We start from the raw sequence: 57,671 nt of genomic DNA, 5'->3' as shown, positions 1-57,671 counted from the left end.
GATGCAAATTCCGAACCGAAATCCCTGTATCAAAATTTAGAAAATAACACCATTCTGGGAGTAGATTTAGCCTTTTACGAACGATTGCACGAAAGTAATGATGGAGAAGGCTACTTCGATCCAGGTTGGGTTGCGATCGGGCAAGAAACTGATGGTAGTTTAGCTGTCAATAAAGGCGGGTTAACTTTACATATCGATCGAGAACGTCACCTCCAACCAAGCCAAGGAAATGCTGGCATTGGTGATTGCGTCACTATTCGGATGCCCAAAAATTTCGTTCAAAACGGATTTTACATGGCAGTAGGGAATGCGGGGCCGCAAAGTTACGATACAGACAAACCTGTGGAAACAGTGCGCGTTTACTTTAACTTAACTCCTGAAGGCGCAGTTGCAGTTATGGGCAAGCTAACGCACCTGCTAAACGCAATCTCAATTCCCTTCACCTTTAAAGTGTTATACAACCCAGGGGATTACGGGCGCTATGACTCAGGAGTTCTCTACTTTGAAAAAAGTAGTTATGAAGCAGTCCGGCTAGTTTTACAAACAGTGTATGCAGAGTCAAAAGCACATTTCCAAACAGAAATTCCCTTATTTACCAAGCCGCTAGCACCCGGTTTAGGGTTAGCAGAAGAACCAAACTGCAAATTTGCAGCCCAAGAAAGCTTCGGGATGAACCGCTGCCAAATTGTGGCCAATGGCTTATTGGAAGCTTGGCACAAAGGAGATGAGTTACCAGAAGCGCGAATGAATGCTATTTTTCAGAACTTCTCGCTAGTGGGGATTGACTGGCAGCGTGCCTATCTAAATGCGAATTCCGAAGATATTTATACAGCTTTAGAACTATGAAAATAACCGATCTCGCTTTACCATCGATCGCCCCTTCAAATGCGATCGCTCCTGCATTCGATAAGTTTCCACAGTCTGATTTGCCATTTTACCGCAAGCTGGGACGAACCGATTTAACCGTTAGTTGTTTGGGATTAGGAGGCGGAGGCGGTATTTCTAGTGAGGATACTCTCTACGCTTTCGATCGAGGAATTAACTACTTTTTCTATTCCAGTGACTTGCACCACTATATCTACAGTTCGATGGCTGATGCCTTGCGAAAATTATGCGATCGCCGTTCATCAGTGCGAGAGAAAGTGGTGCTGGCGACGGTGACTTACATCAAAAGTCCAGAAGCAGCGATGGCAGCATTGTTGGATCAGTTTGTGGAACTGGGAATTGACTATATTGATGTTTTGTTTTGGGGTTGGTTCGGCACTAATGACGGACAAGCTTTACAAGATTGTTTGCAGCTTTCTCCTGATTTGAGAGGCAAAAATTCGGTTTATCAGCGCACGATCGAAAGAATGTTTGGGACTTCCGAACGCCTCAAAAAAATGGGTGCTGTGCGTTATATTGGTGCGTCGTTCCACGATATCACTTTGGCTCGGCCGTGGTTGGATAGTCCGCTGTTAGATGTGGTGATGGTGAGGCATAATGTCGCCCACTGTTCCGCTCAAAGTCAGATTTTCAATCAGTTGGATACGCAAGATGCAGAACGACCGGGGATAGTTACTTTTAAGTCTACAGGTTCTCATTCCGGTGCGCTTTGGGATATTCCGGCTGGTTTGCCTGCGGGATGTTGGCAACCTTCTGTGCCGGATTTGTATCGCTATTCTTTGAGCCAAAACTGCATGGATGTCTGTTTGGCAGGTTGGCAAAGCCGGGAAGAGATAGATGCTGCGATCGCAGGTATCCAAAAAGGTCAATTAACCCCTGCTGAATTGGATTATCTCAATGTTTATGGCGATTTGCACCGCAACCGTTTGAAGGTACAAGAAGTGCCGCCGGAACGATTGCTGTACTGTGCTTAATGGCGCTTAGTGGCGATCGGCTACCTTATAACACCAATTCACTAATCCCAGACGCCTGTTTTATTTGGGTTGGAGCAACAAAATATCGAAGCTCTCTAAACAAAATAAATCTGGTTTCTCATTCCTAATTACCATTTTGTCAATTTTGTCAATCAAATACACAGGATAAAACCATGCAAGAAACTTTAGAAAAATTGGTGTTGCCAGAAATTTTACCTGCAAGTGATGAAGCTGTTGTTGCCTACCTGCGCCATTCTTACAAATTTGCTGAAATGGCAGCACTGGCTGAACGAGATACCCTAATTTTGGCAGTTTGCCAACAGCTTGGCATCAGTATTTCTGATGAGGAATTGCAAGTGGCGGGGGATGCTTTTCGCTTGGAACACAAATTGCTGGGTGCATCTGAAACCTTGGCTTGGTTGGGAAAACAGCGAATTAGCCCAGAAGATTGGTCACAAGGAATTCGAGTATCGTTACTGACTCATAAGTTGAAAGAGCATCTTTTTGGGGAAGCGGTAGATAATTATTATATGACCAACCGGGATGATTATCGGCGGGTGGCTTTGTCTCAGATTTTAGTTCGCGACTTGACAGAAGCTTTGAAAATTGCCCAATCGTTAAGCGTAGAAAATGCCTCTTTCTGTGCGTTAGCTTTGGAACACTCGAAGGGGAAGCGATCGCAACAAAATGCTGGCTTTGTGGGGATTCAATTTTTGGCAGAATTGCTACCGGAGATTGCCAAAGCTGTTGCTGAGGCGAAGGAAGGTGAAGTTGTTGGGCCAATTCAGACAAAGTTAGGTTATCACATTTTGAGAATTGAGAAGCGGTTTTCTGCTGAATTGGGTGAAGTCAGGGAACAGGTTTTAGAATCGCTGTTTCAGGCTTGGTTACAGACGGGAAGCACTTCTGGGGACAGTGCGACAAGGTAGATAATAGGATAGTTAAATTGGTTTACCGACTTGTGGATTTTTCCAGAAGTCGGTTTTTTCAGTAGTTCAAATTTACAGGTTTTTTTGGGTCATAAGTTTTGTGATTTTGTCTTAATTTCGGGCTGCGTGATTGTATGCGTAAGTGGGTACAAACTATTTTTAGTTATTAGGCATAGGTTAGTAGCTAGTTTCTCTTTACAAAACTGTTAATTTTATGTCTTTTATAACTTTTAAATTATCTTGCAATCTTTGTGGGAAGAGTGTTTTAATAAATATACGGCAGTTGTCAAATAAACAAATTGCCTGACAAACAACTATCAAGTTTGAGGAACACTAACAATGGCTACGATTAAAATTGCAGATTTGACTCCGATCGGTTCTGAATTTTTTACCGATTCTGAAAGCTATCTGAATGAGTTGACAGATGACGAGTTGAACATGACAAAAGGAGGGAGTTCTATTTGGTGTAGCATCGCTATTACCGTGATTACTTATTACACGTTTAAACCCGTTTATGTGTACTAAGATTCAGTGATAAAAAGCTGACGGGGTGACAACCCCGTCAGAAAACAGCTAGTATGAGGGTGAGATTGCAATTGCATTTTTTACTGTAAGTTTAGTATAATTTCTAATTCCGGAGCTTAGACATAGTTTTAGTCACATGAAATGGATTTGAAGGTAAGTTTAGGATTGATGCTTTTCCCTAGCTTTCCAATCTGTTACGGTTCAGTTAAGAAGTTTTTACTGATTATTGTAAGGCGAGCCGGAAAGCTCGCTAAAGATACATCTCTAGCGAGCTTTCCGGCTCGCACTCCCCTTAACTGAAACGTATTGAAGGCTAGCCTATCTAACTACCAAAATCCAAATTTACCACAGCTTCCACTTCCTCAACCTGCTGTTTCACCCAACCGCTAAACAAATCAGAAATAATTTGATACCGCAACTTCTCATCCAACTGCGGTTTAATCACTTCCTCAACCCAAATTAAATGTACTCCCTTAGCACCCACAATTGGCTTTAAAACCTGTGGCGGTTTAGCAGCAAAAACAGCAGCAGAAATCTCCGCCTTCATCTCCCCGCGCCGCACAACTCCCCGATACCCTCCACGACGGCGTAACTCAGTATCCTGAATATATTGATGAGCAACTTCAGGAAAAATCATCTCCCCCTCTTGCAAAGCATAAAACAGTTCCATCGCCAAATCTTCATCATCCAAAACCACTTCATAAATGACAGCACCTGCATAATCTAATTGATGTTCCACAAACCAAGACTCTACCTTATCTCCAAACAAATGTTGCGCCAATTTCCCCGAAATAACGTTGGTGTAAACCATTTCCTCAAAATCATCTAAAGATAGGCAATTTGTCTTCAACCATTCCCAGGTTTCATCAGCAGTCTTCAGTTTGCTGATTAACCGGATATTGTCAGCAGCTTGCTGTAATTCTTCAGCTTCCACTTTGATACCCGCCTCTGCTGCTGCATCTCTTACTACCTTCCGAGTAACAATTTGCTCGATCAGAGAAGGAATTTGGCACGACAACTTGATTTGATGCAGAATATCTCGATCGAAAATAGTAATAGTTTGTGACATGACATTCTCCTGAAATGTAAAATTAACTCAATTATTTGTAGATACACCGCTAATTTACAGCTTTAAATCGCCTTTTTGTAACTTCTTGAATGGGTCAAGAATAAAGTCAATCAGGCGACGCTGACGGATAATTATCTCAGCCGTTGCGGGTTGACCGGACTTGAAAGGAATACACTTACTTTTTGGCTGAATACAAGACTGCACCAGATCAATTTCCACATCATAAGTAATTAGATTTCCTTGGGCTGTTTGCGTAATCTTAGAATTAGGCGATACCCGACTTAGTTTGCCTTTCACAACTTCGTAATCCTGGAAAGGATATTCATCAAATTTGAGGTTGGCATCTTTTTGTTGATTACCCGATCGTAATGACTCGCTTTCAGAAGTCGGAATCTGTCCCTTAAATACGAGGGTAGTTCCCTTGGGTGCAATCTCTGTAATTAGCTGTTTAGGTTGTACTACTGCACCTTCTCGCGTAATAGGTAGCGCAAAAATAGTGCCATCAAATGGCGCACGAATCAAATATTTTTCTAGCTGCTTTTTAAAAGAGCTAACCTGATTCTTTGTTTGCTCTATTTCAGAGCGTACAGCAACAATTTGCGTGTTTAAATCCGTAAGCTGCTGTTCTATTTTTGAGACAGCTATTTTCCCCGATTGAATCAAGCTTTGATAACCGCGTTTTTGTTCTTCCAAACGCAGCTTAGCTTGCTCAATATCAGATTGAGCTTGACGGATAATTCTCTGATAGTTACCCTGCTGCTCTTTTAAACGAAGCTCAGCTTGTTTAATATCAGACTCAGCTTGATAGAGAATCTTTTCATAGCTACCTTTTTGTTCCGTTAAGCGAGACTCTGCTTGAGAAATATCAGATCGCGCTTGTCGGCGTTGTTGATAGTTTTCTTCAACCGACTGTACTATTTCTGCAAATCGATCTTTTGAAATAGCACCCGCATCAAAAGCCATTTTATAGCGTTGCAATTTTTCCTGAGCTTTTCCCAAACGAACCGCTGCTAAATTATAGGCAGCTTGGCTGGATTCAATGCTTTGCCTTACTTGAGCAACTTGCGCGAGTTTTTCTTCTTTTTGTAAGTTGTAAGTAGCCTTCAAAGCATCAAAACTCTGTTGTGCTTGGGCTAACTGTGCGATTTTCTCTTCTTTTTGAAAGTTGTAAGCAGTTTCGAGGGTACTAAAATTCTGCTTTGCTTGAGCAACTTGTGTTTGTTTTTCCAATTCTTGAACTTTACTTTGTTGCTGTTGAGCCGCAATAGCAATTTCAAACTGGTTTTTCTGAATTGCTAACTGGCTGAGTCGATTTTGTTGTCCTTCTAATTTAATTTCATTCTGCTGAATCTCATCACGAATTGATTTAGAGTCCAGTTCAACTAAAATCTGATTAGCTTTTACCTCATCCCCTTCTTTGACACGCACTTTAATCACCGCAACGCTACCTTGAATATCTGCTTCTCGCTTAACCGTATCTCCCTTAAGTTCAAGCCTGCCTCTGGCAGTACCCGTTTCATCCACCTTGTAAAGCATTGACCAAGGTAAAACGATACCAACAAAAATTACCAAAAAATACAGCAATCCTCGCGTCCAAGTCTTTGGCAAGGTATCGAGTAATTCCTTGGTAGCATAGGACCAATCATCTGTCTGGATAACTTTACCATTTGTAGGGTTAGGAAGATCTCTTTCATCAGATAAGCTTTCTGGTTCGTGGGAATTAAGCTCAAATTCAGCGACAGAGTTTGATTTATTAGGCATATTTCTCCAAGTGTTGATGTTTGTTTTCAGGCATCCTAAAAAATGACGTAACTTGTAGTTATAGCCCAATACGGTTTACTTAACGCTTTTTTAGGAATTTCATCTGACGATTTTCTAAGCAATACAGGTATTTTTTGCAAGTCAGATTCTTCTTAAGTCAACCGTATTGAGTTATAGCCTTTCTGGTGGTAGGTGAGGTACTCCAGAAACGCTTTTCAATCCTTAAATTCAAAGAATCAGATGCACCTCATGTTGTTGAGAACCGCTATATAACCTTTCTGGTGGTAGGTGAGGTACAGAAAAATGCTCCCTAATCCCAATTTTCTCCCGATGCTGCTGTACCTCATGTTGTTCAGAACCGCTATAGTTGTGTCTATCTATCAAACTGCAACATCCAATTGTTGCTGATTGAGATAGAAATACTGACCGCGTTTAGCCATCAAATTTTCGTGGTTGCCTTTTTCCACCAAAACGCCTTTGTCTAATACCAAAATTAAGTCAGCATTACGCACTGTTGAAAGGCGATGAGCGATAATTATGGTGGTGCGATTTTTGCGAATATTGGCGAGATTATTCTGAATGATTCGCTCGGACTCAGCATCTAGGTGACTGGTAGCTTCATCGAAGATTAACAGTTGGGGATTACCTAACAAAGCGCGAGCGATCGCAATTCTTTGTCTCTGTCCTCCTGATAACATTCCACCACCTTCTCCAATTTGGGTTTCGTACCCCATCGGCAGCTTTTTAATAAACAAATCTGCCCCTGCTTGTCGCGCTGCTTCGATAATTTCTTCTAGCGTAGCTGACGGTTGTCCTATGGCAATATTGTCCCGAATTGTACCCCCAAATAAAAAGGTATCTTGGTCAACTACACCTATTTGAGAACGGAGCGATCGCAACAATATGCTGTTTAGATCTTGACCGTCGATCGATACTTTCCCGTCCGTAGTAGGATAGAGTCCCAACATCAGTTTAGAAATCGTTGTTTTTCCAGAACCACTACGACCAACTAAGGCTACAGTTTGCCCTGGCTTTACCTCGAAGCTGAGATTTTCCAAAACATTAATATCGCTTTCTGGATGATAGCGAAAAGTAACTTTATCGAACCGAATATAACCTTTGATTGCTGGTAAAGATTGCCGAGATTGTTGCTGTAAATCTTCCTCTGGTTCCGCTTCGATTACATCATGGATGCGTTCGATCGCAATTACCACTTCCTGCAATTCATTCCACAGCACAGTCAGCCGCTGAAAGGGATGAATGACGTTACCTAGCAGCATATTAAAAGCTACTAATTGCCCCGGTGTAAGTTCACCTTTAATTACCAACCACGCGCCAAACCACAACAAACCTGTTGTTACCAAAGCCTCGATCGTACCGCTAAATATCTGGAGTCTATTCCCAATTACTTGTCCGGCAAAGTTACTTTTAACTGATTTATTCAGTAATTCTTCCCAATGCCAGCGAACAGTTTGTTCTACAGCTAAAGATTTGACAGTGCGGACACCCGTAAGTGCTTCAATTAAATAACTGCTTTCCCCAGCCAAAGCATTAAAGATATCTCGGGAAGTTTTTTGCAAGAAAGGAGTAGCAATTAACGCTAATAAGATAAACGGCGGAACAATTACCAGCGCCAGCAAAGCCATCTTCCAACTGTACCATAACATCAGGCCTACGTAAATGAAAACCGTCAGTAAATCCAGCAGTATAGATAAAGCTTCACCAGTGAGAAAGCGTTGAATTTTGTGGTTTTCTTGAACGCGGGAAATAATGTCACCAACATAGCGCGACTCGAAGAAGCTGAGAGGCAAACGGAAGGTGTGTCTGATAAAGCCAACAATCAGCGCTAAATCGACTCTACTTGCTGTTTGATCTAGCAAATATTGCCGCAGTCCGGTCATGGCAACTCGGAACAAACTAAAAATTAGTAACCCTACCCCGAATGCAGTTAAAGTCAACTGACTTTGGCGTTTCACTACATTGTCCAAAATCATTTGAGTGAATAACGGCGTAATCAATCCAAAAATTTGGATGAATAGGGAAGCTATGAAGACTTCAAACAGTACAATACCGTGCGGTTTTGCCAACTCAAAAAACTGCCAAAATGGGGTACTATACTCTTTGGCAGCTCTAATTAAAGCTGTGGGTTGCAATAACAAAGCATTGCCAGTCCAACCTGCTTTAAATTGAGCGTGCTTAAGGGTGCGTTGACCGATAGCTGGATCGGCTACAATGACGTGCTTGCGAGTGATTTCGTACACTACAACGTAATGCTTACCTTCCCAATGCGCGATCGCAGGTAGATTTTGTTTCGCTAATTGGTCTAAACTGGCTTTCACGGGTCGGGTGGAAAATCCGATACTTTCTGCTGCTGCTGATAGACCTCGTAAAGAAGCACCATTGCGATCGACATTAGCCATATCCCGCAGGTGGTTAATGCTAAAGCGCTTACCCCAATAGCGAGCAACCATTACTAAGGAAGCAGCACCACAGTCAGACGCACTTTGTTGCGCAAAGAAGGGATAACGCCGGATAATTCGCTGCCACAAGTGACCCGCTTGTAACGTGGGACTGGGAAAGAAAGCTTTACTAATTTTTTTATGGTTTTTTGGTTCGATTGGTAATTGGCGATCGGGAAAAGTGTTTGCTTTTTCGCTATTTTTTTCATCCGCTGTGGGAGTGTCAGTTCCTCTCAACTGTGAATCTCGCAAAACAGCCTGATGATGTAGGTGTTCTCGAATTTTAGGATATTTGCGAATTAGGTTTGAAAGGTACTTGCTGGGAATAAAACAGAGTTTAGGTACATCTCGGGCAGCCTTAGCTGAGTAAGGTTCAAAAAAATTTTCTGGAAATAATGTTAACTCCCCAAATAATTCACCTGCTTTCAATGAAAGAACTCTGTCATTTTGACTGTGGATTAATCTTACTTTCCCTGCAATAATAATGTAGATGCCACCTTCAGCGTTTTGTGAACTCCAAAATTGTTTTGCTGGCTGAGGCTCTAAAACTTGAATATTTTGACCCATTTCTGCCATTTGTTTTTCTAGAAAAGATTGTCCTAATATTTTTTCCAGCACTTCATTAGAAATACATAAATCAGATTGATTCTGAACCATAGTTGTAATCTCAACGGATAGAATTGAAAGACCAAAATTCGGAGGAAACTGAGACAGAGGTTTCTGTGAGATCGCGGATCGCTAGGCGGTTGCCACTGGGTGGGGTATCCTCCACAGGAGTTGATTTTGGTCGGGTGGATAGTCCCATGTCTTTGAGCAAGCGATTGATGTGGCGATCGCTCAACTCGATGCCAAATTCTTTAGCGAGATGCTTGCTTAACCATTGTCCTGTCCACCGCCGGAACGAGTAACCATAATCGCGGGGGCTATTGCTAGCCAGTTCTTTCAACCGTTCTAGGTACTGGTCGCTGACGGTTTTAGGGCGACCGATCGGGCTATCATTCCAGTTGTGAGCTTGACCGGCCTGCGCCATTAAAATCCAATGGCGCGCTGTTCCTTGAGAGCATCCCAAGGTTTGACAGATTTGGGTTTGAGTTTTGCCCTCCGCAGCCAGCAACATAATTTGGATGCGCTGGCGGTACAGTTCGGGTAAATCGCTTTCTAGACTTTTTTGTAAGAGTTTGTGCTGAAAAGGCGTCAATAGCTGGTGCTGCTTAAGGCGCGAGGGTTGGGAGGAATCGCGATCGGGCAGCTCGCCTGGGCCATTGTCGGACTGAAAGGGATGGCGTGACATATTGAGAAACTGATGAGACTCTAAAACCTTATTTGGAGACACAAGGATCTCAATATGCAGCGGCGGCACCTTTTTTATATGTTTCGCTCCCACCATCAGGCTGTTAGAAGAGGGCAGTCTTTGTCCGAACACTGGAATTGACACAAGGAACCTTGTCAACCAAAGAACCTTCTCAACCAAGGAACCTTCTCAACCGTAGAAGGCCAGCCCAGTAGAATGATTCTCAACAAAAAATGGTTGTTTGGGCACTCGATCGACGATGTACTGGTCTAAACCAGCCTGCGTCAGGCGTGATTAACTTTCGTTGCTTTCTTTGAGCATTTCGATTCCTAGCTTTCTTTAAGCATTTCAATTCCTAACCGTAAGTTCACAAATATTTTTTATTTGCTGAAAATTTGAAAATCTCGAACACACGATAACCGCAGCGCTTGCATCCTTACCAAACATATCAACAAACCGGAGTGCGATCGCCCCGAATTCCTCTTGACCCCGCTCATCCAACGCATTAAGAAATACCCCAAACCAATGCAGCAATGCAGTAAGTATGCAAGACTTTGGAGCGTCGGGTCGAGTATACACCAAGCATGAAAATCGAAGGCCACGGACAGGCTAAAATCCTCACCCAAGAGGAAATCGAACTTTTGTTCAACGAAGGTTTGCAGACCGATCGCGATCGCACCCTCTTCGGAGTTTGCCTCTACACTGCCTGTCGCATTGCCGAAGCTTGTTCGTTGGAAGTCATCGATATTTACACTGCCAAAGGTACAGTCCGACCTACAATCAACTTCCGCAAGGGCAACACCAAGGGAAAACTCCAAACCCGCACGATTCCGGTGATCGAGGATTTGCGATCGCTCCTGACATCTTGGAAACCCTACGCGGGTCAAACTTACTTATTCCCCGGCCGCCATCGCTGCCATCATTGGAGACACCTGCACCCCGACTCAGCGGACAGAATATTGAGAGAAGCGTTCTCGCGCGCCGGCATCGAGGGAGCATCCACCCACAGCTTCCGCCGCACCGCCCTCACCCAGATGAGCAACGCGGGCATTCCTTTAAGAATCATCCAAGAAATTAGCGGTCACAGCAACCTCGAACAGTTGCAGCGGTACTTAGAAGTGAAGCCGGATCAAGTGCGGGGGGCGATCGCCTCTTTATCAATGCTTTCCTACACCGGAAAAGGTGCATTACCCCACGTACCCGATGAAAAAACTGCCGCACCGTTGCCCGTCGAGCAACACCCGCAAGCCCTCACGGACTCGGATGCCAAAGAAATTCCCAACTGGTGACGTTGGTTTCTCCCCCAAAACAGATGCTCTCCTGACGATTTGCTACACTTATCAGTCGCTTTAACCCCAAAGTCAGAAGCTCTCACCTCTGTATTTGTTATCGCTCTAGATCGAGTTTATTGAATATAGTTTTGGAGAAGTTCCTGAAAATATTTTATGCGCTCTTCTACATCCTTTCGCTCGCCATGCCTTCCATCAAAGATATATCTATTTGTTCTTTTTGAATGCAACAATCGCTCGTTTGAATATCTTGTTGCCTTGGTGGTTGCCGCATTTTGTATGATGCGGTTTTTGGCTTTTAAATTTATTGAAAAAGCCTGCATTATCGTAAACGATTTTTCGCGATGGACTCGATTCTCGGTTTTTGAAAGTGGCTAAAAATGCACTCTCGCCAAAAACCGCGTAAACTAACTCGATAGTTTCGTTAAATAGAGATTCGAGCTCGTTCAAAACCCGATCTGGCCAGTTATTGGCTGGTCTCAGATAATCATCTAAAAAACCGTCTAGGGGGGACTTTAACTTATCTAAATGCCTGCCAGCAAAAAATAGTTGAGAGCGATCGGAGCGATCGCCTGTACTGAATGTTTCGCCAGGAATTAAGTAGCTATTCGCGCTCATGTTTTTCCTCCTATTTCGGTGATTCGCCATCTTAATTACCCGCATACCGCCCGAGTTGCTGGGAAGCCTGATGGATCTGTTAGCTGCGTGTGGAGTACCTGCGCGAGGGCGAGCGTTTTCTGTGCTATTATAGCACGTGCAGGCACACCCGCTCGGAAATAGCCGGGGGGTCAGTATGCCTTAAAAGCACGTGGTGCGGCATACTGCGAGCCGATCGGGGGAGCGCCAGCAGTGAAGGCTCTCTGGTTCAGCAAACAAGCTCGCCACCAGCAACTACTATCCCGAACCAGAGAGCCGATGGCAACCAAGAACTTCAGAATTGTGGGGTACCTACCAGCAGAGCAACACCAAAAGTTGCGCGACTACATGACAGAGGAGTCTTTGACCGAAAGTGCCGCGCTCGTCAAAATCATCAAGCAATTCTTTGAAACAGCCCCAGCGCTTTCTGCGGAAGCAGTAGCTTCCGAAACGAGGGAAAATTTCGCCCGACTGCAAGCAGAAATTGCTGGTTTGCAAGGGCGAGTTGCAGCCTTAGAAGCGGGAATTCAACGCCAATTCAAAAGTTCCCCGCCTCATTTTGCAGCAGGGCAGCCTGCAATGAAGCTGCGACCCCTAAAAGCTGCCGATTTAGCAAAACGGCTGGGAGTGAGTGCCGAAACTATTGAAAATGCTGCTTTAGGCGGCAGCGCTGCTTTTAGGGAATGGAGCAAGCGGCGAGATCCGGCTTCTCGGGCGTGGCTTCATCAGGGCAACCTGTTCTACCCGCAGGAAGATTGAGTTGCAGCGAACCCGCTGCTAGCGGTGGCCGAATGTAGTTTGACGATCGCACGCGAGCGGAGCATTCCCAATCGGAAGTAACGCCTTTAGAATGAGTTGTGTTAGCGGGTGCACCTACAAACCTGCTTTTAGGAGAATAGTTGACAATGTGGCTTAAATACGGCGTTGCTCAAGCGCGGTGAACTGGCGAGCATTGATGGAGTTGTGCGGGGAAAAACTCAGCCCGCCTTGTCTTTGATGTTGCTTTATCTGCGGGGCTTTCTTGCTTGGAAGAACGGCGGGCTGACTTGTTGATTTATCGATCGCAGTTGAGGCGCATCAAGAGTGAACTCGCTCTACAATTTCATCAAACTTGATTGTAAAATTTAGATGCGTCCCAGCTTACTTACTTGTTGGATGAAAAATGGCGACGATAAGTCCGATCGCGCATCGGGCAATTTCGACCCTTCGATTCTAAATTGCCCAAACGCTTACACCTCAGAAATTGAAGTTTCACACCTCATAACTCAACCGAATTAAAATCTCTAGGCCCGATCGCATTCGCAGCAACTCCATTTAGGGTCGCTATCAATTGATTGTTGCTCGCCAATCTAATTAATGTAGCATTATTTCCAGCCGATATCGACAGTTTTCCAAAATTCAAACCCTTGGCTAATTGAATTGAATCTTGACCCTTAGTAAAATCAACAATCGTATCAGCCCCCAATCCCACACCCAACACGAAAGTATCCCGCCCCGCCCCACCAGTCAGAGTATCGTTACCAAGCCCGCCTCTAAGCAAATCGTTCCCTCTACCGCCAGATAAATTATCGTTTCCTGCACCCCCATTCAAAACATCATCGCCTTGCAAGCCACTCAACACGTCATCCCCACCAAGACCATTAATAATATCGCTGCCGTTGCTGCCAGTTAGAGTGTCGTTATTAGGCGTACCCCCGACTGTATTATAAACGCTATCAAAGTCAAAAACAAAGATATCTGAAACGTTATTTGTATCCCCCGGAACCAGATTGCTAGCCAGCGAATAAAACGCTACTCGCTTGCCGTTATTAGACAGGGCAGGAAGCAAAGAAATACCGTTAGCGATATCACCAGCAGCATCCGCAGAAATGCGATTAGTAGTATTAGTTTGCAAATCGCGCATAAAAATATCGCTGCGGTTGTTCGTGTCTCCCGGTACTAAGTTAGAAGCTTCAGAAGAAAACGCCACAAATCAGCCATCTGCCGAAATAGAGGGATGCTTTGAATCGCCGTTAGCGATATCGCCAGTCGCAGACACAGAAACGAGGACAGTAGTATTAGCTTGCAAATCTCGCACAAAAATATCTCTACTATTGTTTCCATCTCCCCCTACTAAATTAGAAGCAGCAGATTCAAAAGCGACAAACCTCCCGTTAGCAGAGATTGCTGGAGTAAAAGAACCGGCATTCCCCCCACTTCCCGTCCCAGAAACAGATACGCGATTCGTAGTATTAGCTTGCAAATCCCGCACGAAAATGTCGCTGACACTATTCGCATCCCCCGGCACTAAGCTGGATACCCCCGATTCAAAAGCTACAAATCGCCCGTTAGCAGAAATAGCAGGAACCTCGAAAGAATCAGTACCTCCGCCACTTGCGGAAACAGAGGCACGAGTAATAGTATTGGTTTGCAAATCCCGCACAAAAACATCTGGAAGATTATTCCCATCCCCCGATACCAGATTGGAACTGTCCGAAACAAAAGCCACAAATCTCCCGGCTTCTGAGATAGAAGGGGCAGAAACAGAATTTCCGTTTCCCTGTTCTCCCGTTCCAGAAACAGAAATGCGATTCGTAGTATTGGCTTGCAAATCCCGCACGAAAACGTCAGCTCGGTTATTCGTATCTCCTGCTACAAGATTGGATGCTAAAGATTGAAAGGCTACAATTTGTCCGTTGTTAGAAATTGAAGGCAGCGAGGAAATACCGTTTCCCTGTTCGCCAGTTCCAGAAAGCGAAACGCGATTTGTGGTATTGCTTAATAAGTCGCGTATAAAGATATCGGCTGTGTTGTTCGTATCGCCCGCTACGAGATTGGAAGCGAAAGAATCAAAAGCCACAAATCGTCCACTGGCAGAGATAGAAAAAGATAAAGAAGCAGCAAAAGCAAGTTCGCCAGCCGAATTTGTAGAAACCAAAGTTGTCGTCATAAATTCCTCAACAGTTATTATTTAGTCAAATTAGCGATCCGAACGTTCTTAAACTTTTAGTCTTTCCATATTTATTGGTTTTAAGCTCTCCATATTTATTGGTTTTAAGCTCTCCACATCTATTGGTTTTAATCTCTCCACATCTATTGGTTTTAAGCTCTCCACATCTATTAGTGGAAAGCTTTGGTGGCGCAGCCTTTGACCGAGCATATGCCCCATCCTTATTTACTGAGTTGGGAGTTACGCAGCCCGATCGACTTTTACACTATTTGTGCCGCCGAAGTGCGCGCCGTGCGCCCTACAGATAGTATCTGTACGCCTAGGACTGCGATCGCTGTTTACCGCCCACGATCCAATTGGGGTGAAGGGTAAGAGCCATTAATCATTAGTGAAGCGGTTGCTAAAACACTGTTCGCGCTTTGTACAATCAAATTTCACTTTTTGTGCAATTCGATCGCAAGTTATACCATAATTTTTTACCGCTCTACAATTTTTAGCTATAAAAGCAATAATTTTACATCTCACAGTTTATGTTCACAATTCTTAACTTATTGTTTTGAATAAATAAAACTCAGAGCAGTATACAATCTGCGACAGAGAAAAAAAAGAGAGTACATTTACAGGATGTAACGCATCGGTAGCTAGCGTCAGTTTCGCCACAAACGGAGCTGGATCGAGCTGCGCTTGTCTGTGGTGAAGTTTTACTTCCCAGTTAAATTTTCGTTTTCGATTTTGGTTAACTGCTAAAAGGGTGCGAGGAAATATGAAGAATTTTCAAGACGTTTTATTGCCACTGCAAAAGCCATTTGAAATTAATGCGGAATTAACGGCAACCAATCTATTAACGTCAGGAAATCCACTAACTTCCGGCAGTATTGCCGGCACTCCCAACAGCATTCCCGTCGCAGTTTCACAAACATCCACCATCAATTTTTTCACATCACAAAAAGTTGAAGACAGCAAGAGTTTTGAACAATTTTTAACACAACCGCAACTCTTGGGTACAGCCCCAAATGCCTCGCCCTCAAACTTAGCAGGCAGCAATGTCTTAACCGGCGACAAAAGCAACATCTTAACCAGCAGCGACAGCGACATCTTAACGGGCAAAAAATTAGAAATACAAGCAAGCAGCATCGGTTTTAGCCAAATCCCCAACACATCCGCCCCCGAGCGACAGGCAAAAAACAGCAATTTGCCCATTGGAGTTTTCCAAGTCGGTACCAGCGGACAAGTCAGCCTGGACTACCTATTTGACGGCGGCTACTACCAAGGGGAACTGGCCATTTTCAGCCTCTCAGGGATGGAAACTTTAGTCCCCGGTTCGGAAGCCTTCGTCCTGGAAGCATCCCGCCGGGCCCTTACAAGTTCCACTTTAGGCCACATCGTCCTCCGCGACTCTACCGAAGGCGCAAAATTCAGCGGTTCGATGCCAGGAGAATACAATTGGGGTTCCGGGCCCTACACCGGTGCCAAAACCTTCACCATGACACCGGGAGATACTTTTGGAGTCATGCTGGTTCCCAACGGCACGGTACAAATATCCTACAACAACCAATGGCTGTGGGATTTGTTTCCCGAACACCGCCCCATGTTCTCCATCGTTCCAGCTAATTCTGCCAACAGCAACTACCAAATGCCCATCGTTGACGTTACAGGAACGGGCAACACGGTAGCAATTGAAGACGTACCTGCAAGCCAAGCAGACGGCGACTACAACGATTTAATCTTCAGCTTTATCGGTGCCAGCGGGAACGCCACTCCTATCAGTAGCGTTATCAACCCAGCCAAGGAATGGCGCACCACTCCTCTGGGACAGCAAATTATTACCTACGCTAACAGCTTAGTTTCCAGCGATACAACAGCGCCTGCAATTTCCGCAGCCTTAACTAACGATACCGGAACATCGAATAGCGATCGCATCACTTCCAATCCTGCGATCGGCGGTACTGTCACCGACAGCAGCAGTATCGCCAGCTTCCGCGCCGGTTTCGACGGCACACCCACCAGCGAATTCGCCGACATCACTTCTCTGCTGGGCAGCGGTGGCAGCTTCACCCTCAGTCGCGCCCAACTCGAAACCATCCGCCGCAATCCCCTCAGAGACGGCATCCACACCCTCCGCCTCATCGCTACCGACACCGCCGGCAACACCTCCAATACCTTCAGCCTCAACTTCACCCTCGACACCGCGACGCCCGAAACCAACCTGCTGACACCGATTCCCGGAGGCAACCACAGCAGTACGGCAAGACTTATCGGTACGGCAGCCGACACCGGGACGAATCTATCCAACCTGCAATACTCCGTCGATGGCGGCAGCCTCAATACCCTGAATGCGGGCACCAACGGCAAATTCGACACCTCACTGCCGAATTCGCCTCTAGCCACCGGCAGCCACACCGCTGTTTTGCAAGCAACAGATACCGCCGGCAACCAAACATCTCAAAATGTTAGCTTCCAAGTCGCCAACAACTTCACCGTCGCCCCGGCCCAAACTGCGGGTTGGGCGGCAGCATCAACAGATACCGTACTCCTGGCCGAACGCAACAGCAAACTCGTCCAAGCCGTACTGCCCGTACAGTTAGGGCAAGCCAAAGGCAGCCGCACCCTGCGGTTCCAACTCAAAGCCGACTTCGACAAAACAGATGCGACTTCGGCAATTGAAGACTTGTTCCAAATTTACCTAGTTTCTCCAACCGACCCCAACCAAACCTTGCTTGATGGAGGTACTCCCGGAACGCCCCTATTTTCCCTGGCAGGTAGCAAAGCCGAATTCGTACCCGGAAGAGTGCGGTACAGCGGCAACACCGTAGAAATCGATTTAAGCAGTTTGAAAAACAGCAGCAGCGGCAATTTGCTGTTCAGATTGACCGACAGCGATACCGATACCGGCAGTACCGTAGAGGTCAAGAGCCTCACCAACACAGTCGATGAAGACGGTACCCTAAGCCCAGTATTTGTGGCAGCGCAAAACAAAGCCACCAGCGGTGGCAGCCTCGATACCAGCAACCTGACAGCAGCCCCCGATTTAAAAGTAGACTTTTCTCAAGTACAGTTCGACCCTACTGCGGGCAACTACAAAGCATCTGTACGGGTGCAAAATACAGGGGGCAATCCCGTCAGCCGCAGCGTGGCAGTAGTTTTCCCGAATTTGCCGGCCGGAGTCACGCTGCAAAATCCCGACGGTACCGACAGCAGCGGCAAACCCTACATCAATTTACGCCGTGCAATTCCGGCCGGCGGATTGGATGCCGGGGCAATTTCAGATGCCGTAGAATTAGTCATCAGCAATCCCAACTTCCAGAAATTTTCCCTCACCGCTACCGCGATTGCCGGCGGGGCGAATCAAGCACCAAGCTTGCCTGCAATTCAAACCATCAACGTTAAAGTTGGAGAGACTTTCAAACTGCCCCTCACCGCCACTGACTCCGACGGCGATGCTGTAAGTTTTGCCATCAAATCGGAAACTGCCTTACCTACAGGCAAAATCTCCGGTAACGGCATCTTAGAAATTTCTCCCACTCCTACTGAAATCGGCACTTACAACTTTATGGTAGTTGCCAGCGATGGAGTTTTGGAAACCGCGCGGCCCGTTACAGTTAACGTTACCCCTTCCACTCCCGGCCGCACCCGGATTTCAGGAGTCATCCAAAACACCAACCAACAACCTTTAGCAGGTGTATTGATAAAACTCGGCGAATTGCCGACAGTAACTGCTGCCGACGGTTCCTTTGAAATTGTGCGAGTGGAATTCCCCGGTTTGGCAGCAGTGGGACTGCCCGACATCGTGCCCCCAGACACCCTGCAAATTTACGGCGACGGCATTACCGGCGAAGACAACTATCCCTACATTGCCGAAAAACTGCCCCTATTACTGGAACACGAAGTTTACCCCAACGTTAACAACGTCATCTCCCGTCCGATTTACCTACCGCCGATCGATGTCGCCAACGGCAAAACCATCAACCCAACCGCCGACACCACCGTCACCACCGCAGCGATTCCCAAAGCCTCCGTATTTGTCAAAGCCGGTTCCCTCAAAGACACCGAAGGCAACCCCTACACCGAAAACCTCAGCATCACCCAAGTTCCCACAGAACTAACCCCCGCCGCCCTGCCACCCAACCTGCATACCGACTTAGTAGTCACCATTCAACCAGGGGACATGGTGTTTACCACTCCCGCCCCCCTCTCCTTGCCCAACCGCGCGGGATACGCACCGGGCACGACGATGGATTTGTGGTCGATTAACCCGACAACGGGCTTTTTTGACAATGTGGGTACGGGGAAAGTTACTGCTGACGGGAGTGCCATAGAAACCATTTCCGGCGGCATCCGCAACAGCAGTTGGCACTTCTTTGCCCCGCCACCACCGCCTTCGCCAAAAAATCCGGGTCAAGACCCCCGCAATCCTAAAGATAAATGTAACGAATGCAAAGCTAAGGGCGGGTTGACTTCTGAAGTAGAAATGCACTCCGGGGCGGTAATCGAAACTCACGACCTCGTGCCCTACCAATCGATGGGAGAAAGCCGCAGTTTAACTCTAACCTACGATTCTCTCAGAGCAGACCCCAGACCGATCGTCCACTTCGGCTACAATGGCGCGCCCGCCGATGCCGCGCAAAAGTTAGTTGCCAAGTTAAAGATAGAAGGAGGAAAATTTCAGTATCAAGTACCCGGATATTCCGGCAATCAATACGGTTTAACCGGAGGCGAACATTTCTGGTCGATGCCAGCAGGTGGAGGTTCGATCGATGCGGCGCTGCAAGTCGATATGAGTGCTTTACCTTCGGGTCAGTACGACTATACCATTAACAGCGGCATCCGTCGGTTTACGGGTACTATTTTTGCTGGTGCTTCCGCCGATTTGAAAGATAAGTTAGTTTCAGTGAATGGAATTAACAGTCCTTTTGGCAGCGGTTGGGGGATTGCTGGATGGCAGGAATTAGTAGAGAATGCCGATGCTTCAGTGTTGTTAATTGACGGTGACGGCGGTGAATTAGTCTTCGATAAATCTACAACAGCAGGTGGAGGCTATGTATCTCCTCCAGGGGATTTTTCTAAGTTGGAAAAACTGGCAAACGGTACTTTTACCCGCACGTTGACTGACAAAACTGTTTACAGTTTCAATACTGGCAAGCGTCTGGTTTCAGTTAAAGAAGCTAACGGCAATGAAACCAAATATATTTACAATTCATCAGGTGAGTTGTCCCAAATTATCGACGTAGCTGGGTTGATTACCAAGTTGACCTATGCCAACGGAAAAGTCAGTCAAATAGAAGACCCGGCAGGGCGGTTGACGAAGTTAGAATACGACGCTGCTGGCAACTTGCAAAAGATAGTTGACCCCGATACGAAAGCGCGAACATTCAGTTACGACGCGCAGCGACACATTACAAAGGAAGTAGACAAGCGGGGATTTTCCGAACAAACTTTGTATGACTTTGCGGGCAGGGCAACCGGGGGAATTCGCAAAGATGGTTCGCAGTTGCAGGTGGCACCGGTGCAGGTGCAGGGACTTTACCGGAAGGAGGATACAACTAATCCTTTGAATGCGCCTGTAGCTAAACCTTTAGGTGCGGTAGAAGCGAGTTATGCTGACGGTAGCGGTGGGGTTGTTACTCAGATTCTCGACCAAACCGGGCAAGTTGTTTCGGCAAAAGATGGAGGGGGAAATAAGCCTACATTTGAGAGGAATCAGAATTTGTTGGTGACAAAAAGAACCGACGGGCGGGGCAATAATACTACTTACGAGTACGATGCTAAAGGGAACGTGAAAAGCATTTCTGATTCCCTTTCCGGCACGCCTCAAACGCCGGTAAGTAACAACGGTCAGTTGTTTGCGCCGAAAAGGTATAATTCTTTGGCAAGTAACTACTCTTGGGCTATTGCAGTAGGGGATGTCAACGATAACACCACAGTCGATATTGTCAGTCTTTATAACAACAGCTTATCAGTGTTGTCGGGTAACGGCGATGGCACTTTTGGCGTCAGAAACTCCCCTGTAAGTAACAACCCGAACTCCTTAGCTTTAGGGGATTTGAATAGCGACGGCAAAAATGATGTTGTTACCGTCAGCCCTAGTGCACAGACAAATCCGCCAGGCGGAAGAGTATCAGTATTATTGGGCGATAACAGTGGCATTTTTGCTCCTCAAACTAATTATGCTGTTGGTAATTCGGCTAGGAGCGTAGCCGTGGGAGATCTCAATAAGGATGGCAGGAACGATATCGTTACAGCAAATTATAACGATATATCAGTGCTTTTGGGGAACAGCAGCGGTTCTTTTTCTCGAACCGATATACCGCTAAATTCGGTACCGGAAACCGTAATTTTGAATGATTTAAATAAGGATGGCAACTTAGACATTATTACTGCAAGTCCCTATGCGACTTCTTCCACTGGCAGGGTGTCAGTATTGTTGGGCAATGGTAATGGTACTTTTGCTCCTCAAAGTAATTACACGGCTATTTATAGAGCAAGTAGTGTAGCTGTAGGAGACCTCAATAAAGATGGTATAAACGATATCGTTACGGCTGGTCAGGACAGCGCACCCGCATACACACCTGTGGCATCTGTATTGTTTGGTAATAGCAATGGTTCTTTTACTTCGCCAGCTAATTACTCACTTAGCTCTGGTATTTCTCCTACATCTGTAGCTATAGGAGACTTGGACTTAGATAATGATTTAGATGTCGTTGTTTCCGGTTACGGTTACGGTTTAGAGAGTGTCATGTTAAATAATGGCAGCGGTATATTAGCAAGTCCAACTGATAATCGGCTTAGTTCCTACAACGAGCAGAAATCTGTGGCATTAGCAGACGTTGATTCAGATGGCGACTTGGACATGATTTTGTCTAGTGATTATAGGGGCATTGCGGTCAGTCTCAATAATACTGTGCTCAACCAACAGGGAGGCGGTACTGGCAAACGGAGTTATACTTACGACCCAGTTTTCAATCAGGTAGCCAGCGAAACTGACGAATTAGGCCGCCAAACTCTTTACGAAATTGATCCGATTACTGGTAACAGAAAAAAAGTAACTAAGGTAGTAGGTGCTGTGGGCGGCAGCGATGATGTGGTTACTAGCTATACGTACACCAACAAGAACTTAATTGACATTGAAACTGACCCCAACGGACGGGTGACAGATTACGATTATAACCCTCAAGACCAGTTGGTTAAGATTACTGTTGCTAAGGGGACTGTTGATGAAGCGGTGCAGCAGTTTGAGTACGATGCTGCGGGGAATCAAAAGGCGGTTATTGATGAAAATGGCATCCGCACTGAGTATGAATATGATGCGATGAATCTGTTGAAGAAGACGACGTTTGCTAAGGGAACTCCCGACGAAGCAACGCAGCAGTTTGAGTATGATGGTGATGGAAATCAGACGGCGGTAATTGATGAGAAGGGGAACCGTAGCGAGTCTGAGTATAATATTATGAATCAGTTGGTTAAGGTGACGGCTCCTGACCCGGATGGTAGCGGGCCGTTGAGTTCTCCGGTGACGAGTTACGAGTACGATAAGAATGGGAATCAGGTATTGATGGTTGACCCGTTGGGGAGGAGGACTGAGTATCGGTATGATGGTCGGAATCGTTTGGTGGAGACGGTTAATCCTGATGGTACTGTGGAGAAGATGCGGTATGATTCTGATAATAATTTGACTTCAGTTATTGACCCAATTAACAATCGAACTAACTTTGTTTACGATGCTCGTTCTCGCTTGATTCGGAAGGTAGATCCGCTTAGCAAAATTACGAGATATGATTATAACTCCGCCGATGAGCTGATCCAACAAACCGATCGCAATAACCGCGTTACCCAGTTTAAATACGATGAACTTTCCCGCTTGAAAACTGAAACTTGGGTGGGAACTGACCAAATAGTTAACTACAACTACGATAAAGCAGATAACCCGACATCTGTAAAGGATAAGTTTAGCACTTTGACGATGACTTATGACAGTCGAAATCGCCCCAAAACAGTAGACAATACTGGCACTCTCAATGCCCCTCAAGTGGTACTGAATTACACCTATGACAAAGTTGGCAATGTGGATTTAATGACTGATACGATTAACGGTCAACTTGCGGGTACGAACGATTATACCTACGATGCTCGCAGTCGGATGACTCGGATTAATCAAAGCGGAACTGGAGTCAGCAACAAACAGGTAGATTTTACTTACAATAAAATCGGTCAATTCTCCTCTATCAACCGTTATGCTGACAGCAACGGTACTCAATTGGTCGCCGGTAGTAACTACACTTATGACAGTTTGAATCGACTGACCAATTTGACTCACCGCAATTCTGCAAACAGCACTGTTTCATCGTTTGGTTTTCAATATGACCAGTCTAGTTTAATCACTCAGATTGCTGATGTTGATGGCAAAACGAATTACCTTTATGACAAGCGCAATCAGTTGACTGCTGCTGACCACACTAATACGAACAATCCTGACGAATCGTACAGTTACGATGGTAATGGCAATCGTACCAGTTCTCGCACCAGTTCAAGTTATCAAACGGGTGTGAATAACCGTTTGCAATCGGATGGCACTTATAACTACGGTTATGATGATGAGGGAAATTTGATTCGCCGTCAGGAGATTTCTAATGGGAAGGTGCGCGATTATCAGTGGGATTATCGCAATCGTTTGGTGGGAGTTGTAGATAAGAATGCGTCGAATGTTGAGACTCAGCGGGTGCAGTTCGCCTATGATGTTTTGGGTCGCCGCATTGCCAAGAATGTTAATGGTGTGGTGACGAGTTTTGTTTATAATGGCGATAATGTTCTGTTAGATTTTGTGGATGCTGATGGGGTTGGTAGCGGTCAACCTGTTTTGGATAAGCGATACTTGCACGGTGCTGGTGTTGACCAGGTTTTAGCGCAGGAAGGTAGTAATGGTAATGTAACTTGGCAGTTAACTGACCATTTGGGTACGGTGAGGGATTTGGTGAATAATAGTGGGAGTGTGGTGAATCATCTGACTTATGATTCGTTTGGTCGGGTTGTTGCTGAGACTAATTCAGCAGTTGATAGTCGTTATTTGTTTACTGGGAGGGAGTTTGATGAGGAGGTTGGGTTATCTTACTATCGGGCAAGATATTATGATGGGTTTAGTGGGAGGTTTATCGGTGAAGATCCGATTAGTTTTGCAGGAGGAGATAAAAATCTCTATAGGTATGTTGGAAATTCGCCTTTGAACGCAACAGACCCGACAGGACTACAATTGTCTCCATTTGCACCAAGTATAGGTTCTGGTGTAGATTTTTCATTAACAGGTTCTCAAGGACGAGGTGCTTTGGGTATTTTCATCCGAAATTTCCAGGATATGAAGAAAGTAGGAGCTGATAAATATTTTCACTGTAAGGCCAACTGTGAAGCAGCTCAATTGGGCCCTGAAGGTGAGTTCGTAGCAAAATTCATAAGTGATACCAGAGAACATACTGATTTCATCAAAAATTTTCTTCTCCGGAAACCTGCGCCACCTAAAGTCCGCCAAGGACTTGAACCACTTATTTTTGTTTTAAAAGATTGTAATCAAGATTTAGTGGCTAATATTCATGGACGTACAGGAGGTAGGAATAATCCTAATGGCTCGTGTAAAACAATTTGTCAGCCTTTCCGTCCAGCCAATTTACCAGCTCAATATTAAGACTTACGATCTTTAAAACAAAAACTTAGATGGCATCTCTAATGTTTGGGGGAAAAATAGCGAATTGTTAAAAGCTTGAATGTAAAAGCATCATCCTGATTGGGTAACTGCTTGGACATGATATGACATATTTTCTAAACTTACTTCACGAATATTCAACAGGGAAAATATGCCAGAACACGGCATGATAAGTCTTCCAGTTGACAGCGATAGAGAACTTTTCAAAGGTGTAGAAAATATAGCCATTACGCTGAAGCTTAGCGAGTTCCTCATCAAGACCCTGTGCCGTAGACAAAGGGTCCCACGTGAGGTGCGCACGGAAAGATTCAGAATCACGGGCAGCAAATCGAAAGGAGCCATTGCTTATGTTGAGGTCAAAGTTGTAAGACTCGGTAATATCAAATGCTGAATCTGGAAGTATTTTTGGCAACCGCTGGCGCTTAAATTCTTCGCTTTTACGAGCGTCACCGGCTGTGGGATAGTGAGAGTTTATTGTGTCACACGCAGAAAGAAAAAAGATTGCAGTAATCAGAATGATGTGAAAAAACTGGCGAATTATACAGAAGTTTGTTAAGCTGGAGACTGCGATAAACATTTTAAAATCCTCTGATTAAGCACTTAAGCAAAGCATCCATTTATAGTGTAACTCTACATCGAGCAACTGTCGAGTGCGTCCTTACTATACTTTTAAGGAGAACGATCGGAATATGAGAAATCATTCTATTCTCCCTCTTTTGCGGTAGTTGTTTGGAGAGCCAGGAAAAGCTTGATATAATAAAGTACACAACATCCGGGGTTGATTCGAGAGGTTGATGCTACTGGTAAAATCACTCATTTTGAGTATGATGCGACGAATCAAATGGTGGCTCAAATCGATGCTAATAACAACCGGACTGAGTATAAGTATGACTCGTTGGGAAGGCGGACGGATGTTACTCAAGGGGCAAAGACTTCTCTTGCTAGTACGAGCAAAACTGAGTACGATAAGGTTGGGAATGTTACTGCTGAAATTGACCCTAATACTAACAAGACTCAATACGTTTACGATGCTCTTAATCGTCAAACTAAAATCACCGATCCACTCAATAATGTCACAACATCCGAGTACAATAAAGGTGGCACTCTCAAATCGGTTACTGACCCGCTACTTCGCAAGACTTCCTTTACCTATGACGCTTTAAATCGCCAAAAAACTGTCACTGACCCCAAACTCAATACTACTACCTACACTTACGACAAAGCTGGTAATCAAACTAAAATTACCGACGCCCTCAACCACTCCGTCGAATACAATTACGACGCTCTAAATCGCAAAATTGGCAGCAAAGACGCTCTCAATCATACCACAGCATCTACCTACGACGCCAACAGCAACCTCCTCGCTTTCACCAACGAATTGGGTCAAAAAACCACATATACTTACGATACAAAAGACCGAACTACTTCCGTCACCGATCCCATCGGCAACAAAGTTTCTACGGAATACGATGTTAACAGCAACGTTACTTCTGTCACTGACGGTTTGGGCAACACCACTCGCTACGCTTACGACGCTTTAAACCGTCAAACAACAGTCACAGATGCTCTCAACAAAGTCACAACTACAGCCTACGATTCAGTCGGCAATGTCAGTTCTCTCACCGACCCGACTAACAACAAAACAACTTACACCTACGATGAATTAAATCGCCTCAAAACTGAAACCAATCAACCGTTAAACCGAACTCGCAACTACACCTACGACCCCGCAGGCAATTTGATAACAGCTAAAGACGGAAATAACCGCACTCGCAAGTTTGTTTACGACCAACTCAACCGCCCCAAAGAGGAACAATGGCTCAATTCTGCTAATACTCCGATTCGGACAATTACTTCAACTTACGATGCAGCAGGTCAACTTAAAACTATTAGCGACCCCGATGCAACTTATACTTTGACTTACGATTTGGCTGGCAATTTGGAAACTGTTGATAATGCGGGAACTCCCAATGTGCCAAATGTTTTGTTGAAGTACGCCTACAATAATGTTAATAATCCGATTTCTGTGACGGATACAATTAACGGTCAATTGCGGGGAACGAAGTCTTTTACTTATGATGACGGGAACCGGGTGACTCGGATTACTCAAAGCGGAAATGGGGTAAGTTCCAAGCGGGTGGATTTGAGTTATGATGCTGCGGGTAAAACTCAGGATGTTACTCGTTACAGCGATTTGAATGGGACGGGTTTGGTGGCGAAAAGCGAGTATGTTTATGACAGTGTGGGTCGTTTAACTCGGTTGAGTCATGGTAAGGGGAATGTGACGTTAGCTAATTATGCTTGGACTTACGATTTTGCTAATCGGGTGACTGGATTTACTTCGCCTGATGGTAGTACAAATTACAGTTATGACAAGCGAGACCAGTTGACTGGTGCAGATTACAGTTCTCAGAGTGATGAGAGTTACAGTTATAATGATAATGGGAATAGAAGTAGTTCTGGATATCAAACTGGAAGTAACAATCAGTTGCAGTCGGATGGTGTTTACAATTACGAGTACGATGGTGAGGGGAATCTCAGGAAGCGGACTGATATTGTGACGGGTGAGGTGACTGAGTATAGTTGGGATTATCGGAACCGTTTAACTCAGGTTGTTGGTAAGAATGGTAGCGGTTCTGTAATTAAGTCGGCTCAGTATAGTTATGATGGTTTGAATCGTCGCATTGTGAGAGAAGTTGATGCGGATGGTGCTGGTAGTGGGGTGTCTCAAGTTGAGCGTTTAGTTTATGATGGGCAACAGATTGCTTTGACGTTTGATGGGGGTGGAAATCAAACGCATCGTTATTTGTATGGGGTGCAAACTGACCAGATTTTGGCGGATGAAAGTGCTGGCGGTAGCGTGTTGTGGCCGCTGACTGATAATCTGGGAACTGTGCGGGATTTGGTTGATTCTAATGGGGTGATTCAGAATCGGATTGGTTATGATAGTTTTGGGAAGGTGAGGAGTCAAACTAATTCGAGTGTGGGTTTCCGGTTTGGTTTTACGGGGCGGGAGTTGGATTCTGAGACGGGGAATTATTATTATAATTCGAGGTATTATGACCCGCAGGTGGGGAGGTTTATTAGTGAGGATACTGTTGGGTTTGCGGGTGGGGATGCTAATTTGTATCGGTATGTGGAGAATAGTCCGACTAATTATACTGACCCGTCGGGAGAGTTGATACCTACACCGATACCTACAGCGATACCTGTGGCTGCACCTGCGGGAGGTTTGATTCCCTTTTTGAGGCTTTTACCTGGCGTGGGTGGTGCGGGTATATTACTTGCGCCTCCTGGTGGTGGTGGATTGCTGAATCCTTTGCCTGCTGGTCAGGACGATCGACTGTTTGAGGAACGGCGACGTAGAGGGTTGATTCGACCACAGGGAACTCAGACTACTCCACCGCTTAATCGACCAAATCCTCGTCCTTCACCAGCCCCTGCACCAGCCCCCGCATCAGCGCCAAAGTCAGCCTCTCCAACTAGAACACCCAAAAAGAAAGATAGCAATTGTCCAGACTGTGACACTCCACCATTCAGCTCATATGATAAGTGTAGTGATTTGGTGACAAATGATTTGCCTTTTGGAGGGTATAAAGATACAAGTGCTTCCTCTGCTGCTCAAGCTATCCAGAACTTTAGAGGAAAGCATCCTCTGATCAAAGATTATAGAGAGCTTGAGCCTCAGGAGGGAAAAGGCGACTCAGCGGATAAGTTTCAATGTAAAAATCCTACAGATGCTAGTCATTACAACGTTTATATAAAAGACCTTCTCCCAAAGAAAAGTGCTGGCTCTATAGCTCAATGTAAATGTTGTAAAGAAGGAAATCCTCCCGACTTAGTAAACCGATTTGCTATTCTGAACATTAAAGATAAAGCAGGTAAGAAATATTACAATCGAGGGTCCTAATGAACAAATTAGAGTATTGGTTCCTAGATACTGCTGTTACAGAAGTGATTGGTTTCAGTTGGATTGTTCCTGATGAGCAATACGGATACCTGGCCATCAATCGCGCACCCCTCAATCTCACCGTAGCCGAAATTACTGATGTATTAAATGGTCTCTTTCAAAAAGGAGACTTGCTAGCAACTACTCCATCAGATTTCGATGAGTACGGCGTTAATAGAGGTTTTATCCCTTCAAAATCTGAAATTGACTTAGCTATTCATCAAAAAATAAATCTGTTCTACTTTTTGACAATTCAAGGAGGAGAAAAATGGGAGTCGTTTTCTCAACCGAATTGGAATTTGTATTGGACAGGATATGGGAATTTCCTTGGCAGCGCTGACCGTAAATTGTTAGAAACATATTTAGCCTTGTACCATTTAATAGATCGTGGAAATACCCGTGCCTGTATTATTCCTGGTACAGAATCATGGGAAACATTGACTCCTTGGCAACCTACTTATTGGAAAACACTTCCTATTGGTTACCAAGTTCGGTATGAAACTAGAAGCGTTGAATTTGATGAATCTGCTAAGCGCGATCCCAAGTTAATTGAACTAGAAAAACAAGCAGATAACTGGTATTCTAGCACTAGAATATGGTATGCAAACTACTTTAAGCAGTGTGAAGCAGAAATTAACTATTCCGCAGCATTAGCAAAAAGTCCGAACCTCAAAATCGAATACTTGATGCTTAAGTTTGTAATATGCAAATGGGAGGCACTAATCAGTTTTGCACACTCAGAGCAGCTATCTCAGGCTGAAGTAGTTCTTGCAGCGGATTCTTTGTTTCAGAGAGGTGACATTAAAGCAATGGTGTTTACCGATGAATACGACACCGAACCAGCTTCAGATGTTGTCTTAACCAGGGCAGGAATTCAAGACCACTTAATTGGAAGACTTGTAGCAAGTTACTATTTAACTCCTCAAGGAGGTGCTAGATGGGAAGCAATGGCTCACCCTGATTGGAATAAGTTTTTTATTATGAATTTTCGTGGGTCATTCCCTTATTATGAACATGGAATTCTCAGTACCCAGAGAGAAATCATAGAGCAATTGTTGAGTTTAGACTACTTGATTTTTAAGGAGCGACATATCCCAGGAACTGAAAATTGGAATGTCTTGGAACCCTGGGAAGCAACTTATTGGAAGACTTTACCGCGAGGCTATTACGTTAGTTGTGAATTTCAGCACAATGATTCGTACCTAGATTACCAAAAAGAAGGAGCTTCTCCTGAGTTAGTTGAGGAACACGAGCAAGTAATGCAATGGTACGAAAGCCTAAAAAATGGTATACAGACCCTTCCTTTGACTAGACTTTAACGGTTTTATTTAATGGGTGAATTTAAGAGATGTGTCAATTTATCTCAACAAGTGCTAACATCTATTTAACCATAAAATCAGCCTTCAAACTTCTGCATAAAAACATCAAAATATTTTACCGAAAGCTCGATCGCTCTCCAACTGCTTGAAATTCCCCAATGACCTCCTTAATCTCCATCATTACCACCACCTACAATCGATCGCAATACCTCGGCGCCGCTATAGAAAGCATTCTCGCCCAAACTTACCCCAACTTTGAGCTGATAATTTGGGACGACGGTTCCACTGACTCCAGCGTCGCCATCGCCCGCAAATACGCACAGCAAGACACCCGAATTCAAGTAATCGCCGCCCCCCACGAAGGTCGAGGAATTGCCCTCAAAGCCGCTCATACAATGTGCAAAGGAACATACATCGGCTGGGTAGACAGCGACGACTTGCTCGCACCCACCGCCCTTGAAGAAACCGCAGCCGTATTAGACGCGCAGCCCGAAATCGGAGTAGTCTACACCGATTGTCTAATAATTAATGAAAAAAGTCAAATCAAAGGATTGGGACACCGCAGCCAAATACCCTACTCTCCAGATAGGCTGTTAGTAGATTTTATGACCTTCCACTTCCGCCTATTTCGCTATCAATTGTACAACCAAATAGGTGGCATAAACTCCGAATTTAACCGCGCCGAAGATTACGATTTCTGTCTGCGACTTTCAGAAATTACCCAATTTCATCACCTCAACAAACCCCTTTACTACTACCGCCAGCATTCCCAAAATACAGTCGAACAGCAACTCGACCAAATTCTTGAATCTCAGTCAGCGATTTCCCAAGCACTTCACAGGCGCGGGTTGAGCGAGAGATTTGAATTGGAAGTAGATATTGTGAGTCGGTTTTTTCTGTACAAGCGCAAGCAGAAAGAAACAGTTGATAGTTGATAGTTAAAGCTTGAGAGTTAAGAGTTGAGAGTAACGCTCGATATCATCAATTTTTCAGTCCAAAATTACCAATCCCAATCCAAAAGCCTCAATTCCAAATCCCCAATCTAAAATCCAAAATCTAAAATCGTATGACTCATGTTTCCATTGTGATGACAGTCTACAACCGAGAATGCTATCTAGGTGCCGCCATAGAAAGCATTCTTGCCCAAACATATCCCAACTTTGAACTGATAATTTGGGACGACGGTTCCACAGATAACTCTCTCAACATAGCGCGCAGCTACGCCAAACTCGACTCCAGAATTACAGCCCTCGCCGCCGAACACCGAGGCGTCAGCTATTCCCTCATGGGTGCTATCAGACAAAGTGCATTTCCCTACTTTGGCTGCGTGGATAGCGACGATTTGCTGGCACCAAAAGCACTCACAGAAACAGTCCCTATCTTAGATGCCAACCCGCAAGTTGGAGTGGTTTACACCAACTATTTAACCATCGACGAAAACGACTGCGTAAGCGGCGAAGGTGAACTCTGCAAAATCCCCTATTCGCCAGAACAACTGTTAGTAGATCCGATCGTCTTTCACTTCCGCTTAATCCGGCGATCGGCTTACAATATTTGCGGTGGCGTTGACCCCAATTTTGCCAGCGCTTTTGATTATGAATTGTGTTTGCGACTGAGTGAAGTTACAGAAATTAGAAAACTCGACAAACCGCTTTACTATTATCGCATCCACCGACACAATTTTTCCCGCCAGCATCGAGTCGAGCAAATATTATTGTGCCGCACCGCTGTCGAACAGGCGCTGCAACGCCGCGGGCTTGCCGATAAATTGGAGTTGGGAGTGGAAGTTCAAGGTCAATTTCGGTTGCGTTCAAAGCAAGTTAAGGATAAAGTAGAGCAGAGCAATTTTTTTGGTGCGAATGCTAATTTACTCAGCAACAAATCAACCGCATCAAGTCCGATTTTTGTACTCGGAGCCGAACGTTCGGGGACAACTCTCCTACGTTTAATGCTCACAGCGCATCCAGATATCTGCATTCCCCCTGAAAGTCTGTTCTTTGTGGCACTAGAGTCTAAATACGGCGCTGTCAAGGACTTGTTGCCTCAAATTGAAGAATTTTTAAATGACCTTTACAACAACAATTTTCACAGGTTTTGGGAGTGGAATGTTGACAAAAAACTTTTATTAAATAACTTGACAAATAACCAGCAATTAAGTTACGGTCGAGCAGTTTCTACGGTTTATGAAACTTACCGCCAGCAATTTTACCCGACAGCTTCGATTTGGGGAGACAAGAATCCTTTTCACATTTATCAATTAGGAAAAATCAGGAGATATTTTCCGGGTGTTAAGGTGATTTTGATTGTCCGAGATTTTCGGGCTTGTTACAGTTCTGTTAAAAAATTAGTAGCAAGAGAGCAAGAAAGGGGGGAAGTGTGGCCGGGGATAAAAACGATAGCGGGACTGACGCACCAGTGGAATCAAGTTGTTAAAATTATTGAAAAATATCATCAAAAATGGGAGCAATTTTATTTAGTTTCTTACGAAGATTTGGTGAGGGAGCCGTCAGCACAGTTGGCTAAAATCTGCAAGTGGGTTGGGGTAGATTTTCAGTCATCAATGTTGGACTTTTATCAAAAAAATGCTGATTCAGGTTTAGTTCCGCCGAATCAAATGGTGTGGCATCCGAATACTTTAGAGCCGGTTGGGAGTGACAGAATTAATGCTTGGCAAGATGAGTTGAGTGTTTCTGAGTTGGAGACTATTGAGTTGATGAATTGGAAGAATTTGGAAAAGTTGGGGTATAAATGTACTTCATTATTTTAGCAGGCAAGTTGATGGGCGATCTTAAGAGAGTATTCCGATTTTAGAAAAATATTAAACTTCCAAATCGGGATGTTCCCATCGTTTAGGGCGATCGCTCTTCTAATTATTCTCATTCTTAGCTATCAATAAGCTACAATCATTCTTGGAGTCAATCCGCTTTTATGCTAAGCTAAGTAAATCGGAGGTTTAGGATGTTGTTACTCCGTCAAGCCGCCATATATCGCTGTTCCCCGATGATGACAGTGACTGGGATGTCATAGATGCTTCCAAATACTTAGAAATTGAGCTCATCAATTGAGCACTGACGGCAATTGGATCTTGAATATTGAATCTCTCTCAGATGCCCAAATTTATCGCTAAAATTAATAGCTTTACCCTCAATAGTTCTTGCTTGAGCCACTGCTTTTCGTAAAAATTGTCGCTCTGTATCATCTTGCATTCCCGTAAAAAATGTACAATTAACTTCGTCGCTAACTCCTTTGCCGAAACTAACATTTGCTATCATAAACCAATCGCTGGTTTAGGAATATCTGACAGCCTCAAATTGCCGGATTAATTTTGTTGGTAATTCGCTTAATGTTTCTGATTTTACCTTGAACTTATGGCAACTCATAAAACATGATTGTACAGCTCAATTAGCAATGAATGGAGTGTGTTTGAGAGCAGGCATCCTAACTGTCAAATCTGGCACGATTGTCGGGAACTCACCCAATTCGCAGCTAATCCATGCCGCTCGTTTGCCGATCGAGATCAAGAATCCCCGAACGCGATCGCCTACCATCCACAAAAAACAAAACTCGCCCAGCAGGGGGGTCGCTGGGCTATGAACGTGAACGGTAGACAGCTACTCTAGGTGCCGATCAATTAGGGCAATGAGTTGAGCGATCGCCTTCTGTTCTTCTAGAAGTAGTTCCTTAAGCTGGCGCATCTGCTCTTGGTTGGGCGGACGGTGTACCAAATCATCAACGAAGTCAAGGATTGGAGACTTTCTCAAAGGTCTACCCAAGGCAGCTTCATCTCGCAAGCGCTTGGTTCGCTCTAGCTTAGACCGTTGCAATCGGTTTTTCTGCTGGCGGCGCGCGATAAGTCCGTCAAGTCTTTGACATTCGTTTCCAGTCCTCTTCATCTCCATATATGTCTTTCACTTGTTGTTTTAACTCAGTTATCTGCTCGGTAAGACTTGCCACTTGATCTTCAATGGCATCTGTCTTATCTTCCTGGATTTCCAAGGAAATCTCCACAGATTCGACGTATTCTGTTAACTTTTGTATGGGATCTGGTTGGGGCGTATCACCGTTAGGCGACACGCCGTTAGACCCATTACTGTTAGACCCGTTGCCGTTGGTCATAATCATTCCTCGCGGGTATCTGATGGAAGAAACTGGCGATCGCTTTTGATACAGATAAAACTATCGCCAGCTTTGCGGAAGAAGTTGTTACCAAGTTTTATGCCAATTAGTTAGTTGAATTCAATGGGATTCGCTTAGTAAGAATGCTCATAAATTCACCCTCACTTGGAGCAGGCATAAGGAAACTCCACTCGCTGATATGAGCGAACTGTAGTCTGTAAAGCCAGCGAATCGTGTATGTCACCCCGTAGCTCGATCCAAAAACCATTACCCTTACCCGTTCACAGCCATCTGAGTGAGCTGGCAAACTGTCCACACCCCTGATGAGCGAAGGTAAAGTATCGTCTGGACTAGGCACAAAATCCAGATTTTGCGAATAAACCAATTGCGGCGTGAAACTTGGTGGCGTTACCAACCCAACATCAAAGTTTGTTGTCATAATTCGAGCCTCCTACTCGTTCTAGGGGATTAGTCGTGTGGGGGATGTTCCAGATATTCTGGGGGGGGTGATTAGTTGTAGGTTGCATAATTGCCCTATAAAAAAACTCAACCCATTAACCAGAATCAAAGAAAAATTGAGACGGCATCTTCTATCAACTCAAGAATTAATCGTTCCTCCCACTTCCTGGTACGGGTGCAGTTTCAGTTTCGGATTGATTAGACCCTGCAACCACGATGCAAGTACACAACGCAGCAGCTAACTGGTTTTGTTCGACACGACAAAGAACTCGCACTGTCGGAAACCAAGGCTGCAAGTGCGATAAATCGTTGTTGACGCTCCCCGAATACGCTTGGAATGGATCGCTTTCCAAACAAATGAAGGTTCGCAAAGCGTAGAGTTCATCGAAATTGAGTCCATCCAATCGGTTGATTAGAGATTCCAGGGAATATTTTTTGGGTGTCGTATATCCAGTAATCGCTTGTTCCCCCAGTTCCCACCAACTCATCATGTTGGCTTGTTCTGTGGGACATATGACCTCCGACTTGCGGACGCAGATGTAAACTGGGTGCCCGTATTCGAGAACCGGGTTGTCTTGGTCATCCAGCAAGCGACCGGTGACGGTTTCCGAACGAATGTCCGTTACTTCGATGCGTCCCATTGTGGTGCTGACGCAAGGGTTGGGTATTTCGACAAAGCTGGGTTGGGCTGGCGATGGCTGCCCGTAATCTGCGAACATAGAGGAAATCTCCATTTATTTGTGAGTGCCAAACCCCGCCCCAGAAGATTGCGAGTCAGAGGGGGCGGGGTTTGGTTTGTTTCTTTGTATGCCCGCTAACGCCAATCTGCGAAAGTTTTGCGAGCATTCGGTTCAAGGCGCTTTCAAGTTAGTTTTGGACAACAAAAGGGGTAGTTTTATGGATGACCCTTTAACGCCAGCGCTGACTTTGGCGTGCATAAATGTATAGTAACAACAGGTAAGGTACTTGTCAATCCCTACATTACCATTGAATATGTGGAGTCCCGCAGACAAACTGAAACAACAGGTAAGGTACTTATCTAGTTTTAGTGTACCTAAATAAAAAGCAAGCTAGTACAGGGTAGAGTTTAAGAAAGTGACAACCTTCTTAACACTTGTATGCCCTCTGATAAACCTCGAATAACCCTTTACCTGGACCAGCAGGATATGGAGCACCTAGGGGCTTGGGCTGATAAGGAGTTTTTAACAGTACCCCAACTGACACGAGTGGTAGTTAAGCGAGCTATAGCGGAATACCTAAAACAAAACCCTTCTAATCCCCCAACCCCCAAACCGGACAGCACCCATGACTCACCAACAGAAACCGCCCCGCCAGCCACCAAAGCCAAGCGGGGCAATAAAAAGAAAACGACTGAGCAGTAAATGACACCGAAATTAATCGGCTTTCCCTGCCATCGCTGTCACTCTAAGCAATAGGTGCGAGTTTGAAATCTGACTCGAATTCTTCAAAACCACTGAACAGCCCGCAGCGACCAGACCAGAAAAAAAAAAAAGAGTCCGCTATCTATTGAAGAGACGGCAGACAAACAAATTAATAAAAAAATTATAAGACCATCATAGTTCATATCTGCCATTACCGCAAACTTTACACCTTTGTAAATTAACAGCAGTGAAAGCAGGGCCGTCTCTTCTACATATAGCGGGTTTTTTCACAAAAACCAGTGAGCACCGCTATGAGTAGCGAGAGAGGATTTATGAACGTTGCACACCAAATTCAATCTACGCATCTTTCCCCCAAACACAAGTCCCACATTGAGAGCCGGGGACTGCTAAACGATTGGAGTTCCGTCAACTGCCGCACCGTATCTGCTGATGAAGCATCAGTATATTTGGGTTATACGGCGAAATCCGGCGGCATCCTATTTGTGGGCAAAACCACACAATTCCAATTCAGACCCGATAAACCTTGGAAATCCTCCGGCTGCAAAAAAGCACCCAAATATCGATCGCCCGTTGGTGAGTACGACGCATTTTTGCCCCAGCATCCCACCGATAAAGATTACTGGGACGCAGAAAAACTCAAAGAATCTTGCTACCACATCAACGACCATCCTTACCTCATCATCACAGAGGGAGCATTTAAGGCGATCGCGGGATGCAGCCACGATTTACCGACAATTGCCTTGATGGGCATCAGCATGGGGCTGACTGCCAAGAAGAGCGATTTGCAGAACAAGCGCTATCTCGTTCCCACATTAGAATTCTACGCTCGTGCTGGTTTTGGGTTCATCATTGGTTTTGATGCGGATGCAGCGACTAACCCAAACGTCATTTGGGAACAGCGAAAACTCGGCCACCAGTTGCTCAAATTTGGCGTTCCCGTCCGCAGCGTTACGGGACAATGGGAACCAGGCACTGAGGGAGAAACCAAAGGAATGGACGATTTCATTCAGAGAAAAGGAATAGAAGAATTTCGGCGGATGCTGGCCCGTTCCGTGCGGTTCGAGGACTGGGAAAGCTCGCTCAGCGACGGCAACAGCCCCCCCAAATTCTCCCTCAAACCGCCCGCACCGCAAGATCTCGGGGCCCAGTTTGCTGAAGATTTGCGCGACAGGCTCTGCTACTCTGAGGAACACAAATCTTGGATGAAATACGAACTCCAGCACCGGGGAGTTTGGGGCGCTGTTAGCGAAGATTACGTACTGAGCGCAATTCACGGGCTTTGCAAGACTCGGGGGACTGTGCCGAACAACGCCTACTGCGCCAACGTTCTGGGGGCGATGAAGCGGGAGCTGTACGAATTCCAGTGGGGCGAGCGACCCTCAAACGAACTGCTGCCCTTTGAGGATGGGGTGCTAGAAATCGACAACAACCAGTGGCACGAACACGCCCCCGGCTTCCGGCTAACTTGGTCGCTGCCACGCTCCTACAAAGGAAGCGCCGTTAACACTGGATGGGCAAAAATCAACGACTGGATGAATCAGGCAACCGACGGCAACCAGAACAAAAAAGAAATCCTGCTAGCCTTCATTGCGGCCAGCTTGCGCGGTATGTCTTCCTTGCAAAAATTCTTCATGCTGAATGGGCCTGGAGGAACCGGAAAAGGGCTTTACACCCGGCTAGCCACCATGATTGTCGGCGAACGAAATACTTGGATCGGGAACCTCGAAGACTTAACCAAAGCAGACAAAGTGGCGGAATTGCAAACGAAGCGGCTGGCCGTTTTTGACGACCAAGAAAAGTACACTGGCAACTTGTCAAATTTCAGGTCGCTGACGGGCGGGGGGCTCCTTAGCGGTCGCAAACTTTACCAAAACGCGGTCAGTTTCCGCTTTCCGGGGCTGGCCCTAATCACCGCAAATCAGCCGTGTTTCCCCGCCAGCGGTCTGTCTTGGTTGAAGCGCCGAATCATACAGGAGGAATTTCGCTATACCCCAGTCAAGCGAAATACCAAACTCGAAAAGGAATTGGAGCCGGAACTGGGCGCGTTCACCCAGTACCTACTGTCAATCCCGGTTGCCGAAATCGAGCGCATCTTGAGCCAGGAGGGCTGCGGTATCAACGGCACTTTCTGGACGGACAGGGTGCGGGCCGACCCGATGGCATCGTGGGTCAACGACTGCCTCATACACGACCCAGCAGCCCAAACCGCGATCGGGGGCGACAAAGATGAATGGAAGGACGACGATTACAAGGCCGCCAAGTCCACCCTATTCGGTTCTTACCACCACTACTGTCGCAGTGCCGGATACAGCGCCAAAGGTAAAAACAACTTCTCAGCAGACTTGGTAGAGCTTTGCCAGTTCGTCCTTGAATGGAAAGATGTTTTGAAAGATCGGGTCACTTCTGGCACGGTAATCAAAGGATTGCGGTTGCGGACGGATGCCGACACCAACATTGCCACCGTGGAAGATTTGTTATCTCAAAATGTAGACCTAGGTCTGCATAATGTAGACCTAGGTCTGCAAAATGCAGACCTGAATGTAGACCTAAAAACTTTAGCAGACAAGGCTTGTGTAGACTATGTAGACCTAAACCAAAAACTTTTGGAAAAAATAGAAACTGAAATTTTACCGCCGATATCAGGTTCGATGCCGATATCAGGTTCGATCTCGCCAGCCACTGATTCAAACCTCAACAAAGATGATTCTGAGAAAGTTATCCCCTCTCAGGTCTACACGGTCAACACAAACCATACAGACCAAAGTATTGAGCCTCTGGATGGTCTACATTCGGGTCTGCATTCAGGTCTACATTCAGGTCTGCATTCAGGTCTGCATTCAGATGACACGTCACCTTCTGAAGTTCCAATCCCGTCGCCAGAGTCAGAGCAAGCACCACTAATTGACTCGATCGACGCCGAACAGCAGATGGCAAAGCAAGTATCGATCGAAGCCACAGACAAATTTGAACCCGCCGTTAACCTAGAGTTAGTTGAACAGATAGTCGAGGGGGTGCTCCAAGCGATCGCAGAAAATGACCCCGCAGCGGCTAGGAAAGCTGTTGCACCTATAAAACGTGACCCGACAGGCGACCTCAAGACAGCAGTTAAAAATTCCTTGACTGATGAGGAAAATGCAGCTTTCAAGGTTTTGGTTGCCAAGCCACAAACCTCATCTGAGCCTGGTGCAGAGTCGGAGCCACAAACTCCATTCGATAGTTAGCAAATATTCCGTCGCATGGATCGCCCAATGGTTGACTACCGAGTCAGATCCTTTGGTACGCGATCGTATTTCCGATTTGTTGCGCCGAGTCGGATCGCCCAGACTAAACCCAAATTCTGCCTCGGTTTTTAACCCACCTCATCCCAAGGGGCTAGTTTTACGCTGCCAATCCAAGAGAGCCGGTTACACTTGGCTTGCTTGGACAGATTTACCTCGGTTTTCCGGTTCTCCATTTGGGTCGAAAAAACTGAGATTTCCATACCCCCAACTATTCCGTAACTGAGAGCGTAAAAAACGGCGCAATGCGGAGTAAGTAAAGACGCGCAAGTTTTGTGTGTCCATGCCCCCCTGTAGTATTTGCCTGAATCTGGGTTTTTGGCAAGATTGGCTTCCTATTCAATGCAGGTTTTGACAATCTAAAAACCCTTGTAATCCTTATCCTGTATCAATTTTGGATAAATAGAATAAAATGGATATAAGTGTAACGTTCATAGACAAAAGTACAACATTCGCGGACAAAAATGAGATGAAACTGTACGAAAATGGATGAACTGCGAACGAATGTTGTCACATCAAGTTTGGTGTAATTTTAGTATTGGTAAATCTAGTTTGGTTGCAGTTTGGTATCGCTCGATTGCAGTAAAATCTAATTTGGTTGCTCCTGAAAATCGGTATCATTAAGCACATTTTTTCGTAAAATTGTGCAAATTGTCGATCGAAAAACCGTAGTTTATTGGAGGCGTCCGGTAGGAAGTTTTTAAGGAGAGTTTGTGCGGTAGATTTTTGTAAGGCGTGAATTACACTTACAAATGCTAGCTACGGGACTGCCACTTTGATGATTGTGCGTAAGGATTCAGGTAAAAAATAGTGAGCGTGAGAGCCGAAAAATATGGTAATGTAGTCAGATGAGCGAAAAGTCAGAGTTATCAGCAGCACTAAAATTAGAAATGGTTGACCAGTTGAGCCGTGAGGAGCTGGTCAAAATTGTGCTAACCCAACAGAAGCTGATTGAAAAATTACAACAAGAGCTCGAAAAACTCAAAGAGAGACAGCCCAGTAATAGTAAAACATCATCAAAACCACCATCGAGCGATCTGATACAGAAATCAGAGACAGCCAAAGTTGAAAACTCAAAAGAGTCAGAGTCAGAGTCAGAGTCCCAACCAAAACGCAAAGCAGGAGGACAGCCGGGACATATCGGTAAAACCCGAAAAGGATTTGGGCGAGTAGATAGATATCAAATCAGCACCCCTGATTATTGTGAGCATTGTGGTAGCCATGAATTAAGTGATGCGATTGGTTACAGCAAGCAGCAAGTAGCGTGTTTAGCAGCCTTACCAATTGAAGTGGTGGAATATCAACGAGTCAAATGTCAATGCAATGAATGCGGAGCAATGTTGATGGGTGCACCAGCATCCGGGATAGTTCCAGGACAAGACTTAAGTATCGACCTACAAGCATTATTGAGCTGGTTAGGTAATTATGGGCATATATCCTATGAAAAACAACAAGAATTTCTACGGGAATTAGGTGGAATTGAAATTGGGATCGGTACTTTACAAGCAACGAATGCGCGGGTAGCTGATGCTGTAAAGCCTGCCGTTGAAGAGCTATGGAAATGGGCACCATTGCAAGCCAACGTCCATGTGGATGAAACTCCGTGGTGTGTCAAGGGAGTCAAAGAATGGTTGTGGACAGCCACAGGTCAAGATTTTTGCCTGTTTCATGCTGCGGATACTCGAAGTAGAGCCGAATTAGAGACGATGCTGGGGCATGAATTTGCTGGAGTGTTGAGTTCCGATGATTTTAGCGTCTATAACGGTGTGATTGTTGGAGCACAGCAGAAATGTTTAGCCCATCTACGACGACATTTTAAGAAAGTTCTGCAAATAAACCACGGTAATAACACTGTCGTCGCTTCTGCATTTTTGGAATTAATTGATGAGGCATTTCGACAACATCGCCTAGGGCGGGAACACCCCCAAGAGATTGATTATCACACTTGGGCAAGGGATTTTAAGACCCGGTTGGCAAAATTGTTAGATACTTGGCAAGGTCATGTCGGTCATGCTGCTGGACTGTTATTGCGCTCGTTGCGTGAGAAAGCACATCAATGGTGGTACTTTTTAGACCATCCAGAAATTCCCCCTGATAATAATTTGGCAGAACGTTCTTTGCGATTAGCCGTGACTAAGCGTAAGGTATCTGGCGGTTCCCGGTCAATGTCTCGGTTTGAACAAACTGCTGATTTGTTATCTGTGATTCAGACTTGTCGGTTTCAGGGTAAAAGCGCAATGGCTTTTTTCCGTGATGCTATGTCTGCCCATTCTTGTAACTTTTTTATGCCTTCTCTTATTCCTCAATCAAAGACCTGAATCCTTACGATTGTGCAATTCGTTTGTGAGTCAAGAGACCTTTTGCAAAAGTCAGCCTTAAACCGAACACCAAACGTAAGGATTCAGGCCGATCGCTTTTCGATTTTCACATTTTAACCTCAAATCCAAATTATAGCAGGTTTGAGCGATTAGTATTGCATGTCGCAATAACTAAAGTTGGTTCCGCAGTTCAGAAAAACAAGCTTCTATTTCCTCCCATGTTGGATAATTGCCATAGCATAAATTTTCGCACTGCTGCTGATATTCCTTGGCGATTTCTTGGCGTAATTCTCCTATGGGAAACAGGGCGATGCTGTTGCAAAATGTCAAGTTTTCAGGCGGGTCATATTGTTGTGGGAATTCTTGCTGGCTGAGGAAATCGCAATTTTGCTTGAGGTCGCTATATTCTCCACTCCCTAACATTTGCTGAACTTCTGGTGCCTGTGCTAAACAAAACAGGTCATAATAATGACGAGTTGCTGCTCCTAAAGGAACTTCTTCACGCTGGTATTGCCTTACTTTGGCATGAATGGCAAAGAGTTTTTCTACAAAAGTGCGCCGGAAATGCAGCAAAGTCATCGAAAAAGGCGATTCATCTTCAGCATTAAGGCTATCATTAATTTCGCGGAGAAATTCAGCCAGATAGGACGACAGCGAGACTGTTTGCAACGGATAAGTACCGCTGCGAGTTCCCATCTCTAGAAACAGACGCGAGCTAATTGTCCCCATCCCAGCAAATTGTTGAGGGTAGTTAAAATAGCTGTGCCGATAGATTCCTCGCTTGGATTGAGATTGGTTTAATGTTAATCTTGGATGCTGGCTGACGGCAGTTTCTATTGCTTTCAACTCTTTGTCAGCTCGACTTTCCCCGTATCGTGGGATAAACGCATCTTTGTTCAAAAATAAGTCAATATCTTCGGAGAAGCGTTCGATGAGCTTCCATCCTTTTGAAAGGCTCGTTCCTCCTTTAAAAATAACTTGATTTTGCCACTGACTCGCTACTATTCGCAGCGCTTCAGTGACATAGTAATCTTTTTCGATGAATGCTTCGGTAAGATTGAGGTTGGCAAAGTGTTCTCTGGCAGCCAGGATAGCATCGCGAAAATCGGGAGATTCGCAAAGTTTCATTTTGCTTGCCATTCCTGAGCATAACAAAGGTTTCTCAGAATCCCAAAGTCAAACCGGGAAATCGGATTTAAGTTTTGGTGAAGTTGTTGGAGTTGCTGACGGCTTTTACCTAGTTCTTGACCAATTGCGCCTAGCATTGCTCGCACGCGAGGAGGTTCGGCATCTGCTACGGCTATTAAGCGCTCAAAGCTCACGCCCTCACGAAAGCACTCTAGCAGGCGTTGCTTAGTTTGCTCAGGTGATAATTCGCTCAGCTTTGCTCTCGACCTCAACAAATCCAGCAACGCTGCTTCTGTGTTAGAGAGATGTTTCCATGTTTCAGGCCTGCGGGTGTGAACTTTCGCCCGATCGCCGATAATGGTACGGGGAACGCTATTTGCGGTCGTCGCAAACTCACTTTGTATAGAGTTTTGAGTGGTAAATCCCAAAAGGTTGGCAGCGCTAAGTCCTGCTGGCTGTAGAGTTTGAGCGATCGGCAATTTTTGAATCTCACTTTGAGAGGGGCGGCTGATGCCAAAGCGCGTTTGGCGGGGCCGATAATAAAGTCCTTTACTGACTCGTTCTAGCGTTCCTGTTTTTACCATGCGGGAGAGGGTTTTGCTAACCGCAGTTGGCGGTAGTCCAGAAAAGTCAGATAGCCGCCAGTAACCTTCTCCCTGTTGCTCTATTTGCCGGTGAATCAGCGCGGAGGTATTAACTCGAATCGGTTTCATGGCTTGAATCCAATATTTAGCCTCACTTGTATTATTCTTGGAGCTGCGCGTGATGTCAAGTTTTTTTGCAAAAAAACTTGACAACTTAAGCAAAGGCTGTTTCATAACCCTCTTCTGTCATTCTCCGAAAACAAAAATAGAATGTAACTTTTAAAACTTTTACTGGGATTAGCTTTGTGGCTTTATTTTTTAATACGATCGATACAATCAGTGCTTGAGAGTAAAACTCTTATTTGGCAAGGGTTATACCTTTTCTAGCTTTGGCTCTATTCTTGCTTCCCTTCTGAGTTTTAACTTGTGTTCTTGCATTTTGATAAAATCTCTCAATTCTTGCCCAAGCTCTTTCAGTGTGAGCTTGTCAAGCCTGAGAATTGACACTTTCCTCGACTCTACCTCTCGGCTGTACCCCGAATAAGCTCTCCAATTTATGTCCGATGAATTCCCCATCATTATTGTCACCCCTCAAGCTTATGAACTCTCTAATCAGGAAGCAATGGGGAGCAAGTATAAGTTTTGGTTTGAACACCCAGAACTCGGTCGTTGTCTGTACAAACAAGCAAGACTTGACTTAGGCGAAGATTGGGCAGAGAAAGTAGCCTCCCAATTGTGTGAATTACTGGGACTTCCTCATGCGAATTATGAACTGGCTGCCACAAGTGAGGGTAATCGTGGTGTAGTCTCTTCTTACTTTTTACCCAATGGTGGCACCCTCGTTCACGGTAACGAACTTCTCACCCCGATCGTACCCAATTACCCCACCTTTGCAACCTACAACCTATCACAACATACAATTGATCTAGTTTTGAGAGTGCTCTCTGACGAATCTGTGAACTTACCTATTGGTTGGACAGCGCCGAGCGGTGTTTTCATCGCAGTGGAAGTGTTTGTCGGCTACTTGCTATTAGATGCGTGGATAGGCAATGGCGATCGCCATCACGAAAACTGGGGAATTGTCCGAAATAAGGTAGTATCTACTATATCCGAAACAGTACACCTAGCGTCTACTACATCCGAAACAGCACACCTAGCACCCACTTACGATCATGCCTCCAGCTTGGGTCGCGACCTCTCGGATGAACAAAGGCAAAAACGCTCTGTAGAGGCTTATGCTAACAAATGTTTCTCGGCATTTTATGGCAGCGTTGGCGATAAAAAGCCCCTCAAAACTGTTGATGTATTTGACCGTGCTGCACGTCGCTATCCCAATGCAGCGTATATATGGCTGGAGCGACTTCAAAGTATCTCAAAGGCGAATATAGTGGATATTTTTAATCTAATTCCTAGCACTCGCATCTCGCCGGTTGCAGCCGATTTTGCTCAAAAAATTCTGGATTTTAATGAACACAAACTGCTTAACTTGAGGAAAACGTTACCGTGAAAACACACTCAGCGCTTTTTTTGGCGTGGCAAGATCCAAATAGCCGTTTCTGGTTTCCCATTGGCAGGCTAACATTTGACGGAGCCAACTATCAATTTGCTTACACGCAAGGCGTTTTAGAAGCTCAACAAAAATGCGATTTTGAACCATTACTCTCGTTTCCGCGCTTCGGTGAAGTATATACATCAACCTACTTATTTCCCGTATTTGCGAATCGGTTGATGCCGAAAAATCGCCCAGATTACTCAAGTTTTATTCACTGGCTGAATCTTTCTCAGCATGGAAGCGATCCAATTACCATGCTAGCCCGCAGCGGTGGGCGGCGAGAAACAGACACACTCACTGTTTTTCCTATTCCTGAGCAAGATTCTGACGGGCGGTATCGCTTCCATTTTTTCTCGCATGGGTTGCGATATTTGCCACCCTATGCAATTGAGCGAATTAACAGCTTAGAGTCTGGAGAAAAGTTGTGGTTGGCTCACGAATTTCAAAATTCCTATGATTCTAAAGCATTGGTTTTAAATACAGAAGACCAGCAAGTCGTCGGCTATTGTCCGCGATATTTGAATAGTGAATTTTTTGAACTTCTATTGAGGAATCCCAGTTGCGTAGAGGTGCGCGTAGAGCAAGTCAATCAACCGCCGACACCCTTCCAGTTTCGACTGCTGTGCAACATAACGGCTCAAGGCTCTAATGACTTTCGCCTTTTTTCAAGTTATGAATATCAATCCCTTATAGATGAGAAAGCAACTGCTTTAACCCTTAACTAATGAATGATAAATCGGGAATTATATTTTGCTTTGAGAAGGGAATCAAAAACTCTTCTACAACCTACATTCCGCACTTCTTAACATAATCAGAAATGCTTTTGCGGAAAACCGTTATTCCAGGAATTTAACCTGCAATTATTCTCAATAACAATTATTATAGGGGGAAATAAATAATAATTTTATAAGCAATATATTTAATACTGTAAACTTTGCTCAGCAAGGTTTACAGCTATTTTTTTATACAAATTATCAGAATATTAAGAAGTGCCGAATGTGGGCTATAAAGCCGTAAAAAAGTGGTTTTAATTAGCCAGAAAAGAAGATTTTTTTGAATTTTTAACTGAATCAACAAAAGTTTCCCAAGTTATTGGTGTTCCAAAAAGCAACAATAGTTGTGAGGCAGTCAATCAAGCTTGTGTCTGTTCTCTATCTGTTCTAAATACTGCAATTTAGTGGGAGTAAGAGCAGTTGCTCTTTCTAATAAGTTCAGGATTTCTACTTCAAACGGATCTAGATTTCCTAATTTGTGAAGTCTGTCAGTGCGATCGCAAATTTCTTGAAGTCCCGGTTGATTGTCTAGCGGTACAGCAGTGAGAGCCGAGTGTTTGAAGGTATGTAAGTTCATGGTAAGAGTAGGGATGTGTCGCATCCACACAGTGGCAGTTTTCTCCCCTACTGACTGAATGCGGCCTAACCGGCCATTAACATCTTCGCGATCTGGCGCGTACACGGATACTAAGGAAGCAATTTTGAGCGTCAGGTGGTGAGCGATGGCAGGTTGCTTTTCAGGTTTTACCGAACGACATAGCCCCTGTAAAGTTTTGGCAACTTGAGCCGGACGACTGCGAGCATCATTTGCCAGTATAATTGGTATATTGCCAATATCTTAGCTAAAAAAATCATCGATTGGCTTATAAACAACTATGCCAACTTCAACGATCAATGTTCAACTCAAAGAAATTGTCGCCCAAACCCGCCAGGGATTAGAAAATCTTTATGGCGAACAGTTAATCCGAATCATTCTCTATGGTTCCCAAGCCAGAGGCGATGCTAGACCGGACTCCGATATTGATATATTAATCCTTCTCAAAGAACCATTCAATTACTCCCAAGAAAGCGAGCGTATTTCTGTTTTGATTGCCGATATATGCTTAGAACATACCGTCGTGATTAGCTGTATGTTTGCCACACTTCAGAAGTACCAAGAGTATGAAAGCGGTTTCTTTCGCAATATCCGTTGCGAAGGAGTCCCAATATGAACCCAGAGCAACAAAGGTTACTTGATAAAGCCGATAGAACTTTGCAGGCTGCACGAGTTTTATGTGACCAAGGCTTTTTTGAATCGGCCGCTTCCCGCGCTTATTATGTGATGTTTTACATAGTCACTGCATTTTTAGAGTCAGAGAAATTATCTTATTCTCGCCACTCCGCTGTCATCGCCGGTTTCGGTCAAAAATTTGCTCGTTCGGGGCGGGTTCCGGTACAGTTCCATCGCTACCTAATAGATGCCCAAAAAACTCGATTAGAAGCTGATTATAACGCTGATATACAAATCTCGCAAACAGACGCAGTGCAAACAATAGATCGGGCAGAAGAAATGCTCAACTTTGCTTTGGCAAATATTGATTCTATTCCTCCATCCTCTCCTTGATTCAGGAGATAGCCTGCTTTCCACTCCTGCACCCCCCAACTATAGTTGTGAGGCACTCAATCAAGTTTGTGTCTGTTCTCAATCTGTTCTAAATACTGCAATTCGGTGGGTGTAAGAGCAGTTGTTCTTTCTAACAAGTTCAGAATTTCTACTTCAAATGGATCTAAATTTCCTAATTTGTGAAGTCTGTCAGTGCGATCGCAAATTTCTTGAAGCCCCGGTTGATTGTCTAGCGGCACAACAGTGAGAGCCGAGTGTTTGAAGGTGTATAACTGCATGGTAATGGTAGGGATGTGTCGCAGCCACACGGCAGCCGTTTTCTCCCCTACGGACTGAATGCGGCCTAACCTGCCGTTAACATCTTCGCGATCTGGCGCGTACACCTCTACTAGGGAGCCAATTTTGAGCGTCAGGTGGTGAGCGATGGCAGGTTGCTTTTCAGGTTTCACTTTCGGGCACCGCCCCTGTAAAGTTTTGGCAACTTGAGCCGGACGACTGCGAGCATCCGAAGCCAAAGCAAGGACTTCCTTCTTTGTCAACCCCGCAGAACGAGTCAGTATTTTCCACTTCACATCTTCTCCTCCAAGAGAACTGAGGACATCTACAGCTTGAGTAAATTTGGCATCCCGGTAAATTGTCCTGGGAGAAGTTTTGAACTGTTCTCCCAGTTCTCGCGCTGTTTCATCTGTCAAACTGTCATTTTGACAGTTTGCCTCTCGCTTGCCCCCGCGAGATTGCTTGGTCAGTTCGTACCAAGTGCCACGCAGGTAACTAACAGATTCGGATGTCAGGCTGCGCCGCCCCAGTTGATTGGCGATCGTCCAGACCTTGACTGCGTTCCGGCTATCAAAAGATATCTCTACAATTTGGTAGGGGATGCCGTGCGCGGTACAAATATCATATCGGTTGTGGCCGTCGAGGAGAAGCTTTTCCTCCGCCCAAACTACTAATGGGTCGCGACATCCCTCGGACAGAAGGCTGGCTTGCAGGGCGGCTTTTTCGCCCTTACTCAGAGGAGGGATGAGAGATTGGAATTCAGGGTCTATCCGTAGTGGTTTCGCAACGGAGGAGGTGCACCCTCCAACACCCCCTGGTAAAACAATTAATGCTTGTCGTTCCCGATCGTGATCGTCTGCTCCTGATTGCATTTTACGCATTCCTGGCTCGCTTGTTGAGTGCAATTCGCACCCGCACTGACTCCTCTACTCCCCTTGTGGCGAAGCGCGGGCAGAATTTTCCTGTACTCCGCTTGTGGCGAAGCGCGGGCAGAATTTTCCTTGAATAATTCAACGATAACATAGTGAACGTCGAGAATCATCAATAAAATGCGAAAATAATTAAAAAAGGAAATGTGATCGACGCCATGCCACCCAGGAAAGGAATTCACCCCCATCCGAACTCATTAGCCAACCTCAACCGATCTGGTGGGCAATCTCGCTATGAAGAGCCCAAGAAGCAAAGAAATATTCAGGTAACGTCGGTAGGGTGGGAGGGAATTCGCGCGATCGCAATTGAACGGGGATTGAGCCTCAACGAATTGATCGAACAGATTGGCCGGGGTTTGATTCCCCTTGCTGAAACCAAGGAAAACCATTCAAAGTTGAAATACTGATGCTACATTAACGACGATCGGCAAACAGAGTTTACTTTCCCCGAATTCACGATTGTAGGCATATCTGTCGCAGAGTCGCGTGTAAGCTACCAGAAAATTATTGACCTCGTTAATTATTCGCACTTTAGCTAATCGCTGCTGCGAGAATCTGCGACAAGCAATGCGTAATTCCAAGAAAACCACGGCGCAACCGTGGTTTTGAGTTTGAGGTCAATACTGACTGTAAAAATATTAACAATCTTTCAGACAAATATTAACGATTGTGCAAATATTAACTCAATTTTTTCACACTTTCTGAAAAAATAGATATGTCTTTTGGTCGATCGCTAAAACAGTCCCCCTTGGGTTAAAAAGGTAAAAAGCAATTAATTATTTGAGCTTTTAACGGTCGCCAAATAATTAACTGCGATACCAATCATTCATGTTTGATACGAATCATTCATGTGTAAAAATATGGCATTATCCGCAAAAAAATTAGTAGCTAGTATAGACTTCGGAGGCTGTGGGGTGAAGTCAGTAATGAGCTCGTTCAAGAGTGCCAAATTGACTTCAAGCTATATGGAACCCTATGCAGTATCAGTGCCACATTCCAGCGCTGCCGAGTTGCAGGTATCCCTGAAGCTATCCGACCCCGAAAACTGCTGCTGGGTTGGCTGGAACGGTCAGTACGTGGCACTGGGATACTTGGCCGGAACGCACTTTTTGGGAAAGGAACGATTGGCAGAAGCAAAGGTTGCTACGGCAGTTTACAAAGTTTTGGGGATGCTGTGGGTGGCTTCTGAGAGGTTGCAGTTGGGTTCTCAGTTTGATGCTTCTCTGTCACTGCTGCTCCCAGCTAACGAAATGCACTCGAAATTAGCGCTAGCCGAAAGGATAAAAGAAGTAGCTAAGAACTTTGTGGCACCGACAGGAGAAATTCAAGTAAACGTTAGTACAGTACGCTGTTTGCCAGAAGGTGCGGGGATATTTTACTTGCTAGCAGCTCGTATGCCAAATGAGTTGAGAAAGTCGGACATTGCAATAGCGATGTTGGGGTATCGAAACGCATCAATATTGGTATCAAGGCGGGGAACTTTAGAATTAATTTCTACTTCAAATTTGGGATTTCACGCACTGATTAGAGAGGTTTCTAAGCGAACCAATAACACATATCCCGAAGAACTGGTTTCAGTGGTAGCTGCTGGGGGATGGGCCGGTAACAAGCTGAGTTTTGAACTGTCGGCAGCGGTTAAGGAAGCGCAACCGCTTTACTTCGGGGTGCTGGAAAATTGGCTGAAAAATTCGATACCCAAAAGCTGTAAGCAACTCGTATTTTGTGGCGGAACAGCCGATTATTTAAAGTTGAAATTAGAGGAGACTTTTGTCACAAATTTTAAGCTGATTTGGCACGCAGGCGAAAGTTTGCCTCATTCTTTAGATGGTTTTGAGTTGGGTAACAGGCTGCTGGATGCTTACGGTGTTTACTTAGCAGAAACCGCTGTCGCAGGAGAGTTATCAGTTAACCGTTAAATTATTGACAGTCTAGGAGGCATTGAGATGTTAATTATGTCATTCACGTTTGGTTTCCTTTCACTGCGTTATGTAAGTAAACTCCGAATCTCAAATCCTAGTGGGACTTAGACAAAAACCGAGGTAAAAATGGCTTCAAACTTAGATGGAGAAACACTTTTCGCTTAATTAGATATAAATCTTGTATTGAAAAGGGTTTCAGCCGTTTTGAGGTTAAGTAACCACAAAAAATTAATTACATAAAGACTCCTTACTAGGTAAAGGTTTTAGTCAAAATATTGTGTAATTAATTCTGTTTAACTACTTATCGACCGTTTTGAGGTCATCGACTTTTTGGATTTATATTGTTTCCGGTTGTATCGGAATGATTTAACTTTCTAGGACACAGAGAACGCAGAGGAGAACCCAGAGAGATGAATAATTTTTATGAATTGCAGATTTGATACCCAGAATGGTTTTCAGCCACTTCAAAGGCTAGAAAATGTCTAAATCTCACTAGCAAAAGTGTCGAGACTGCGTAAGTCCTAATTGATTTATAGCAAGGAGCAAAAACCGTGGATAACATTGAGAAAAATCAGGAAATAGAGCAAAGATTAACCCGTAGTTCAACTACAGTATACACTCAAATAACCGTGAAACTGAGAGGTTTAGAAGGCACATCCGACCGTGAGATTTTGGAGTTATTCTCTGGCGTTGACGAAAAGGAGATTGCAGAAATTTATGTTTGGCCGGCATTGAGATTAATGTGGAAACTGCGTGCCAAGGAAGTTGCAGGTTGTCGGGATGATAGAAAATTAAAAGAGTGTGCTGAGTGGATGCGGCGAGAACTCAGGGAGGTGGACAGTCTTGCTAGTTCGTATTTAGAAGAAGCACCCCTCACCTCAATTAGTGCGGGCGATTATAAACAATTAGTTTTGTCGTGTTTTGAGGTTTTAAAAAGAATGTCTGGTTCCGGTAGTTCTGTTGCGACGGCAGATATTTCAGTAGGGCAAAGATATGCAGAAGAGTCTTTATCAGAGAATCAGATGTCGGAAGAAGAAGCTCGGATTATGGCGTTGAAGTCGCTCCAAAATCTGAGCGATAGCTTTTAAAAGGTTGAAGTTAACAGCGATTTGAGCAAGCAGTTTCTTACATTCAATCAAGAAGTCGTTCCCAAACCTGAGCGATAGCTTTAAAAAGGTTGAAAGTTAACAGCGATTTCAGCAATCAGTTTCTTGCATTCAATCAAAAAGTCGCTCCAAAATCTGAGCGATAGCTTTTAAAAGGTTGGAGTTAACAGCGATTTCAGCAATCAGTTTCTTGCATTCAATCAAGAAGTCGTTCCCAAACCTGAGCGATAGCTTTTAAAAGGTTGAAAGTTAACAGCGATTTCAGCAATCAGTTTCTTGCATTCAATCAAGAAGTCGCTCCAAAATCTGAGCGGTAGCTTTTAAAACGTTCGAGTTAACAGCGATTTTAGCAATAAATTTCTTACATTCAATCGAGAAGTGGCTCCAAAATCTGAGCGATAACTTTAAAAAGGTTGAAAGTTAACAGCGAAGCAACCAGTTTCTGATATTAAATTAAAAAGATGGCTAGAAAGAAACAAGAATTAGGAGATGCTATGGACGCAGAGAATGGAACCATAGGTTTTGCTGCTGACGGCGAATACAACTACGGTTTAGATGGAACTCAAAATGGACAAGAAGGTGTAGCAGTCGCAGATTCCCAACAGTTGTTTTCGCTTCCAGAACAGGCACACTGGGTACATTTTTGGGGAGGAGAATCTGGTGGGGTAGGTAAGTCAACCTGCTGTCGCTTGATGGTGCATTATTTGAGCGAGAAATTGAAGAGAGAAGATTTTTGTGCCATCGATTGCGATCGCACACAACCGGATGTTTCTAATTGGTATGGCGGGCAGTTGGGGGAGCGGTGTATTACCAGTTTGTTTTCAGAATCAGAAGAACTTTCTTCCGAAGCGGATGCAATTATTGAGAAAGCGATGGTGCAAGATGCGATCGTAAATTTGCCAGCTCAGGCATTCGACTCTTTTAAAGAGTGGGCTCGCCGCAATGCCCTTGCAGATGTGGTAAAAGAGCTCGGCATAGTGCCGGTGATGTGGTTTGTTTCCGATGGTACGCCTTCCTCTTTAGCGCTTTTTGTTGATTCAATGCGCGAGTTTGGTTCTTGGATGCGACACGTTTGGGTGCGTAACTATGGCCGGGAGAAAAGCGAAGTGGCTTGGCAGGCTTTGGAACAGCGGGAAGCTTTTATGAAGCTCAAACCCGAAAAAACTCCTTTGCTGTACGCTTCAGTTGAAATGAAAATTGCGGGGGTTTCTAATTTCGATGGAGCAGGTGTATCTGGATTTTTCATTATGAATGTGCCGGCGATGTACGCGCCAGATCGAAAAATCTTTGAGGAAGAACAGAAGCCTTTAAAAATAGTAGCAGAAACTATGAGGTCTGGAAAACCCTTATTTAGTATTAGAAGCCGAAAGTTTTTGGAAGATGTCTGCACTCAATTTGACATAGTGATGACTCATATGGGAGCCAAAAATGAAAAATTTTAGCCTTTAATTTTTGGTTTTGAGATGCTAAGTCAACATTTAATAGCAAAAAATGGAAAATTTTAGCTTTAATTTTTGGTTTTGAGATGCTAAATCAACACTTAATAAAGGAACAAAAATGGAAAACTTTAGCTTTGAATTGTGCGATTATACAAAGCCTTTCCTGCATTTTGTAGGAGGAGAAAGCGACGGCAGTGGCAAGTCTATTGTTGCAAAGCTTTTGGCTGAGTGGATTCCAGGGTGTGCGCTATTTGATGCGGGGAGAGGTGGCAATTTGAAGAAGCTTTTTAAATCTAAATGCGAAATTATGGAACCTCCTCCCTGCGATGATTTGGATTGGGCTTGTGAGGCACTGGAATTAGTTCGTCAGGGGCGATCGGCAGTTATCGATTTACCAAGCCGGCGAGCAAGTGAATTTGCCTGCTGGGCTGCATCTAACAGCGTCGGTAGTGCTGCTGTCGAGAATGGCTGGGGTATTTTCCTGTGGTGGGTTTGCGACGGTACGGTTGAGTCTAAATCAGCCCTGCAAAAATCTTTGGAATTAACCGGAGGCGAATTGATACATATTTTAGTACGCAATTTGCATTTTGAGAATTATTGGTCTGACTCTAATAGCAAGTGGGAATGGTGCGACGAAGATTGGTTTTTGGAACGGGAAGAAGCAGGCAATTTGAAGTCGATCGATCTGCCTAAACTGACTGCTGGACACATGAATTGGCTTTCCCGCATGGACGTTACTTTTTTAAACGCACTTTCTGCAAAAGATGCGGTAGGCAATTTTGAATTTTATGCAAAAACGCGATCGGCTGTATTTCGATTTGTGCGAGCTAGTTTTAAGCAATTCTTTCGCTGCAATGAAAGTTTGTACGAAAATATAGACGAAAATGCGGAGAAGAATGTCAAGGAAAATACTAAGGAGAAACTAGAGAAATGTAGGAATATTTAGAGAAGAATGTTAAGGAGAATCTAGATAAATGTAGGAATGTTTATAGAATAAGCTATTTCGCATTAAAACTGGGATTTTTGAGCGCTAGACTTCTTGCTGTGTCGAGATAGCTCGCTCAAGTTAAATGCAGGACAGCTTAATGTGAAGGAGACTGTAGGGAATAATATTAAGGAGAATGTAAGATAGTGAAACAAACAGAGTTAGATGTAGAAGATTTCGACAGCGAGCCAGAAGAAGACTCTGGTAAAACCGCTGTCTTAGATTACGAAAGAATTCGGGAAATAGTTCAGTGGTTTGCCCCAGAAAATATACCAACTAGCGTGGAAGAGTTTAAAAAAGATGTGGTAGAGGAACTTTCTAAGAACCACGATGTTTCTCCGAATGACCCCGAATTTGACACTCTTCTGAGAATGCAGAGGTTGGAACTTCTTTTGCGATTGCTTCCATCTATATTTGATGGAGTATTTTTCAATTGGCTTGAGCGGGTTAATAGCATTACGAAAGAGCAGGAAGAATGGCTGTTTGAGGTTAAATCTATAGCCGAGCAGTATGCACTCCAGGCAAAGGCTTTGGCACTTGAACCGTTATCTAAACCAGATGGGACTTTTTTGGGTTCAGGAGTTACTCGAAGCGGGAAAACATTAGATTTAAAATTTCTGCTAGCAGCCGGGTTATTTTCACTGCTTACATTTGTAGGAGGTTATCAGTTAGCTTTATCTAATTGCCAGTCTCATTTAACATTGCCACAGCAGAAAACAACGAAGTAATTTAACAACAAAAAATGATGGTTAATATGCCGACAAGAAAAGCAAAGATAGCAGAAAAAGAAGTAGTAGCAGAGTCGCCAATAGCAGATTTAGATCGGCAAGTTACTGCCGTCGCGGAGGATTCATCTAAAGCCGTGTATTTGGTAGATTTGATGTCAAAATCAAATCAAAAAGCCTTGTTTGGAGAAAAAGGCGATCGCCCAAACGATATTGCACTAGCCGCAGTAGTAAACGATGCGAAAGGAGTACAGAAAGCCGCTGCGGAAGCCGGGTACGAAGTAAAAGGTTCAGTTGATACAATAGGGCGCGTCGCAATGAAATCGCTGGGCGTCAGTGCAGAACCCGGTACAGCACCGGCTGTTTTCAAAAGTCAGCACGGTGACAGTGCTAGTAGGTTAGATTCGGCGAAATCGATGGTGAAAGAAGACCCTACACCGGCGACTACCATTGACATTCATTTAAAGGTTAAAGAATCGGCTCCTCAAGCATACGAGGCGGTGTGTCCGGCACCTTTGAAGCAGCAGCATTCTGAAGTATATTCGATTCGGAGAATCAATAAGGAAATTCAAGAACAATCTTGGAAATCGTCATCCGAGGATGCTTATGCTCTTGGCTCAATTAAACCGATTCAAGACTTATATCAATCTGAAGCGACTGCGAGATTTACCAGGATAAAAGAAGAGGTTCAACCGAAGATTGATGGCATTTCATTGAACAGTTTTGTAGAGTGGGCTGCGGACGCTCAGAAGCTGCATCGTAGTCCAGAATATCAAGACCGGGTTCAGAATGCTGGCAGAATGAAAGTAACGGGTGATCTACTTGATACGAAGACTTTATCAGAGTCTTTGAAACAGTATGAAGCAAGCATCCAGCAAGCGGACAACGGTAAAGTTCATTTGAAAAACGAGCGGATAGAAAGTCGTCCGACACCTGCTGCTGTCCGAGAATATAAGGAGGAAATGAAAGCTGCTCATTACGAGTCGATGCCAAAACAGTGGGATGTTGTCCAGCAGTATATGGAAAAAGATCGGGAATCTGCTTCTAAGCTCCAGGCATTACCTGCTAAGAGCAAAAATTCTTCGGAATTGGGAGGTTGATTATAAGTTTGTGTTGATTTTTTGCGATTTCGATTTCGATTTCGATTTCGATTTTTATTTCAATTTCCAGGTTAAAATTAGGAGTTTTTATGGTATTAGATGTTGTTTCAGCAAAAAACACCTTGAGGGAAATTAGGGATTTGTTGATGCCTCAAGACATTCCAGAATATGCGGTTTATTGCGTTCGTGGTGTACCGTCTTATAAATTTTGTCCTAGTCTACCAGGCGATGACGGATTTTGGGTTGTAGGGGGAGAAGAGCGGAATGATTTAATGAACCAATCAGAAATTAAGCAATTGTGGGAATTTGAAGAGGCAATGATTTTTGATGGTGAACTGGTTTACGGCGTGAAAGAAGGTCAAGTAGTTGAAAACAAGTATTTATTGCTGCGGCAGAACTTTTTAGAAGTGATTTGACTTTTGTCTTGGCCACAGTCTTTGAAAAAAAAGGAAACGTGCAATCATTGCACGTTTCCTTCATTATGTAAGATTTAGAACATTTTCGGTTTAGCTAAATTAGGGCTTACGTAGTGAGAATAATTTTTTGTCATTCTGATCTAACGCAGAGCTTCGAGACTGGGAACAATCTCGAAGCCTTCCAGTGCCATTACAATGTGTAAGTGTCACAAATGTTGAGCGCACTCCCCAACTAGAATCTTTAATTTTGGTGTGGACTGTTAAATCAGTTTAGTATTCGGACGGTAATAGCAAAGTGGTGTTGCACAACCACAGCTTAATTTCGTCTAGCGGGAAGTCCGAAAACTCTATTTCTTGGCTGTAGGCGGGTGGTGTTTCTGAATCCTCCTTACAAATCAGCAAAAATTCACATTCCTGCTGTCTTGTGAGTTCCCAGATTTGGAATCCTTTGAGCATTTCATTGCCCGATTTTTTGATGTCTGGTTGGTATGAGGCAATTGCGTCGATTAACCAAGTACATTCTGCTTCTCGAACGAGGAACATGACACCTTCCGTTAGTTCGAGCGTCGTCTGAATTAGCCGATGAGTGTACAATGTTTCGCTACCGCCAAAGCCCGGTAGTAACTCCAGCAATTCTTCTTTTGTTTTCATATATTTGAGTTGTGATTTATCAAAAACTCGGCGCGAAGCGCTATTATGATTGGGTTGTAAAAAAAAAGAGAATTAGTTGACTCTGAAGTTATAATTCTCTTTCTTAACATTTATCGTCAGTTTTTCCGAGTTTTTCAGAATCATAATGGTTCAATGTGGCAAGAATCTTGGCAAGTGCAATGGAGATTTTGAAGGCGTTCTAACTCTTCAATTTTTGCAGTTGTTAGGTGGGTTAAAGTCAGCTTTAGGTGGCTGATTAAACTTGATAAAGCCTCTACACTTTCCGTACCAAACTTCAGGGTTACGCTGGTTTCGTTGAAGCCTTCAAATAGCGTTACTGTGTCAGGGCTAGAGCAGCAAGTAGTTAAGCTGCTGACATATACGATGTGGCTTGATGTAATTTTCATGGTATTTTTTAGCTTGCGAATGCGAATTTGCGCTGTTACTGGCGCGGAGCGCTTGCCAGCCTTGATTGACGAGAAAACCACTTGGCAAAATTAGTACAGTCTACTAATTTCCATCCTACCTGGGCGCAAATTTGGTGGGCATTTTGAAGTTCTTCTTCTGTGAGATTTTTGTATTTTTGCGCTTGACCATTCTTTGTGAACAAATAAGTTTCGTAAAACTGACCAACTTTCGCGTAACCTACTGTTTTAGTGATTGTTTCTGGCTTCAACAAAAAGTCAGGGCAGTGCCAGACTTTCACTTCTAGTTGACAAGTATTGATTCTTTTTGATTGGCGGATTTGGCAATCACCCCATCCGTGAGTTATTAGCAGCTTCATGAATTTTTCGGCTGCTGCTTGCGAATCAAATCCGAAATAGGCAGTTTGCCTTGTTCCTTGAGGATTGATTATTTCGCCGGATTTTTTAGAGTGGAGGACAAATTTCCATCCTTCATTGAGCAAAGTTATTTGTGGGAAAATTTCTGCCATTTTTTGGATTCTGAGCTGAGTTCAATTACACAGCGCAGAGCGCCAACTACATAGGGCGGGTATTTATATTCTACTGGTTGAGCTTACAGCAATATTATCGCAAATTATTTAATAAGGAATGAAAATTTAATAACATCAGCGATGTATAATAAATAAATGAGTGAATATGAATAGGTTCATGTTTCGGTATGGATGTCAAATATTATACCTACTTGGTTATTCTTATGTCGCCCATGATTTGTTGATTTGAATCATTTATCCTAACATAATTTATGTA

45 protein-coding genes (1 of these 45 running past the window's edge) are annotated in these 57,671 nt (G+C 44.5%); 26 read left to right on the top strand and 19 right to left on the bottom strand.

Annotated features, from left to right (window positions below; all coding sequences use genetic code 11):
- The 4 genes from JGK22_RS04815 to JGK22_RS04800 all read left to right on the top strand — a co-directional run.
- Window positions 1–846: the 3' portion of a T3SS effector HopA1 family protein gene (locus JGK22_RS04815; RefSeq protein ID WP_293205331.1), read on the top strand. 270 nt of this gene lie to the left of the window's left edge; only the last 846 of its 1,116 coding nucleotides appear in the window; its start codon lies off the left edge, out of view; it ends in the stop codon at window positions 844–846.
- Window positions 843–1,859 carry an aldo/keto reductase gene (locus JGK22_RS04810; protein ID WP_293205333.1) on the top strand — a complete coding sequence of 339 codons (1,017 nt, stop codon included), beginning with the start codon at window positions 843–845 and terminating at the stop codon, window positions 1,857–1,859. Before JGK22_RS04815 ends, JGK22_RS04810 begins: the two co-directional genes overlap by 4 nt.
- Before the next feature lie 173 nt (window positions 1,860–2,032).
- The gene (locus tag JGK22_RS04805) at window positions 2,033–2,788 is read left to right on the top strand and encodes a peptidylprolyl isomerase (protein ID WP_293205335.1); all 756 of its coding nucleotides are present in this window, start codon (window positions 2,033–2,035) and stop codon (window positions 2,786–2,788) included.
- A 339-nt stretch (window positions 2,789–3,127) separates the two neighbouring features.
- Complete coding sequence (locus JGK22_RS04800) at window positions 3,128–3,313, top strand: hypothetical protein (protein ID WP_293205337.1); 186 nt, start codon at window positions 3,128–3,130, stop codon at window positions 3,311–3,313.
- Window positions 3,314–3,635: 322 nt separating this feature from the next.
- On the opposite strand, the gene JGK22_RS04795 is transcribed toward JGK22_RS04800, so the two are convergent.
- From JGK22_RS04795 to JGK22_RS04780, 4 genes are all read right to left on the bottom strand, one after another.
- Window positions 3,636–4,382 (bottom strand): peptidylprolyl isomerase, encoded by a 747-nt coding sequence (locus JGK22_RS04795; protein WP_293205339.1) that lies wholly within the window; start codon window positions 4,380–4,382, stop codon window positions 3,636–3,638.
- 54 nt (window positions 4,383–4,436) lie between these two features.
- Complete coding sequence (locus tag JGK22_RS04790; protein ID WP_293236385.1) at window positions 4,437–6,212, bottom strand: HlyD family efflux transporter periplasmic adaptor subunit; 1,776 nt, start codon at window positions 6,210–6,212, stop codon at window positions 4,437–4,439.
- Window positions 6,213–6,523: 311 nt separating this feature from the next.
- Window positions 6,524–9,259, bottom strand: coding sequence for a peptidase domain-containing ABC transporter (locus tag JGK22_RS04785; protein ID WP_293205343.1), 2,736 nt, complete (start codon window positions 9,257–9,259; stop codon window positions 6,524–6,526).
- A 10-nt stretch (window positions 9,260–9,269) separates the two neighbouring features.
- Window positions 9,270–9,893 (bottom strand): helix-turn-helix domain-containing protein, encoded by a 624-nt coding sequence (locus JGK22_RS04780; RefSeq protein ID WP_293205346.1) that lies wholly within the window; start codon window positions 9,891–9,893, stop codon window positions 9,270–9,272.
- A gap of 584 nt (window positions 9,894–10,477) precedes the next feature.
- Here JGK22_RS04780 and JGK22_RS04775 point away from each other — a divergent pair.
- On the top strand, window positions 10,478–11,182 hold the full coding sequence (locus tag JGK22_RS04775) for a site-specific integrase (RefSeq protein WP_293205349.1): 705 nt from the start codon (window positions 10,478–10,480) through the stop codon (window positions 11,180–11,182).
- Window positions 11,183–11,389: 207 nt separating this feature from the next.
- Here JGK22_RS04775 and JGK22_RS04770 read toward each other — a convergent pair whose 3' ends face one another.
- Window positions 11,390–11,800 (bottom strand): hypothetical protein, encoded by a 411-nt coding sequence (locus JGK22_RS04770; protein ID WP_293205351.1) that lies wholly within the window; start codon window positions 11,798–11,800, stop codon window positions 11,390–11,392.
- A gap of 231 nt (window positions 11,801–12,031) precedes the next feature.
- Between JGK22_RS04770 and JGK22_RS04765 the strand changes: the two genes are divergently transcribed.
- On the top strand, window positions 12,032–12,577 hold the full coding sequence (locus JGK22_RS04765; protein ID WP_293205353.1) for a hypothetical protein: 546 nt from the start codon (window positions 12,032–12,034) through the stop codon (window positions 12,575–12,577).
- A gap of 499 nt (window positions 12,578–13,076) precedes the next feature.
- Here JGK22_RS04765 and JGK22_RS04760 read toward each other — a convergent pair whose 3' ends face one another.
- Together JGK22_RS04760 and JGK22_RS04755 are read right to left on the bottom strand one after the other, a co-directional pair.
- Complete coding sequence (locus tag JGK22_RS04760; protein ID WP_293205355.1) at window positions 13,077–13,787, bottom strand: hypothetical protein; 711 nt, start codon at window positions 13,785–13,787, stop codon at window positions 13,077–13,079.
- 3 nt (window positions 13,788–13,790) lie between these two features.
- Window positions 13,791–14,747: a hypothetical protein gene (locus JGK22_RS04755; protein WP_293205357.1), complete on the bottom strand. Its 957-nt coding sequence runs from the start codon at window positions 14,745–14,747 to the stop codon at window positions 13,791–13,793.
- Window positions 14,748–15,510: 763 nt separating this feature from the next.
- Here JGK22_RS04755 and JGK22_RS04750 point away from each other — a divergent pair.
- Window positions 15,511–24,414, top strand: a complete 8,904-nt coding sequence (locus JGK22_RS04750) for an FG-GAP-like repeat-containing protein (RefSeq protein WP_293205359.1) — start codon at window positions 15,511–15,513, stop codon at window positions 24,412–24,414.
- A gap of 145 nt (window positions 24,415–24,559) precedes the next feature.
- Here JGK22_RS04750 and JGK22_RS04745 read toward each other — a convergent pair whose 3' ends face one another.
- Window positions 24,560–25,009, bottom strand: a complete 450-nt coding sequence (locus tag JGK22_RS04745; RefSeq protein WP_293205361.1) for a hypothetical protein — start codon at window positions 25,007–25,009, stop codon at window positions 24,560–24,562.
- Between the two features lie 201 nt (window positions 25,010–25,210).
- Between JGK22_RS04745 and JGK22_RS04740 the strand changes: the two genes are divergently transcribed.
- The 4 genes from JGK22_RS04740 to JGK22_RS04725 all read left to right on the top strand — a co-directional run bounded on the left by JGK22_RS04740 (window position 25,211) and on the right by JGK22_RS04725 (window position 32,467).
- Complete coding sequence (locus tag JGK22_RS04740; protein ID WP_293205363.1) at window positions 25,211–28,342, top strand: RHS repeat domain-containing protein; 3,132 nt, start codon at window positions 25,211–25,213, stop codon at window positions 28,340–28,342.
- A complete protein-coding gene (locus JGK22_RS04735; RefSeq protein ID WP_293312432.1) occupies window positions 28,342–29,700 on the top strand; it encodes a hypothetical protein in 1,359 nt (452 codons plus the stop codon). The genes JGK22_RS04740 and JGK22_RS04735 overlap by 1 nt, the downstream gene beginning before the upstream one ends.
- 158 nt (window positions 29,701–29,858) lie before the next feature.
- Window positions 29,859–30,635 (top strand): glycosyltransferase, encoded by a 777-nt coding sequence (locus JGK22_RS04730; RefSeq protein ID WP_293205369.1) that lies wholly within the window; start codon window positions 29,859–29,861, stop codon window positions 30,633–30,635.
- A 131-nt stretch (window positions 30,636–30,766) separates the two neighbouring features.
- Complete coding sequence (locus tag JGK22_RS04725) at window positions 30,767–32,467, top strand: sulfotransferase (RefSeq protein WP_293205371.1); 1,701 nt, start codon at window positions 30,767–30,769, stop codon at window positions 32,465–32,467.
- A 274-nt stretch (window positions 32,468–32,741) separates the two neighbouring features.
- Here the strand turns inward: JGK22_RS04725 and JGK22_RS04720 are convergent, their stop codons facing one another.
- The 4 genes from JGK22_RS04720 to JGK22_RS04705 all read right to left on the bottom strand — a co-directional run bounded on the left by JGK22_RS04720 (window position 32,742) and on the right by JGK22_RS04705 (window position 34,994).
- Window positions 32,742–32,972 carry a hypothetical protein gene (locus JGK22_RS04720; RefSeq protein ID WP_293205373.1) on the bottom strand — a complete coding sequence of 77 codons (231 nt, stop codon included), beginning with the start codon at window positions 32,970–32,972 and terminating at the stop codon, window positions 32,742–32,744.
- A 339-nt stretch (window positions 32,973–33,311) separates the two neighbouring features.
- Entirely contained in the window at window positions 33,312–33,524 is a 213-nt protein-coding gene (locus JGK22_RS04715; RefSeq protein ID WP_293205377.1) for a hypothetical protein, read from the bottom strand.
- Window positions 33,525–33,558: 34 nt separating this feature from the next.
- The gene (locus JGK22_RS04710) at window positions 33,559–33,816 is read right to left on the bottom strand and encodes a hypothetical protein (protein ID WP_293205379.1); all 258 of its coding nucleotides are present in this window, start codon (window positions 33,814–33,816) and stop codon (window positions 33,559–33,561) included.
- A 605-nt stretch (window positions 33,817–34,421) separates the two neighbouring features.
- The gene (locus tag JGK22_RS04705; protein ID WP_293205381.1) at window positions 34,422–34,994 is read right to left on the bottom strand and encodes a hypothetical protein; all 573 of its coding nucleotides are present in this window, start codon (window positions 34,992–34,994) and stop codon (window positions 34,422–34,424) included.
- 447 nt (window positions 34,995–35,441) lie between these two features.
- On the opposite strand from JGK22_RS04705, the gene JGK22_RS04700 reads away from it, so the two are divergent.
- The 3 genes from JGK22_RS04700 (at window position 35,442) to JGK22_RS04690 (ending at window position 41,274) form a co-directional block, all read left to right on the top strand.
- Window positions 35,442–35,657, top strand: coding sequence for a hypothetical protein (locus tag JGK22_RS04700; RefSeq protein WP_293218412.1), 216 nt, complete (start codon window positions 35,442–35,444; stop codon window positions 35,655–35,657).
- A gap of 332 nt (window positions 35,658–35,989) precedes the next feature.
- Window positions 35,990–38,899 (top strand): DUF3854 domain-containing protein, encoded by a 2,910-nt coding sequence (locus tag JGK22_RS04695; RefSeq protein WP_293205384.1) that lies wholly within the window; start codon window positions 35,990–35,992, stop codon window positions 38,897–38,899.
- Between the two features lie 905 nt (window positions 38,900–39,804).
- Window positions 39,805–41,274: an IS66 family transposase gene (locus JGK22_RS04690; protein ID WP_293205387.1), complete on the top strand. Its 1,470-nt coding sequence runs from the start codon at window positions 39,805–39,807 to the stop codon at window positions 41,272–41,274.
- A gap of 171 nt (window positions 41,275–41,445) precedes the next feature.
- Here the strand turns inward: JGK22_RS04690 and JGK22_RS04685 are convergent, their stop codons facing one another.
- Both JGK22_RS04685 and JGK22_RS04680 read right to left on the bottom strand, forming a co-directional pair.
- Window positions 41,446–42,402, bottom strand: a complete 957-nt coding sequence (locus JGK22_RS04685) for a nucleotidyl transferase AbiEii/AbiGii toxin family protein (RefSeq protein WP_293205389.1) — start codon at window positions 42,400–42,402, stop codon at window positions 41,446–41,448.
- Window positions 42,399–43,115, bottom strand: a complete 717-nt coding sequence (locus JGK22_RS04680; protein WP_293205391.1) for a DUF6088 family protein — start codon at window positions 43,113–43,115, stop codon at window positions 42,399–42,401. Before JGK22_RS04680 ends, JGK22_RS04685 begins: the two co-directional genes overlap by 4 nt.
- 427 nt (window positions 43,116–43,542) lie before the next feature.
- Between JGK22_RS04680 and JGK22_RS04675 the strand changes: the two genes are divergently transcribed.
- Together JGK22_RS04675 and JGK22_RS04670 are read left to right on the top strand one after the other, a co-directional pair.
- The gene (locus tag JGK22_RS04675; RefSeq protein WP_293205392.1) at window positions 43,543–44,493 is read left to right on the top strand and encodes a hypothetical protein; all 951 of its coding nucleotides are present in this window, start codon (window positions 43,543–43,545) and stop codon (window positions 44,491–44,493) included.
- Complete coding sequence (locus tag JGK22_RS04670; RefSeq protein ID WP_293205394.1) at window positions 44,490–45,263, top strand: HIRAN domain-containing protein; 774 nt, start codon at window positions 44,490–44,492, stop codon at window positions 45,261–45,263. The genes JGK22_RS04675 and JGK22_RS04670 overlap by 4 nt, the downstream gene beginning before the upstream one ends.
- 403 nt (window positions 45,264–45,666) lie before the next feature.
- Here JGK22_RS04670 and JGK22_RS04665 read toward each other — a convergent pair whose 3' ends face one another.
- Entirely contained in the window at window positions 45,667–45,993 is a 327-nt protein-coding gene (locus tag JGK22_RS04665) for a hypothetical protein (RefSeq protein ID WP_293205396.1), read from the bottom strand.
- 193 nt (window positions 45,994–46,186) lie between these two features.
- On the opposite strand from JGK22_RS04665, the gene JGK22_RS04660 reads away from it, so the two are divergent.
- Together JGK22_RS04660 and JGK22_RS04655 are read left to right on the top strand one after the other, a co-directional pair.
- Window positions 46,187–46,522 carry a nucleotidyltransferase domain-containing protein gene (locus tag JGK22_RS04660; RefSeq protein WP_293205398.1) on the top strand — a complete coding sequence of 112 codons (336 nt, stop codon included), beginning with the start codon at window positions 46,187–46,189 and terminating at the stop codon, window positions 46,520–46,522.
- Window positions 46,519–46,914 (top strand): HEPN domain-containing protein, encoded by a 396-nt coding sequence (locus JGK22_RS04655; RefSeq protein ID WP_293205400.1) that lies wholly within the window; start codon window positions 46,519–46,521, stop codon window positions 46,912–46,914. Before JGK22_RS04660 ends, JGK22_RS04655 begins: the two co-directional genes overlap by 4 nt.
- A gap of 56 nt (window positions 46,915–46,970) precedes the next feature.
- Here the strand turns inward: JGK22_RS04655 and JGK22_RS04650 are convergent, their stop codons facing one another.
- Entirely contained in the window at window positions 46,971–48,062 is a 1,092-nt protein-coding gene (locus JGK22_RS04650; protein ID WP_293205402.1) for a hypothetical protein, read from the bottom strand.
- 215 nt (window positions 48,063–48,277) lie between these two features.
- On the opposite strand from JGK22_RS04650, the gene JGK22_RS04645 reads away from it, so the two are divergent.
- The 8 genes from JGK22_RS04645 (at window position 48,278) to JGK22_RS04610 (ending at window position 55,809) form a co-directional block, all read left to right on the top strand.
- The gene (locus JGK22_RS04645; RefSeq protein ID WP_293205405.1) at window positions 48,278–48,526 is read left to right on the top strand and encodes a hypothetical protein; all 249 of its coding nucleotides are present in this window, start codon (window positions 48,278–48,280) and stop codon (window positions 48,524–48,526) included.
- 453 nt (window positions 48,527–48,979) lie between these two features.
- Complete coding sequence (locus tag JGK22_RS04640) at window positions 48,980–50,035, top strand: ParM/StbA family protein (RefSeq protein WP_293214440.1); 1,056 nt, start codon at window positions 48,980–48,982, stop codon at window positions 50,033–50,035.
- Window positions 50,036–50,589: 554 nt separating this feature from the next.
- Window positions 50,590–51,126, top strand: a complete 537-nt coding sequence (locus tag JGK22_RS04635) for a hypothetical protein (protein ID WP_293205410.1) — start codon at window positions 50,590–50,592, stop codon at window positions 51,124–51,126.
- Window positions 51,127–51,605: 479 nt separating this feature from the next.
- The gene (locus JGK22_RS04630) at window positions 51,606–52,586 is read left to right on the top strand and encodes a hypothetical protein (protein ID WP_293205412.1); all 981 of its coding nucleotides are present in this window, start codon (window positions 51,606–51,608) and stop codon (window positions 52,584–52,586) included.
- 115 nt (window positions 52,587–52,701) lie between these two features.
- Window positions 52,702–53,529, top strand: coding sequence for a hypothetical protein (locus tag JGK22_RS04625; protein ID WP_293205414.1), 828 nt, complete (start codon window positions 52,702–52,704; stop codon window positions 53,527–53,529).
- Between the two features lie 185 nt (window positions 53,530–53,714).
- Window positions 53,715–54,296 carry a hypothetical protein gene (locus JGK22_RS04620; RefSeq protein WP_293205416.1) on the top strand — a complete coding sequence of 194 codons (582 nt, stop codon included), beginning with the start codon at window positions 53,715–53,717 and terminating at the stop codon, window positions 54,294–54,296.
- Between the two features lie 26 nt (window positions 54,297–54,322).
- A complete protein-coding gene (locus tag JGK22_RS04615; RefSeq protein WP_293205418.1) occupies window positions 54,323–55,393 on the top strand; it encodes a hypothetical protein in 1,071 nt (356 codons plus the stop codon).
- Window positions 55,394–55,482: 89 nt separating this feature from the next.
- Window positions 55,483–55,809 carry a hypothetical protein gene (locus JGK22_RS04610; RefSeq protein ID WP_293205420.1) on the top strand — a complete coding sequence of 109 codons (327 nt, stop codon included), beginning with the start codon at window positions 55,483–55,485 and terminating at the stop codon, window positions 55,807–55,809.
- A gap of 270 nt (window positions 55,810–56,079) precedes the next feature.
- On the opposite strand, the gene JGK22_RS04605 is transcribed toward JGK22_RS04610, so the two are convergent.
- From JGK22_RS04605 to JGK22_RS04595, 3 genes are all read right to left on the bottom strand, one after another.
- Window positions 56,080–56,460: a DUF6876 family protein gene (locus JGK22_RS04605; protein WP_293205422.1), complete on the bottom strand. Its 381-nt coding sequence runs from the start codon at window positions 56,458–56,460 to the stop codon at window positions 56,080–56,082.
- Window positions 56,461–56,600: 140 nt separating this feature from the next.
- Window positions 56,601–56,867, bottom strand: a complete 267-nt coding sequence (locus tag JGK22_RS04600; protein ID WP_293205424.1) for a hypothetical protein — start codon at window positions 56,865–56,867, stop codon at window positions 56,601–56,603.
- A 35-nt stretch (window positions 56,868–56,902) separates the two neighbouring features.
- Window positions 56,903–57,394: a hypothetical protein gene (locus JGK22_RS04595; protein ID WP_293205426.1), complete on the bottom strand. Its 492-nt coding sequence runs from the start codon at window positions 57,392–57,394 to the stop codon at window positions 56,903–56,905.
- Window positions 57,395–57,671: the final 277 nt, after the last annotated feature.

The organism is Microcoleus sp. PH2017_08_TRC_O_A (genome assembly GCF_020738665.1).
Taxonomy (GTDB): Bacteria; Cyanobacteriota; Cyanobacteriia; order Cyanobacteriales; family Microcoleaceae; genus Microcoleus.
This window is presented reverse-complemented; position numbering and strand designations above follow the sequence as displayed.

What these genes read in the sequence shown, in the direction of transcription:
- JGK22_RS04810 (WP_293205333.1), top strand. Translation starts at nt 843, where the DNA reads ATGAAAATAACCGATCTCGCTTTACCATCGATCGCCCCTTCAAATGCG.
- JGK22_RS04805 (WP_293205335.1), top strand. Translation starts at nt 2,033, where the DNA reads ATGCAAGAAACTTTAGAAAAATTGGTGTTGCCAGAAATTTTACCTGCA.
- JGK22_RS04800 (WP_293205337.1), top strand. Translation starts at nt 3,128, where the DNA reads ATGGCTACGATTAAAATTGCAGATTTGACTCCGATCGGTTCTGAATTT.
- JGK22_RS04795 (WP_293205339.1), bottom strand. Translation starts at nt 4,382, where the DNA reads ATGTCACAAACTATTACTATTTTCGATCGAGATATTCTGCATCAAATC.
- JGK22_RS04785 (WP_293205343.1), bottom strand. Translation starts at nt 9,259, where the DNA reads ATGGTTCAGAATCAATCTGATTTATGTATTTCTAATGAAGTGCTGGAA.
- JGK22_RS04780 (WP_293205346.1), bottom strand. Translation starts at nt 9,893, where the DNA reads ATGTCACGCCATCCCTTTCAGTCCGACAATGGCCCAGGCGAGCTGCCC.
- JGK22_RS04775 (WP_293205349.1), top strand. Translation starts at nt 10,478, where the DNA reads ATGAAAATCGAAGGCCACGGACAGGCTAAAATCCTCACCCAAGAGGAA.
- JGK22_RS04770 (WP_293205351.1), bottom strand. Translation starts at nt 11,800, where the DNA reads ATGAGCGCGAATAGCTACTTAATTCCTGGCGAAACATTCAGTACAGGC.
- JGK22_RS04755 (WP_293205357.1), bottom strand. Translation starts at nt 14,747, where the DNA reads ATGACGACAACTTTGGTTTCTACAAATTCGGCTGGCGAACTTGCTTTT.
- JGK22_RS04750 (WP_293205359.1), top strand. Translation starts at nt 15,511, where the DNA reads ATGAAGAATTTTCAAGACGTTTTATTGCCACTGCAAAAGCCATTTGAA.
- JGK22_RS04745 (WP_293205361.1), bottom strand. Translation starts at nt 25,009, where the DNA reads ATGTTTATCGCAGTCTCCAGCTTAACAAACTTCTGTATAATTCGCCAG.
- JGK22_RS04735 (WP_293312432.1), top strand. Translation starts at nt 28,342, where the DNA reads ATGAACAAATTAGAGTATTGGTTCCTAGATACTGCTGTTACAGAAGTG.
- JGK22_RS04730 (WP_293205369.1), top strand. Translation starts at nt 29,859, where the DNA reads ATGACCTCCTTAATCTCCATCATTACCACCACCTACAATCGATCGCAA.
- JGK22_RS04725 (WP_293205371.1), top strand. Translation starts at nt 30,767, where the DNA reads ATGACTCATGTTTCCATTGTGATGACAGTCTACAACCGAGAATGCTAT.
- JGK22_RS04720 (WP_293205373.1), bottom strand. Translation starts at nt 32,972, where the DNA reads ATGATAGCAAATGTTAGTTTCGGCAAAGGAGTTAGCGACGAAGTTAAT.
- JGK22_RS04710 (WP_293205379.1), bottom strand. Translation starts at nt 33,816, where the DNA reads ATGACCAACGGCAACGGGTCTAACAGTAATGGGTCTAACGGCGTGTCG.
- JGK22_RS04705 (WP_293205381.1), bottom strand. Translation starts at nt 34,994, where the DNA reads ATGTTCGCAGATTACGGGCAGCCATCGCCAGCCCAACCCAGCTTTGTC.
- JGK22_RS04700 (WP_293218412.1), top strand. Translation starts at nt 35,442, where the DNA reads ATGGAGCACCTAGGGGCTTGGGCTGATAAGGAGTTTTTAACAGTACCC.
- JGK22_RS04695 (WP_293205384.1), top strand. Translation starts at nt 35,990, where the DNA reads ATGAACGTTGCACACCAAATTCAATCTACGCATCTTTCCCCCAAACAC.
- JGK22_RS04690 (WP_293205387.1), top strand. Translation starts at nt 39,805, where the DNA reads ATGAGCGAAAAGTCAGAGTTATCAGCAGCACTAAAATTAGAAATGGTT.
- JGK22_RS04685 (WP_293205389.1), bottom strand. Translation starts at nt 42,402, where the DNA reads ATGAAACTTTGCGAATCTCCCGATTTTCGCGATGCTATCCTGGCTGCC.
- JGK22_RS04680 (WP_293205391.1), bottom strand. Translation starts at nt 43,115, where the DNA reads ATGAAACCGATTCGAGTTAATACCTCCGCGCTGATTCACCGGCAAATA.
- JGK22_RS04675 (WP_293205392.1), top strand. Translation starts at nt 43,543, where the DNA reads ATGTCCGATGAATTCCCCATCATTATTGTCACCCCTCAAGCTTATGAA.
- JGK22_RS04660 (WP_293205398.1), top strand. Translation starts at nt 46,187, where the DNA reads ATGCCAACTTCAACGATCAATGTTCAACTCAAAGAAATTGTCGCCCAA.
- JGK22_RS04655 (WP_293205400.1), top strand. Translation starts at nt 46,519, where the DNA reads ATGAACCCAGAGCAACAAAGGTTACTTGATAAAGCCGATAGAACTTTG.
- JGK22_RS04650 (WP_293205402.1), bottom strand. Translation starts at nt 48,062, where the DNA reads ATGCAATCAGGAGCAGACGATCACGATCGGGAACGACAAGCATTAATT.
- JGK22_RS04645 (WP_293205405.1), top strand. Translation starts at nt 48,278, where the DNA reads ATGCCACCCAGGAAAGGAATTCACCCCCATCCGAACTCATTAGCCAAC.
- JGK22_RS04640 (WP_293214440.1), top strand. Translation starts at nt 48,980, where the DNA reads ATGGCATTATCCGCAAAAAAATTAGTAGCTAGTATAGACTTCGGAGGC.
- JGK22_RS04630 (WP_293205412.1), top strand. Translation starts at nt 51,606, where the DNA reads ATGGCTAGAAAGAAACAAGAATTAGGAGATGCTATGGACGCAGAGAAT.
- JGK22_RS04625 (WP_293205414.1), top strand. Translation starts at nt 52,702, where the DNA reads ATGGAAAACTTTAGCTTTGAATTGTGCGATTATACAAAGCCTTTCCTG.
- JGK22_RS04615 (WP_293205418.1), top strand. Translation starts at nt 54,323, where the DNA reads ATGCCGACAAGAAAAGCAAAGATAGCAGAAAAAGAAGTAGTAGCAGAG.
- JGK22_RS04610 (WP_293205420.1), top strand. Translation starts at nt 55,483, where the DNA reads ATGGTATTAGATGTTGTTTCAGCAAAAAACACCTTGAGGGAAATTAGG.
- JGK22_RS04605 (WP_293205422.1), bottom strand. Translation starts at nt 56,460, where the DNA reads ATGAAAACAAAAGAAGAATTGCTGGAGTTACTACCGGGCTTTGGCGGT.
- JGK22_RS04600 (WP_293205424.1), bottom strand. Translation starts at nt 56,867, where the DNA reads ATGAAAATTACATCAAGCCACATCGTATATGTCAGCAGCTTAACTACT.
- JGK22_RS04595 (WP_293205426.1), bottom strand. Translation starts at nt 57,394, where the DNA reads ATGGCAGAAATTTTCCCACAAATAACTTTGCTCAATGAAGGATGGAAA.